This is a genomic window from Aquicoccus sp. (assembly GCF_041686535.1).
Taxonomy (GTDB): Bacteria; Pseudomonadota; Alphaproteobacteria; order Rhodobacterales; family Rhodobacteraceae; genus Aquicoccus.
On record NZ_JAWLDS010000020.1, the window covers coordinates 1 to 41,520 of the forward strand.

At 65.7% G+C, this 41,520-nt stretch carries 36 protein-coding genes and 1 tRNA gene; 18 read left to right on the forward strand and 19 right to left on the reverse strand.

The window, feature by feature from the left end; translation table 11 throughout:
• The 3 genes from ACESL9_RS06790 to ACESL9_RS06800 all read left to right on the forward strand — a co-directional run.
• Nucleotides 1-4,055 (forward strand): MupA/Atu3671 family FMN-dependent luciferase-like monooxygenase (locus ACESL9_RS06790; RefSeq protein ID WP_372674632.1); only part of this gene is annotated, 4,055 nt, incomplete at its 5' end.
• Between the two features lies 1 nt (nucleotide 4,056).
• The gene (locus ACESL9_RS06795) at nucleotides 4,057-4,740 is read left to right on the forward strand and encodes a 4'-phosphopantetheinyl transferase (protein ID WP_372674633.1); all 684 of its coding nucleotides are present in this window, start codon (nucleotides 4,057-4,059) and stop codon (nucleotides 4,738-4,740) included.
• Between the two features lie 243 nt (nucleotides 4,741-4,983).
• On the forward strand, nucleotides 4,984-6,294 hold the full coding sequence (locus tag ACESL9_RS06800; RefSeq protein ID WP_372611179.1) for a GumC family protein: 1,311 nt from the start codon (nucleotides 4,984-4,986) through the stop codon (nucleotides 6,292-6,294).
• 19 nt (nucleotides 6,295-6,313) lie between these two features.
• On the opposite strand, the gene ACESL9_RS06805 is transcribed toward ACESL9_RS06800, so the two are convergent.
• The 6 genes from ACESL9_RS06805 to ACESL9_RS06830 form a co-directional block, all read right to left on the reverse strand.
• Nucleotides 6,314-7,366, reverse strand: a complete 1,053-nt coding sequence (locus ACESL9_RS06805; RefSeq protein WP_372611177.1) for a CpsD/CapB family tyrosine-protein kinase — start codon at nucleotides 7,364-7,366, stop codon at nucleotides 6,314-6,316.
• A gap of 183 nt (nucleotides 7,367-7,549) precedes the next feature.
• A complete protein-coding gene (locus ACESL9_RS06810) occupies nucleotides 7,550-9,634 on the reverse strand; it encodes an NAD-dependent epimerase/dehydratase family protein (protein WP_372611175.1) in 2,085 nt (694 codons plus the stop codon).
• A gap of 17 nt (nucleotides 9,635-9,651) precedes the next feature.
• Nucleotides 9,652-10,644, reverse strand: a complete 993-nt coding sequence (locus ACESL9_RS06815) for a glycosyltransferase (protein ID WP_372611173.1) — start codon at nucleotides 10,642-10,644, stop codon at nucleotides 9,652-9,654.
• The gene (locus ACESL9_RS06820) at nucleotides 10,641-11,882 is read right to left on the reverse strand and encodes a glycosyltransferase (protein ID WP_372611171.1); all 1,242 of its coding nucleotides are present in this window, start codon (nucleotides 11,880-11,882) and stop codon (nucleotides 10,641-10,643) included. The genes ACESL9_RS06815 and ACESL9_RS06820 overlap by 4 nt, the downstream gene beginning before the upstream one ends.
• A complete protein-coding gene (locus ACESL9_RS06825) occupies nucleotides 11,879-12,850 on the reverse strand; it encodes an NAD-dependent epimerase/dehydratase family protein (RefSeq protein WP_372611169.1) in 972 nt (323 codons plus the stop codon). The genes ACESL9_RS06820 and ACESL9_RS06825 overlap by 4 nt, the downstream gene beginning before the upstream one ends.
• A complete protein-coding gene (locus ACESL9_RS06830; RefSeq protein ID WP_372611167.1) occupies nucleotides 12,838-13,959 on the reverse strand; it encodes a Gfo/Idh/MocA family protein in 1,122 nt (373 codons plus the stop codon). The genes ACESL9_RS06825 and ACESL9_RS06830 overlap by 13 nt, the downstream gene beginning before the upstream one ends.
• 231 nt (nucleotides 13,960-14,190) lie before the next feature.
• Between ACESL9_RS06830 and ACESL9_RS06835 the strand changes: the two genes are divergently transcribed.
• Entirely contained in the window at nucleotides 14,191-14,946 is a 756-nt protein-coding gene (locus ACESL9_RS06835; RefSeq protein ID WP_372611165.1) for a WecB/TagA/CpsF family glycosyltransferase, read from the forward strand.
• 81 nt (nucleotides 14,947-15,027) lie between these two features.
• Here the strand turns inward: ACESL9_RS06835 and ACESL9_RS06840 are convergent, their stop codons facing one another.
• Genes ACESL9_RS06840 through ACESL9_RS06850 form a run of 3 tightly spaced genes read right to left on the reverse strand, consistent with a single transcriptional unit; the run spans nucleotide 15,028 to nucleotide 19,395 of the window.
• Nucleotides 15,028-15,795, reverse strand: a complete 768-nt coding sequence (locus ACESL9_RS06840; protein ID WP_372674634.1) for an SDR family oxidoreductase — start codon at nucleotides 15,793-15,795, stop codon at nucleotides 15,028-15,030.
• The gene (locus tag ACESL9_RS06845; RefSeq protein WP_372611161.1) at nucleotides 15,785-17,356 is read right to left on the reverse strand and encodes a GMC oxidoreductase; all 1,572 of its coding nucleotides are present in this window, start codon (nucleotides 17,354-17,356) and stop codon (nucleotides 15,785-15,787) included. The genes ACESL9_RS06840 and ACESL9_RS06845 overlap by 11 nt, the downstream gene beginning before the upstream one ends.
• Nucleotides 17,353-19,395, reverse strand: coding sequence for an acyltransferase family protein (locus tag ACESL9_RS06850; protein ID WP_372674635.1), 2,043 nt, complete (start codon nucleotides 19,393-19,395; stop codon nucleotides 17,353-17,355). Before ACESL9_RS06850 ends, ACESL9_RS06845 begins: the two co-directional genes overlap by 4 nt.
• 84 nt (nucleotides 19,396-19,479) lie before the next feature.
• Here ACESL9_RS06850 and ACESL9_RS06855 point away from each other — a divergent pair, with 84 nt between their 5' ends.
• The 9 genes from ACESL9_RS06855 (at nucleotide 19,480) to ACESL9_RS06895 (ending at nucleotide 27,235) form a co-directional block, all read left to right on the forward strand.
• The gene (locus tag ACESL9_RS06855) at nucleotides 19,480-20,271 is read left to right on the forward strand and encodes a crotonase/enoyl-CoA hydratase family protein (protein ID WP_372611157.1); all 792 of its coding nucleotides are present in this window, start codon (nucleotides 19,480-19,482) and stop codon (nucleotides 20,269-20,271) included.
• A gap of 43 nt (nucleotides 20,272-20,314) precedes the next feature.
• Nucleotides 20,315-21,430: a class I SAM-dependent RNA methyltransferase gene (locus ACESL9_RS06860; protein WP_372674636.1), complete on the forward strand. Its 1,116-nt coding sequence runs from the start codon at nucleotides 20,315-20,317 to the stop codon at nucleotides 21,428-21,430.
• Between the two features lie 217 nt (nucleotides 21,431-21,647).
• Entirely contained in the window at nucleotides 21,648-22,853 is a 1,206-nt protein-coding gene (pcaF, locus tag ACESL9_RS06865; protein WP_372674637.1) for a 3-oxoadipyl-CoA thiolase, read from the forward strand.
• Nucleotides 22,854-22,867: 14 nt separating this feature from the next.
• Complete coding sequence (gene paaA, locus ACESL9_RS06870; RefSeq protein WP_372611151.1) at nucleotides 22,868-23,860, forward strand: 1,2-phenylacetyl-CoA epoxidase subunit PaaA; 993 nt, start codon at nucleotides 22,868-22,870, stop codon at nucleotides 23,858-23,860.
• Nucleotides 23,861-23,872: 12 nt separating this feature from the next.
• Nucleotides 23,873-24,157: a 1,2-phenylacetyl-CoA epoxidase subunit PaaB gene (paaB, locus tag ACESL9_RS06875; RefSeq protein WP_111363534.1), complete on the forward strand. Its 285-nt coding sequence runs from the start codon at nucleotides 23,873-23,875 to the stop codon at nucleotides 24,155-24,157.
• The gene (gene paaC, locus ACESL9_RS06880) at nucleotides 24,157-24,927 is read left to right on the forward strand and encodes a 1,2-phenylacetyl-CoA epoxidase subunit PaaC (protein WP_372611149.1); all 771 of its coding nucleotides are present in this window, start codon (nucleotides 24,157-24,159) and stop codon (nucleotides 24,925-24,927) included. The genes paaB and paaC overlap by 1 nt, the downstream gene beginning before the upstream one ends.
• Before the next feature lie 4 nt (nucleotides 24,928-24,931).
• Nucleotides 24,932-25,390: a 1,2-phenylacetyl-CoA epoxidase subunit PaaD gene (gene paaD / locus ACESL9_RS06885; protein ID WP_372674638.1), complete on the forward strand. Its 459-nt coding sequence runs from the start codon at nucleotides 24,932-24,934 to the stop codon at nucleotides 25,388-25,390.
• Between the two features lie 11 nt (nucleotides 25,391-25,401).
• Nucleotides 25,402-26,469, forward strand: a complete 1,068-nt coding sequence (paaE, locus tag ACESL9_RS06890) for a 1,2-phenylacetyl-CoA epoxidase subunit PaaE (RefSeq protein ID WP_372611145.1) — start codon at nucleotides 25,402-25,404, stop codon at nucleotides 26,467-26,469.
• A gap of 10 nt (nucleotides 26,470-26,479) precedes the next feature.
• Nucleotides 26,480-27,235 carry a Phenylacetic acid catabolic protein gene (locus tag ACESL9_RS06895; RefSeq protein ID WP_372611143.1) on the forward strand — a complete coding sequence of 252 codons (756 nt, stop codon included), beginning with the start codon at nucleotides 26,480-26,482 and terminating at the stop codon, nucleotides 27,233-27,235.
• Nucleotides 27,236-27,305: 70 nt separating this feature from the next.
• Here ACESL9_RS06895 and ACESL9_RS06900 read toward each other — a convergent pair whose 3' ends face one another.
• The 5 genes from ACESL9_RS06900 to paaG all read right to left on the reverse strand — a co-directional run bounded on the left by ACESL9_RS06900 (nucleotide 27,306) and on the right by paaG (nucleotide 30,878).
• Nucleotides 27,306-27,635 carry a hypothetical protein gene (locus ACESL9_RS06900; RefSeq protein ID WP_372611141.1) on the reverse strand — a complete coding sequence of 110 codons (330 nt, stop codon included), beginning with the start codon at nucleotides 27,633-27,635 and terminating at the stop codon, nucleotides 27,306-27,308.
• A 111-nt stretch (nucleotides 27,636-27,746) separates the two neighbouring features.
• Nucleotides 27,747-28,343 carry a TetR/AcrR family transcriptional regulator gene (locus ACESL9_RS06905; RefSeq protein ID WP_372611139.1) on the reverse strand — a complete coding sequence of 199 codons (597 nt, stop codon included), beginning with the start codon at nucleotides 28,341-28,343 and terminating at the stop codon, nucleotides 27,747-27,749.
• A gap of 4 nt (nucleotides 28,344-28,347) precedes the next feature.
• Nucleotides 28,348-29,658: a phenylacetate--CoA ligase PaaK gene (gene paaK, locus ACESL9_RS06910; protein ID WP_372611137.1), complete on the reverse strand. Its 1,311-nt coding sequence runs from the start codon at nucleotides 29,656-29,658 to the stop codon at nucleotides 28,348-28,350.
• 12 nt (nucleotides 29,659-29,670) lie between these two features.
• Nucleotides 29,671-30,096, reverse strand: coding sequence for a hydroxyphenylacetyl-CoA thioesterase PaaI (paaI, locus tag ACESL9_RS06915; protein WP_372611135.1), 426 nt, complete (start codon nucleotides 30,094-30,096; stop codon nucleotides 29,671-29,673).
• Entirely contained in the window at nucleotides 30,093-30,878 is a 786-nt protein-coding gene (paaG, locus tag ACESL9_RS06920) for a 2-(1,2-epoxy-1,2-dihydrophenyl)acetyl-CoA isomerase PaaG (RefSeq protein ID WP_372611133.1), read from the reverse strand. Before paaG ends, paaI begins: the two co-directional genes overlap by 4 nt.
• Before the next feature lie 135 nt (nucleotides 30,879-31,013).
• Here paaG and paaZ point away from each other — a divergent pair, with 135 nt between their 5' ends.
• Nucleotides 31,014-33,032, forward strand: coding sequence for a phenylacetic acid degradation bifunctional protein PaaZ (gene paaZ / locus ACESL9_RS06925; RefSeq protein ID WP_372611131.1), 2,019 nt, complete (start codon nucleotides 31,014-31,016; stop codon nucleotides 33,030-33,032).
• Nucleotides 33,033-33,069: 37 nt separating this feature from the next.
• Nucleotides 33,070-33,867, forward strand: a complete 798-nt coding sequence (locus ACESL9_RS06930) for a PaaX family transcriptional regulator C-terminal domain-containing protein (RefSeq protein ID WP_372674639.1) — start codon at nucleotides 33,070-33,072, stop codon at nucleotides 33,865-33,867.
• 79 nt (nucleotides 33,868-33,946) lie between these two features.
• Here ACESL9_RS06930 and ACESL9_RS06935 read toward each other — a convergent pair whose 3' ends face one another.
• From ACESL9_RS06935 to ACESL9_RS06945, 3 genes are all read right to left on the reverse strand, one after another.
• Nucleotides 33,947-36,580 (reverse strand): hypothetical protein, encoded by a 2,634-nt coding sequence (locus tag ACESL9_RS06935; protein ID WP_372611127.1) that lies wholly within the window; start codon nucleotides 36,578-36,580, stop codon nucleotides 33,947-33,949.
• A 250-nt stretch (nucleotides 36,581-36,830) separates the two neighbouring features.
• Nucleotides 36,831-38,111 carry an O-acetylhomoserine aminocarboxypropyltransferase/cysteine synthase family protein gene (locus ACESL9_RS06940; protein WP_372611125.1) on the reverse strand — a complete coding sequence of 427 codons (1,281 nt, stop codon included), beginning with the start codon at nucleotides 38,109-38,111 and terminating at the stop codon, nucleotides 36,831-36,833.
• 159 nt (nucleotides 38,112-38,270) lie between these two features.
• Complete coding sequence (locus ACESL9_RS06945) at nucleotides 38,271-39,275, reverse strand: hypothetical protein (protein WP_372674640.1); 1,005 nt, start codon at nucleotides 39,273-39,275, stop codon at nucleotides 38,271-38,273.
• Nucleotides 39,276-39,371: 96 nt separating this feature from the next.
• Between ACESL9_RS06945 and ACESL9_RS06950 the strand changes: the two genes are divergently transcribed.
• Nucleotides 39,372-39,521 carry a hypothetical protein gene (locus tag ACESL9_RS06950; protein ID WP_372674641.1) on the forward strand — a complete coding sequence of 50 codons (150 nt, stop codon included), beginning with the start codon at nucleotides 39,372-39,374 and terminating at the stop codon, nucleotides 39,519-39,521.
• Here ACESL9_RS06950 and ACESL9_RS06955 read toward each other — a convergent pair.
• Nucleotides 39,507-39,590: transfer RNA gene (locus tag ACESL9_RS06955), tRNA-Tyr, on the reverse strand. The genes ACESL9_RS06950 and ACESL9_RS06955 overlap by 15 nt on opposite strands.
• 94 nt (nucleotides 39,591-39,684) lie before the next feature.
• Here ACESL9_RS06955 and rlmB point away from each other — a divergent pair.
• Complete coding sequence (gene rlmB / locus ACESL9_RS06960) at nucleotides 39,685-40,464, forward strand: 23S rRNA (guanosine(2251)-2'-O)-methyltransferase RlmB (protein WP_372674642.1); 780 nt, start codon at nucleotides 39,685-39,687, stop codon at nucleotides 40,462-40,464.
• A 175-nt stretch (nucleotides 40,465-40,639) separates the two neighbouring features.
• Entirely contained in the window at nucleotides 40,640-41,113 is a 474-nt protein-coding gene (locus ACESL9_RS06965; protein WP_372611117.1) for a CoA-binding protein, read from the forward strand.
• Between the two features lie 20 nt (nucleotides 41,114-41,133).
• Here ACESL9_RS06965 and ACESL9_RS06970 read toward each other — a convergent pair whose 3' ends face one another.
• A complete protein-coding gene (locus ACESL9_RS06970) occupies nucleotides 41,134-41,442 on the reverse strand; it encodes a phosphoribosyl-ATP diphosphatase (RefSeq protein ID WP_372674643.1) in 309 nt (102 codons plus the stop codon).
• Between the last annotated feature and the right edge of the window lie 78 nt (nucleotides 41,443-41,520).

The following is a 41,520-nucleotide window of genomic DNA, read 5'->3' on the forward strand; positions in this document are numbered from 1 at the left end:
GCTCGTTCGGGGCGGTGCTGGAAAAGCTGTCGCGCCCGGAGGCGCCCGTGGTGGCGCAGGATCTTTCGCAGCGCAACTATTTCGGGCGTGACCGGCGGCCCGCGGTGGCGGGGCGGATCGATTTCGCGCACCCCGCCGAAGAGGTCGTGCGGATGGTGCGCGCGCTCGATCACGGGCCATACTGGAACCCGCTCACCGCGCCCAAGTTCGAGGTTGCGGGGCAGGTTCTGCTGGCACGCGGCGCGCGCATCCCACGCGAACCGGCAGGCGCGGCGGCGCCGGGCACGGTTCTGGAGGTGGATGACGATGCGCTTCGCGTGGCGACGGGCACGGTGCCGGTCGTGCTGCAGGGGGTTACGGCGATCTGCGGCGGGGTGGTGGACCTGCCGGCGCTGGTGGCCGAGGGTGATGTGCTGGCCGCTCCCGATGCGGACGAACGTGCCCGGCTGGAGGCGGCGATGGCGCAGGCGGCGCGTGGCGATGCGCATTGGCGGGCGCGGCTGCGCGCGCTGGTGCCGGCCGAGGTGACGGGCGGCGCAGCGCCCGAGGCGGCGGGTTATGTCCCGCTGGAAACCGGTCTCGGGACGGATGAGGTGCTGCGGCTGGCGGCCGGGCTTGCCGCGGCGTTGTCGCAAACGGGTGTTGCCGATCTGGCCTATGCCGCGTCGGGGGCGGAACCTGCGCAGGGATATGTCAGCCGCTGGGTGCCGTTGCGCGCCGGCGATGACCCGGAAACCGCGCGCAAATATCCCTGTTTCGCGCTCGATATCCAGGCGCGCGACCGCGAGATCGGGCGGGTCGAGATGCCGCGGATCGGGCTGGCCGATGCGGGCGGATTGATCGCGGGCACGGCCCTGACCATCACGCCGGGGGCGATCCATTTCGATGGCGTGCGTGCGGGCGCGGCGCTGGCCCGGCTCTGGGCCGCGCGGCTGGAGCATCTGGCGCGGGTGCCGGGGGTCCTGGACATGGCGCCCGAGGCGCTGCCGGTGTTGCCCGATGCCGAGCTTGACCTGGTGGTCAACGGCTGGAACTCCACCGAAACGGAGTTTGATCCCGATCTTTGCATTCATCACGCCTTCGAGGCGCAGGTTGCGCGCACGCCCGAGGCGACCGCGCTGGTGTTCGAGGGCGAGAGCCTTAGCTATGCCGAGTTGAACGCCCGCGCCAACCGGGTCGCGCATGTCCTGCGCGACATGGGCGTGGGGCCGGGCGCGCTCGTCGGGCTGGCGGTGGAACGCTCGCTGCATCTTCTGGTGGGGGCCTTGGGCATCCTCAAGGCGGGCGGGGCCTATGTGCCGCTCGACCCGGCCTATCCCGCCGACCGCATCAAGCTTTATGCCGAGGACAGCGGCGCGCCCGTGATCGTGACCACAGGTGCCACGCAATCCGTGTTGCCGGATGGCACGGCGGCGCGGCTCGTGCTCGATACCGATCCGCGGATCGCGTCGGCCCCGGAAGGCAATCCCGACAGCGAGGTGCGTGGCGCGGACCTTGCCTATCTGATCTACACCTCCGGTTCGACCGGCAAGCCCAAGGGGGTGATGGTCGAGCATCGCAACGTCTCGAATTTCTTTGCCGGCATGGATGCGCGCATTCCGCACGAGCCGGGCAGTGTCTGGCTGGCGGTGACGTCGCTGTCGTTCGACATCTCGGTGCTGGAGCTGTTCTGGACGCTGGCGCGGGGTTTCAAGCTGGTGCTTTCGGGCGAGGAGAGCCGCGCGCTGGTCAGCCACGGGCGGATCGCGATGACCGGCAAGGGCATGGATTTCGGCCTGTTCTACTGGGGCAACGATGACGGAGAGGGCAAGCAGAAGTACCGGATGCTGCTGGAAGGGGCGAAATTCGCCGATGCAAATGGCTTTTCCGCCGTCTGGACGCCTGAGCGGCATTTCGCGGCCTTTGGCGGACCCTATCCGAACCCGGCGGTGACGGGCGCGGCCATCGCGGCGGTGACGCAGAACATCGCGGTGCGCTCGGGCTCTTGCGTGGCGCCGCTGCACCATCCGCTCAGGATCGCCGAGGATTGGGCGGTGATCGACAACCTGACCAACGGGCGCGCGGGGCTGGGCATCGCCAGCGGCTGGCAGCCCGACGATTTCGTGTTGCGCCCGGAAAACGCGCCGCCGAACAACAAGACGGCGATGTTCGACACGATCGAGAAGATCCGCGCGCTGTGGCGGGGCGAGACGGTGGAATTTCCCAATGGCAAGGGCACGGAGTGCGCCGTTCTGACCCAGCCGCGGCCGGTGTCGCGGGAATTGCCGGTCTGGCTGACCATCGCGGGCAATCCGCAGACATGGCGCGAGGCGGGCGAGATCGGGGCCAGTGTGCTCACCCACCTTCTGGGCCAGTCCATCGACGAGGTCGGCGAGAAGATCGGGATCTATCACGACGCGCTGCGCGGGGCCGGGCATGACCCCGAAGACTTCAACGTCACCCTGATGCTGCATACCTATGTCGCCGAAACCCGCGAAAAGGCGCGCGAGGTGGCGCGCGGGCCGATGAAGGACTACCTTGGCGCGGCGGCGGCGCTCATCAAGCAATATGCCTGGACCTTCCCGGCCTTCAAGAAGCCCAAGGGGGTGGACAACCCCTTCGATCTCGACCTCGACACGCTGACCGAGGAAGACCTCGACGGGATCCTCGAATTCGCGTTCCTGCGCTATTTCGAGGATTCGGGGCTTTTCGGCACGGTCGAGGATTGCCTTGACCGGATCGAGCAACTCAAGCGGATCGGCGTGACCGAGATCGGCTGCCTGATCGATTACGGCATCGACCCCGACCTGGTGCTGGAGGGGCTGAAACCGCTGGCCGAGGTGCATCGCCGGGCCAACCTCTCCGAGGGCATGGCCGACGACGATTTCTCGATCGCGGCACAGATCATCCGCCACGGGGTCACGCATCTGCAATGCACGCCCAGCCTGGCCCGGATGATCTCCATGAACGAGGAGGCGCGGCTGGCGTTGGGGCGTGTGAAGCACCTGATGATCGGGGGCGAGGCGCTGCCCGGGGCGTTGGTGGACGAGTTCGCGCAGATCACCGATGCGCATATCGAGAACATGTATGGCCCGACCGAGACCACGATCTGGTCAACGACCGAGACCGCGCAGGGCGGCGAGGGCGTGGTCAATATCGGCACGCCCATTGCCAACACGCAGGTTTACGTGCTCGGCGATGACATGCAGCCGGTACCGGTTGGCGTTGCCGGTGAGCTCTGGATCGGCGGGGCCGGCGTCACCCGCGGATACTGGCAGCGCGAGGCGCTGACCGAAGAGCGGTTCGTGCCGAACCCGTTCCACGGCGGGCGGATGTATCGCACCGGCGATCTCGTGCGCTGGCGCGCCGATGGGCGGCTCGATTTCCTGGGTCGGGCGGACAACCAGGTCAAGCTGCGCGGCTATCGCATCGAGTTGGGCGAGATCGAGGCGCGCCTGCATGAACAGCCCGGCATCCGCCAGGCGGTGGTGACGGCGCGCGAGGACAGCCCCGGCGACACGCGGCTGGTGGCATACCTGCTTTCCGACGGGGTCCTGGACGAGGCCGCGTTGCGCGTGGCGCTGGCGCGCGATCTGCCCGAGTTCATGGTGCCCGCGCATTTCGTGCGGCTGGATCAGTTCCCGCTGACACCCAACCGCAAGGTGGATCGCAACGCGCTGCCCGCCCCGATGCGGACGGTCCCGCCCGAAGCGGCCACCGCGCCGGATGACGGCAGCATCGAGAGCCGCATTGCCGGGGTCTGGACGCATGTTCTGGGCGTCGAGCGGATCGGGGCGAAGGACAGCTTTTTCGATCTTGGCGGGCACTCGCTCCTCGCCGTGCAGGCGCATCGCGAAATCCGCGAATTGTGCGCGGTGCCGAAGCTGGCGATCACCGACATCTTCCGCTTTCCCACGCTTGAAGGGCTGGCCGGGCGGGTCAGGGAAATGGCCGACGACGCGCCGCCCGGGCCGAAGCCAGGGCCGGATACGCGACCGGAGCCGGTTGTGGCAGCGGGTGACATGCAGTCGCGCCGTCGCGAGATGCGGGCCAAGCGCAGGATGGCGAGAACCTGAGATGGCGCTGGATAGCGACCCCCTGGCGGAGCTTGCCACCGCACTTGAACGGGTGCTGCCGCCCGGCGTGGCGATGGCGGTCGAAGACCCGGCGGCGCCGGAGGGGGGCCTGTTTGCCGTTGAGGCCGAGGCCATGTCGCGGGCGGTTCCGGCCCGACGGACCGAGTTCGCCGCCGGGCGCCGGGCCGCGCATCGCGCGATGGCGCGGCTGGGCCTGGCGCCCGCGCCGGTCGCGATGGGGCCGGATCGGGCCCCGGTCTGGCCGCGCGGGCTGATCGGGTCGATCTCGCACTGCGAGGGGGGCTGCGCCGCGCTGGTGGCGCGGATGGCTGACATGCAGGCGGTTGCGGTCGATCTCGAACCCGATGCGGACCTGCCCGATGACCTGCTGCCGGTTGTTTGCTCCCCGGCCGAACGTGCCTGGCTGCGCGATCTGGCGCCCGCAAGGACCGGGCGGATGGCGCGGCTGATCTTCTCGGTCAAGGAATGTGTTTACAAGCTGCAATATCCCCTGACCGGAAAGATAATGGAATTCAGCGATATCGAGGTCGAAATTGACCTTTCGCATCAACGTTTCTCGGCCCGGCTTGCAGCGCATGGCACGAAGCACGCGCCACCCTGGACACTGGCCGGGCGGTTCGGGCAGGCCGGCGGCGTGATGTTCTGCCTCAGCTTTGCCCGGTAAGTACCTGTAATAGGGAAATTGCAGGGCCGAGTTCGCCGCGCAACAGAAACACAGTGTTTCCGGGATTCTTGTTAAAATAGTGGCCAAATTGAGGCGGAGGGGTTAGGTTCGCCTCAACCACGTCCGTGCCGACAGGTCTGGCTGTCTGCCGTGGCTATGCCGCATGTGCAGGACGGACGTGAGAGGACAATGCCAAATTTCTGCGGGGGCAGGGAATTTCGCCAAGGATACGGGGTTTGGACGATGGGCCAGATTCAGTCGGTTGGAGATGTTCTGGGCCTGCTGCGGCGGCACGTGATGTTGATCCTGGTCGTGTCGTTTCTGGGCAGTGCATTTTCGGTCTGGTGGGTACTGAACCAGCCGCGCCTTTACGAGGCGACGGCGGTGGCGCAGATCGAGGCGGCCACGGTGGCGGATGCCGAGGGCAGCCCGTTGGCGGGCACCAGCGCGGATCAGCGGCTGCGCCTGCTGGAGCAACAGCTCATGGCGCGCGACAACCTGGTCGAGGTGATCGAGCGGTTCGGGCTTTATGCCGAAACCGAGCTGTCGCGCAGCCGCAAGGTGGCGCAGCTGCGCGAATCGGTGCGGATCACCCAGATCACCGATCCGAACGTGCCGCCCGGCATGACGCGCATCCCGACGGGCATGAGGATCGCCGTGACCCATAACGACGCGGAGGCGGCGGCCGACGTGGCCAATCATTTCCTGTCGCAACTGGTCGAACGCAATCGCGAACGTCGGTCCACCGCGGCGCTGCGCAATCTTGAATTCTTCGAGTCCGAAGCGCAACGGATCGAAGCCGAGATGGCGGCGCTGGAGGAGCAGATTGCCGATTTCAGGGAAGAAAACGCACGCTATCTCGGAGAGGGGATCAGCGCGCAGCGCGATGAACTGGGCACCTTGCGCTCGACCCTTCTCGAGATCGAACAGAGGATCATCGAGCTGGAGTCGTCGCGCACCCGCCAACGCGCCGAGGTGATCGAACGTCAGCGCGCGCTGCTCGAGGAACAGCAGGCGCTGATCGAGGCGCGGATTGCCCAGATCGAAGAGGCGATCGCCAGTTCACCGGAAGTCGAACGGCAGTTCGGGGTGCTGAACCGGCAGCTGGAGCAATTGCGCGAGCAATACGATATCGTGACCCGCCGTGCGACCGAGGCCGAGATGGGCCAACTTCTTGAAAGCCAGCAGAGAACCGAGCGGATCGAAGTTCTCGAAAACGCACTGGTGCCGGAAAACCCGGTTTCCGGAAGCCGCACGAAGCGCGCGGCGCTGGGCGGGGGCATGAGTCTTGTGCTGGGGCTTGCCATCGCCTTTCTCATCGAAATGCTGAACCCGGTGATCCGCACGCGGGCGCAGCTTGAACAGGCGCTGAACGTCAAGGCGGTGGTGGCAATCCCGAGACTGGAGACCCCGCGCCAACACCGCCGCCGCTGGGTCTTGCTGCTTTCGGTCCTGTTGGCGCTGGGTGCGGTGCTTGTGCTTGGCTGGCAGGTGATACGCGATGCGGTGGAGGCGGTTCTCGGGGCGCTTCAGCGGCGCCGGACCCAAGCCTGACCGTGCGGCGCCGCGCGCGTCAGTAGCCGTAGCTGTAGGCCATCGCGTCATCGGCTTCGGCCTGGTTGAGCACGACGCCGAGGAGTGGAACATCTTCGCCGATGCGGCGCATGGCTTCGTGCACCTCGTCGGGTCTGGTCTGCCCGCCCCCGATGATCATGAGGATACCGTCGAAATGATCCTTGAAGGCGATCACGTCGTCGAAGGCCAGTGCCGGGGGCAGATCGTAGAGCACGATGTCGGGGTCGAGTTCGTCCATCATCCGCGAAAGGGCGATCGCGGTTTCGGGCGCCTGAAGCAATTCGGCGGCATAGGATTCGACCCGCTCATTCATCGCCACGGCGAGATTCGTGCCGATATTGAGCGCGTTGCGGCCCAGCCGCTTGAACGCCTCGGTCACACCGGTCCGGCCACGCAGGAAATTCCCGATGCTGCCGGGATCATCCACGCCAAGAACCGTCGCGACGGACGGGTTGCGCATGTCCATGTCCATCAGGATGGTGCGGTGGGTTTCATACCGCGAGAGCGAAATGGCCAGGTTCACCGCCGTGAACGTCTTGCCGCAATCGCGGGTGGGCGAAGTGATCGCGACGCGTTTCCAGTCATGCTCGGCAAGGGTTCGCACCAGGCGGGTGCGCAGCACATCGAACGCCCCGTGGGCGGGATCGTGGCGGGTGGCCGTGATGATCAGATTGCGTTCGAGATGCCCGGCATCGACGGGTATGGAGGCCAGCCGCGGCCATGAGCGCCCGGGCATGGGCAGCGGTTCGGCGGACGGCGCCGGGGGGGCTGTGTCCTGATCCTGTCGATCACTCTCTCTCGGCGATTCCCGCGATGGTTCGGCCGGGGTGGTGCCCTCGGGATCGAGCGGCTGCGCAGCCTCGCCCAATTCGACCGTGCCCGCGTCGTCCGAGGTGATCTCGGCGGCCTCTTCCGACAGGTCGATGTCATCCCGCCGGGCGGGCGGGTATTCGTCGGGTGCGGCCGCGGCGATTTCGGCGATCAAACGGTCCCGCGCGGCCCGGTCGAGCCGGCGCCGCGTCTTGCGGGTCAGGGGGCGGTCATCAGACATGGCAGACCCCCGCCCGGATCGACGGATGGCAAAGCCCGCAGTTCTGTCGCGTCGCGCCTGTCACTCTCATGTCCTGCCATTGCACGCCCGTCGGCTTTGGGCGTTACCACGGAATTCTCCGTCTTTTGCCCCGATAAAACAAGGAAATGGGGCCAAATTATGCCTATTGTTCGGAAACACGCATCAAAACCCCATCAGGTTGGCGCGCGTGATCGCCTGGTCGACAAAGCGCGCGCGGTCGGTTTCGGGTTGCCAGCCCAGCACTGCCTTTGGCCTTGAATTGTCGAAGGGCGAGAGATGCGCGCGGCTTTTCCAGTCCTTCAGGGATGCGCGGCTGAGCCCCTTGCGGCGCAGAACCCGCGTCTTGAGCAGGAATTTCACCGCGTCGGCGGCGTGGAACACCCAGAGCGGGCCGGGTGAGACGCGGATACGCGCCCCGAGCGCCCGGTGGATCGCTTCGAAATAGCCCCGCGCCGAGAGCATCGGCTCTCCCACGAGGTTGAAGCTCTGGCCCGCGGCTCCTTCGACCTCGATCATCCGCACCAGCGCCTCCGTGCAGTCGTCGATCAGCACGAAGGGCAGGATGTTGCGTCCATGGCCCCAGATCCGGACCGCGCCCGCCCCGTGCCAGCGCCCGATGCCCCAGTGCTGCAACGGGCCGCCATGGCCGACCACGATCCCCGGCCGGGCGATCACGATCTCGATTCCGCCCCCGTGCAGTTCCATCAGTTGGCGTTCGCTTTCGGCCTTGGAACGGGCATAGATGTTGCGCGCCTCCAGCGGGCCGAAGCCGGTGTCCTCGGTAATGGTCTGGCTTGGGTCGGACATGTCGTAAGAGGCGATCGTGCCGGTATAGATCAGCCGCTTGACGCCTGCGTCGCGCGCTGCGCGGGCGATGCGCAGGCTCACCCCCACGTCGTTTTCAAGCGCGGCCTGCCATGTCGTGTCGAGCGATTTGGCGAGGTTGTAGACATGGGTGATGCCCTGCATCGCCTCGCGCAGCGCGTCCTCGTCGTAAAGCGAGGCGCTCACGGTCTCGACGTGGTCGGCGATATCGTCGAACGGGCCGCTGGACCCGCGCGAGAGCACGCGCACATCATGGCCGCGCGCCACCAGCGCGCGGGTCAGGGCGCGGCCGATAAAGCCGGTGCCGCCGATCACCATCACGTCGGGTTCGGGCTTGCCCCCGGGGCGGGGCAGTTCGGGGTCGGGGCGCAGCCGGGCCAGCGTCGCGTCGATGGCCTCCATCACCTGCACGGCGCTTTGAGCCGAGAACCGCGCATCAGGCGCGTGGCCTGCGCGGATCGCGCCATAAGTCGCGGCGCAAAGGCCGCGGAACGAAAGGCCATAGGGCGATTTCTGGTTGAGCGAGGTCAGTTGGCGCGCGGCGTTGCGCGTGCCTTCGCGCAGATGCGCCCAGGATCGCGCCAGTTCGGCGCGCAGCGGGTTCACCACCAGGTCCGAGGCGTTGGGCCGCGCGATCACCAGTGTGTCATTGGCATAATCGAGACGCGCCAGGCCCGAAGATCCGCGCAGGCGAACCGAGCGGTCGTCATGGGTTTCCACGAGGCTGAGCGTCAGGGTTACGTCCACTCCGCCGGCCCGGGCAAGGATGCGCCAGGATTGCGGTCGCGTGCCGCCCCCGGGCAGGGCGATCTCCTTGCCGGTTTCCAGGTGCAGGATCTCGGCCGGGCCGAACAGGTCGGTCATGAAGGCAAAGAGATGCGGGCCCAGTTCGAGCAGCAGGTTGCGGCTTGCTCGCAGGGGCCAGATGCCGAACGGCCCCGCACGCAAGGGGGCAAACGGAAAGGCCCAGGTGATCTCGGCGGTGGAGATACGGCCCAGTTGCCCCTCGGCCAGCGCGGTTTTCAGCCGTTGGTAGGAGGGCAGCCCGAGGAAATTGTGCCCGGGGGCGAACTGCACCCCGCGTGCCTTGGCGGCCTCGGCAATCTCGCGTGTCTCGTCGGCACCCAGCGCAACCGGCTTTTCCACCAGCACATGCAGCCCCGCCTTTATGCATTTCATGGCCAGCGGGTGATGAAGATGCGGCGGCGTCAGGATATGCACCGCATCGACCGCGCCGGCGGCGAGCATGTCGTCGAGATCGGTGAAGGCCTGCACGCCATATCCATCGGCGATCCCCCGCGCGGCGCTGGAGGACGGATCGCAGACGGCGGTGAGCTCAACGCCCTCGGTCGCGCGCAGCGCATCGGCATGCCAGCTTGCAATATACCCCGCCCCGATCAGGCCAACCCGTGTCTTTGCCATGCCGATCCCTCGACCCCTTACTTGTACTCGATTATTTCCATGTCCCAGCCGCGTCGCTTGCGCTTGTGATAGCGCATCGCACCGATGAGGTTGGGAAATTTCGACAGGAAAAGCAGGACCGAATGCCGCATCGCGGTCGCCAGCGGCAGACCGGCGCGGCGCAATCCCCGGACCGTGCGCACATAGGACAGCGAATAGAGTGCCAGCACGGCCAGGAGGAGTGGCCATGACATCACTGCACCCACGATCGCCAGGAAGGGCAGGACCGCTCCGAAAAGCCAGACCCGGCGCCGCTCCTTGACGAAATGGCCGGGGTGAAGGTCGCCCACCTGGGCAAATCCGTGACCCGAGCGGATCGCGCGTTGCCACCATTGGGCAAAGCTGTGCATTGCGGCGTCGTGATGCGTCATCGGCAGGGGCAGGCGATGAACGCGAAAGCCTGCGTCGCGCACGCGCACGCAAAGCTCGTCATCCTCGGCGGCGATGACATGCGGGTCGAACCCCTCCAGCCGGGCAAAGAGGTCACGTCGCACCATCATGTCGCCGCCGCAGGCATCTATATCGCCGGTCGGGCGGTGCCATTCATATTCGCACATCTCGTTGTAGATGCTGGCATGGGGCTCGATCTCGGCGCGCCAGCCGGTGATGATGCCGATATCGGGCGCCTCGTCCAGCGCGCGTGCCGCATGGGTCAGCCAGCCGGGTTCCAGCGTGCAGTCGCCATCGACGAATTGCACGTAGTCGGGCGGCGGCAGGTCGGCGGTCAGCACCGCGAACCCCGCATTGCGGGCACGCGCGGCGGTAAAGGGTTCGCTGGTGTCGAGCAGCACGACCTCGGCTCCGGCCTTGCGGGCCTCTTCGACCGATTCGTCTGTCGATCCGGAATCGACATAGACGAGCCGCCTTGCCTCGCCCTGCATCGAGGCCAGGCAATTGACAAGCCGCTGGCCCTCGTTGCGACCGATCACCACGGCGCCGATCACGGGATCTCTGGTGGCGGGTTTCGTCATGCTTGCGGCTCCGGGCGTTTCGGGGGGCGGGGTGCCCCCGGTATTGCATCGGCGACAAAGAGAGAGGCCAGGCGTGCGGCCTCGATCCGGCTGTCGAAGTCGCGGGCGACGATGGCGCGGCCCCGCGCCGCCATGGCGCGCGCGCGCTGGGGATTGTCAAGGACTGCGGCGATGGCGCGGGCCAGCGCGTCGGAATCGCCCGGTGGGCAGAGGTGCCCGGTCTCGCCGTCGCGCACCAGTTCGGGAATGCCCGCGATCTGCGTCGTGACGACGGGGGTTTCGCCCGCCAGCGCCTCCATCAGCACCACGGGCAGCCCCTCGGCAAAGCTGGGCAGGACGAGCAGATCGCTTTGCCCCAGCCTGTCGGCCACCTCGGATTGCGAGCGGTAGCCCAGGAAAGCGACCTTGTCGGCAAGGCCCAGATCGCGCGCCTGCGCCTCAAGCGCGGTGCGGCCCGGCCCGTCGCCGATGATCGACAGTCCGGGCGCATCCGGACCCATCCGGGCCAGCGCGTCAAACAGCACCGGCAACCCCTTGACCGCCGCCAGCCGCCCCACGAAGAGCGCCTGCCGCCCGTCGCGTCGTGGCGCGCGGCCATAGCGGGCGGGATCGACGCCACAATGCACGACATGCAGCTTGCCCCAGTGATCCGGTGCCGAAAACGCCATCGCCTGCGAGCGGCAGAACTCGGATATGCACGACACGAACGCCGCGCGGCGGATCTTCTCGTCAAGGCGCCAGTGAACCGGTTCGTAAAAGATGTCCGGCCCGTGCAGGGTAAAGGAATAGGGGATGCCCGACATCTCCGACGCCAGCATCGCGACGGTGCAGCTCGACTTGGCGATGTGGTTGTGCAGGTGGGTGACGCCCTTGCGTGCCATGTGGCGGGCCAGAAGCGCAGCCTCGGCGAAATAGATCAGTTGGTAGAGCAGGGCACGCGTGCCTCCCGGCGCCGTCCGGATGGCCAGTGTCAGTGCCCGCAGCCAGCCGCCGGGGCGGCGCAAGAGCCAGTGAAAATGCGCGCCGACGAGGCGGGCGGGGTTCTTCGCCGCCTCAAGCACGTGAAAGGTGCGGGCCGCTTCGGCTCGTTGTTCCTCGCCCACGTGATGCTCGGCCCCGGTGCGGCGGATCGAGCAAGTTTCGACCGCAAGACCGGCGTCGCGCAGTCCTGCGACTTCGCGCTGGATGAACGTGTCGGTGGCGCGCGGATATTCGCCGGTGAGATAGGCGATCTTCATGCCCGTGCCTCCAGCGCGTCGCACATACCCTGATCAAAGCGCGTGGGCGTCCAGCCCAGAACGGCCTTGGCATGGTCGTTGGAATAGCGCGCCGGGCGCATCCGCGCGCGCAAGGGGCGCGGGCGCAGAAGGCCCGGCAGGCGCGTTGCGAGGCCGGGAACACGGCTCAGCCCCGTGGCCAGCCGGTCGAGGAAGCGCCACGAAAGCGGCAGCACGATGGCGGGTGCCTTCGGGCCGAGCGCAGAGAGGAACCGCGCGCGGTCGGGCAGGTCGTCATCGACAAGGATCACAGGTTGCAGACCCGGGCCGGGCGGGTCGGTCTCGGCGGCGAGCACCAGCGCCTCGGCGCAGCTTTCGACCGAGACGAGCGGGATCTGCCCCGCGTCGCCCAGCCGGACCAGCAGCGGCCCCAAGCGCGGCCCCAGATGCGCGTTCCACAGCCGCCCCGGCCCATAGACCGCCCCGGGCCGCGCGATCCATCCGCCGAGCCCGGCACCCTGCAACATCTCTTCCTGCGCGAGCTTGGCGCGGGTATAGGCATCGCGGGCGTCGGGCGCCTGTTCCAACGGGCCATTCTCGTCGATCAGCGCGTTCTCGGGCAGGGCGTCCGCATCGTGAACGGCAATCGAACCGACCAAGACCAGGCGGGGCATTGGTGCCGTGGTGGACATCGCCTGGATCAGGCTCCGGGTGGGGGCGAGCGTATCGCGCTCCATCGCGGCGTCGTCGCCACCGAGGGCTGCGGCGCAATGGATCACCGCGTCGACATCCTTGACGGCCTTTGTCAGCGCACCATTGTCGCGCCCGAGATCGAAGGCGATGCATTCCACATCCGGCATTCCGGCAAACGGTGCACAACTTTGCCGCACCAGCGCGCGCACCTTGTGGCCACGCGCCAGCGCCGCCTCGACCGTCCGGCGCCCGATGAACCCGCCCGCGCCAGTCACCAGCAGGGTCATTGTGCCCATGGCATCGGCTCCGGCTTGTCGCAGCGGCTGGCAATCTCCATGGCGCCGGCGCGTCCCGCGTTCTGGATCGCCAAGGTCACCTCGGTCAGGTGCAGCGCGAAGTCGCCGGCGAGACGCGCCGCGCGCCCCTCGGCGATGGCGTCGAGCATCTCGGCCGGACCAAGCGCGAAATTCATTGCCGCGGCGCCGCGGCGTTTGACCTTTGGATGGGTTGGACCCTTGGGTTTGATGCGCTGGCCGAGGGGGCTCTCCAAAAGGCGGCGGCGAATGCGCAAGCGGCGGTGGAAACGCACCGGGGCGGCGTTGTTCCACGCCTCGCCCACCGACAGCACGCCCTTGTCGCCGATCACCCGGATCCGGTGGTCATGCGGGGCCGCGATCGAGCAGGTCAGCCGCGCGGGCGGCCCATCCTCGAAAAACAGGGTCGCCACCGAGAAATCGGGCGTGCCGCTGGCGCCCCCCGGCTTGTCGGGCAGGGCTTCTGCGCTGGCCGCAACGAGATGCGTGACCGGCCCGAACATGTTGATCAGCCAACTGAGGTAATAGCCCGCATGCTCGAGGGTGCAGCCAACGCGAAACTCGTCCCGATACGGCCAGGGCGCGCCGCTTTCGCTGATCCAGTCCTGCACGGGGGCCTGTGGAATGAACCCGTCGTCAAGCTCGGCATAGACAAGGCGCGGCGCACCGGCAACGCCGTCACGCAGGGCGTGGGCCAGCATCTGCGACGCCTCGCCCAGCATGGACGAGGGCGCCGAGGCCAGTTGCAGCCCGGCGTCGCGGGCCATCCGTGCCATCTCGCGCGCCTCGTCAAGGCTCAGCGCCATGGGCTTTTCGCAAAACACGTGGTGCCCGGCCGAGAGCGCGGCACGGTTGATCGCGCCGTGCGATGCCGGATTGGTCAGGTTCAGCACGAGCCCGCCCCGGGGCAGCGCGGCAAGGGCACGGTCCAGGTCGGGATACCCGGGAATATCCCAATGCGTGCAGAAGGCTTGCAACCGCGCGCCGTCGCGGTCATGCGCGCCGACGATATGCACACCCGGAAAGGTGGCAAGCCCTGTCATGTAGAGATCGGCGACAAAACCGCAGCCGACAATAACAACCGATTTCATTGCCGCCCTCCAAGGCATGACGGCGCCGCCCGAAACCGGGTTCGGGCAGGGAAAACGGGGAATGCGGCCATATTGATCCGCCTCATGGCTCTTGTCATCTCGATCAGGCGGCTTCAGAACATCGAAAGTTGTCATTACTGGGGCGATACCCGATCGTAGGGTGCTGATACCGGAAAATGCCATGAAAAAACATAGGATTCCAGACAGCGGCACAACCGGAGGAGGAGACGCGTGAAGATTCAGGTCGCAGAGGGGGAAATCGCGGTCAATCTGCACGACACCGGGGCGCTGATCGATGCCGTTCGGAGTCGGCTGCGGGCCGGCGAGGGCTTTGCATTGGCCACGGTCAATCTCGATCATCTTGTGAAACTGGGCCAGGATTCGGATTTTCGCGCCGCCTATCGGGCCCAGGATTTCGTGGTCGCAGACGGCAATCCCATCGTCTGGCTGGCGCGGCTGGCGGGCGAGCGTCTGTCTCTTTTGCCGGGGTCGGACATGGTTGTGCCGCTGGCGCGGCTCGCCGCCCTGGAGGGCGTGAAACTGGGCCTTGTCGGCTCGACCGACGAGAGTCTTGCCGTCGCTGGCGCGGCGCTCGAAGAGAGGGTGCCGGGCCTCGAGATCGCCGCGCGAATCGCACCGCCCATGGGTTTCGACCCGGATGGGCCGCAGGCGAGTGAGATCCTGCGCGATTTGCAGGCGGCGGAGGTGGGGCTGGTCCTTCTGGCGCTGGGCGCGCCGAAACAGGAAAGGCTGGCCGCGCGCGGCCGGGCCGAGGTGCCAGACATCGGGTTCGCGTCGATCGGCGCGGGGCTTGATTTCCTGTCGGGGGCGCAAAGGCGCGCGCCGAGATGGGTGCGGGCGATCGCGATGGAATGGGCGTGGCGGATGTTCAGCGCACCCGCACGTCTCGTGCCGCGCTATGCGCGCTGTTTGGCGATCCTGCCGGGGCATATGTGGCGCGCCTTGCGGATGCGCTGGCGAGGATGACCGCGGCCGTTGCGTGCCGGGCGCGGGTCGGGCAGAGCTCAAGCCATTGGAAAACTGAGTATTTCTGGCAAGATGAAGGGGTCAGTCGAGACGCCGGAGAGGTCTGCGCCGCCCCAGCAGCCGATCCTTGATCCGTCCCTTGAGACCGCGCGGCGGAGGAATTTCGATGGCCTGCTCGAAGCTGGTGCCGGAAAGGTCAGGATCGTGCCAGAGCGCCAGTTCGACGCCCCATTTCGCCGATTGATCGGGGGCGAGCCCGTCGGGAATGCCCATGCGCGTGGCCAGCATCCCGGGCATCCAGTCGGAAATGACGATGTCGGGAAAGCGATCGGCCAGGTCGGCCACGACTGCGCGGGTCAGGATGCGCGCGGCGCCCTTGGACACGGAATAGGCCGCCGAGGCGGGAAGCGGGTGCAGGTCGGCAAAGGTCGCGACGTTGAGGATGCGGCCGAATCCTGTCTCTGCCATCCGGTCGAGCGCGAGGCGGGTGGCGGCGAAGGTGCCGCCGAGATTGACATTCACGGTTTGCATGAAGCTTTCGGGGGTTTCGTCGAAAATGTCGCAACGCGGATAGAGCGCCGCGTTGTTGATCAGCAGGGTGAGGGGGCCGAGCGCGTCGGCCTCTTCGAACGCGTGTCGCAGGCTGTCGAAATCGCTCACATTCGCGATGACGGGCGTGATCCGGCCCGAGCCGTTTGCCGTTTCGGCAAGGCTTTGCGCATCGCGCCCGACTGCCGCGACCCGCATCCCGCGCGACGCCAGCGCGCGCGCCAGCGCCCGGCCCAACCCGCGACCCGCGCCGGTGACAAGCGCCACGCCCGATTTCACCCTGTCGTCATCACGCGCCATTGCGTCCCTCCCGGTTTATCGCATCGGCCACCCGCAGCGCCTGCGCGGCGATGCTGAGCGAGGGGTTCACCCCCATCGAGGTCGGAAAGAACCCCGCATCCGCCCCCCAGAGATTGGCGACGTCATGCGCCCGCCCGTCGCCACGCAGCACCGCGCGTGCCGGGTCATCGCCAAAGCGCATCGTGCCGGAAGGGTGGCCGAAATTCAATTCCGGCCGGCGGGTCAGGAACATCTTGCGCTGGCCGCGCAGGGCGCGCGCGATCTCGCGGCGGAAGAGGCGACGGCGGGCGCGCAACTCGTCATGGATGCGGTAGTCGATCGCGATCTCGTCGCTGTCACCCTCGGGTGGCAGCACCCGGTTGTCGTCATAGGGCAGGTCTTCGAGCAGGCCGACGAAGATCTTGGCAGTGCCCAGAAGCTTGGCCGCGATTGCCGCCGGAATACGGCTGAGGCCCGCCGCACCGGGAATGCGGCCCAAGCCGGAGTTTTCGACCAAGCCCCTGAGATACCAGGCTATTTCACCGTAGGAGGCGGCCACGCCCATGGCCTGCACCATGCCCAGCCGCTGCCCCTCGCGCCAGTAGAGATCGCGCAGGCCAATCGCCTTAGACGGGCTTGGGTCAGTGCCGCCGGGCCAGATCGCGAACATCTCGTTGAGATGGAACATCAGGCCCCGCCCTACCAGGCCACTGGTATTGGCCACACCCTGCGGGAACGTTTCGCAGGAAGAGGCGAGGCAGAGCCGCGGAGAGCCGAGCGCGCCACCGGCGAGCACGACATGATCGGCCGTGAGGGTCAGCACCTCGCCCGCGCGCCGCACCTCGAGCTCGGTGATGCGCTGGCCGTCGCCGAGAAGGCGCGTGACCGCGCAGCGGTCGAGCAAGGCCGCGTTGCCGGTGGCCAGCGCCGGTTCGACCCCGGCGGAGCGTCCATCCATCTTGCACGCATGCGGGCATTTGAAGCCAAAGCACCCCTTGCAGCCGGGCAGATTGGCGATGGCGGAGTGCAGCGCATAGGGGTGCAGCCCCTGCGCGCGCAGCCGTTCGGTCAGGTGCTGATCGCCCCGCGACAGGGGCGGCGGCGGGGCGAGGTTGGGGCAGGGTGTTTCGGACAGGGGGTCGGGCGTGCCGCAGACCCGGTAAAGCGCCTGCGCCCGGTCGAGCCATGGCGCGAACTCGGTCCATGACACGGGCCAGCCGCCGGTCGGGTGCGGGCGCGCTTCGGAATGGTCGAGGTCATGCGGCTCGGGCCGCTCGAGCGTGGCGGCATAGAACACGGATGATCCGCCAAGGCCGGCGCCAAGCGGGGCGAAGAACCGGGCCTCGCGCCCGTCCACCCTGGCGCGCAACTGTCCGGGCCAGAACCCGCGCGCGCTCCGCGCCTCGGGCACGAAGATCCCGGGCGAGAGCGGTGTCTGCTCGGACCGGTGCCCGGCAGGGCCCTTTTCGACGAAAAGCACCTTGCGCCCGGCTTCGGCCAGCGCCCGGCCCGTGGTGCCGCCGCCGATCCCGGTGCCGATCACGATCACGTCCCAATGCCGTTGCGTGATTTCCCGGCTCATGGTCCTGCCCTTTCGAAGACGGGTTCAAAAAGCGGTGCCAGTGCCCGCGCGGCGCGGTTGGTCAGGTGGTTGTTGTCGAAATACCAGCTTTCGCCATCCTGCATCACCGTGCATTCCGACGCATCGCACAGTTTCGGCCAAGGGTCGATCAAGTGCAGGTCTCCGGCTTCGAGCCACGGCGCAAAAAGCGCCTCGCCCGGCGCGGCCCGCGCCTCGGCCTGATCGCGAGGCAGCGAAAGCGGCGCGTTCTCGGGGGTGAGCTGCCCATGCGCAAGCTGTCGCGCCACCGTGCGACTGTCGTAGAACGGTATCTCGGGCGGTTGGCGCAGCACGAAGATCCGCTCGAAGTTCTGTTCGAGAACGGGCAGGCTTGCCTTGAGCGCGTTGCTGAACACCTCCGCGTTGGTCCCGCCGTCATGACCGGCCAGCGCGATGGTGTTCCGCGCATCCCGCCCGACGCCCGTGCCGGTGGCGTAGTAGGACCAGCGCCCCACCAGCAGAAGATTCTGTACGGAATCCAGCGAGGCGAGCCCGGCGCGGATCGTGGCATTGGCAATGGTGCAGGCCGCATCATCGGCCGGCGTGGCATAGCTCTCGCGTTTCTCGATCCCGAAAAGCGGCGGGCAGCCCGCCCGCCAAATCAGGAGCGCGGGCGTGTCCGCCTGATGCGCGGCCTGATCCAGTCCTTCTTTCATGGCGCGCAGGTGGCTGTCGCCCCAGATCACGATGCGTGGCGCGCCCTCGGGCCCGATGGGGCAGAGTTCGACCCAGGCAAAATGGCCCTCCGTGGCCGTCTGACAGCGCGAGAAATCCTGAAGGAAATCGGCCGAGGCCGCGATATGGGTCCGGGTCTCGGGGCCGAACCGCCCGGGCACCCCGTCCTTGACATAGGCCAGTGCGCCGATCGCCAGCATCGCCCCCGTGGGCAGTGCCAGCGCGCCCAGCACCGGCCAGCCGCGCGCGCCCTCGATCCGTCGGAACGGCAATTCGACATAGCGCCACGAGACCACTGCCAGCCCGAAGGAAAGCACCATCCAGCCCGCGGCCTCCCACGGGCCGGCATAGCCGTCGCGCCAGTATTTCGACAGGACCAGCACCGGCCAGTGCCAGAGGTAGAGCGAATAGGAAACCTGTCCGATGAACACCGGCAAAGGGGCCGAGAGCGCCCGATTGACCGGGTTGGCCTGCCGCCCGTTCAGGATCAGCAAAACCGTACCCGCCACCGGAATCGCCGCCTGCCAGCCCGGAAACCCGCCCGGTTCGATCCACAACAGCCCGCCCAGCACCAGTACGAGGCCCAGCCAGCTCAACCCCGGGTGCCAGGAAAACCGCGCCTGCCGCGATTGGCCATGGATCGCCAGCAATACCCCGGCCAGAAGCTCCCACGCGCGGAAAGGGAAAAGGTAAAAGGCGGTGGTCTGGCTTTGTGGCGTGATCCAGACCGATGCGGCGAAAGAGGCGGCAAAACCGACGATCAGCGCCCAGAGCAGCACCCGCCGCGACGCCTTGAGCAGCAACATCACGAGCGGCAGCAGGATGTAGAACTGTTCCTCGACCGCCAGCGACCAGGTGTGCAACAGTGCTTTCATATCCGCACCGATGTCGAAATAGCCCTCGCCGCGCCAGAATAGCACGTTCGAGAGATACACCGTGGCTGCGATCAGCGACTTGCCGAATTCGCGGAACTCGAAAGGCAGGAACACGACCCATGCGGCCATGGCCGTCACGCCAGCCATGGCGAAATAAGCCGGGGCAAGCCGCTTGACCCGCCGGATATAGAACCGCGCCAGGTGCAGTCGCCCGTTCTCGGACAAGTCACGCCACAGGATGCCGCCGATCAGGTAGCCCGAGATGACAAAGAACACGTCGACCCCGGCAAAGCCCCCTGCCATACCCGGCACGTCGAAATGGTATAGCACGACCGCGAGGACCGCGATCATGCGCAGCCCGTCGATCTCGGGCCGATAGGTGGGGTGAGGCAGGCTCGAAATGGTGCTCTCCGGGGTTGGTTCGCGAAATGGCAATGATGAACGTGGCATTTAATGCCGGAAAGGGGCAGAAATTGCACCGCTTCTTTGCGAATTTGCGGCAAGCACGCGAAACAGGCTCAAAAGGAGGGCGTCATGCCGGTGAGGGTCGAGAAGAACGGTGCGGTCTGGACGGTGATCCATTCCCGCCTCGAGGCGCGCAACGCGATGGACGTGGAACACGCCCGCGCGCTTTACGCGGCGTTTCTGGAGTTCGAGTCGGATGACAGCGCCGCGGTGGCCGTGTTCTGGGGCGAGGGCGGGGCCTTCTGTGCGGGCTGGGATCTCACGCAGGTCGCGGCACTGGCCGGGGACGACGCCTGGGCGGCGCTCGATTTCGCCGAAGAGGGGCACGTGATCGGCCCGATGGGGCCGTCGCGGCTCGACCTTTCCAAGCCGGTGATCGCGGCCATCGAGGGGCCGGCGGTGGCGGGCGGGATGGAACTTGCCGTCTGGGCCGACATGCGCGTGATGGGGCATGGGGCCTTCATGGGCGTTTATTGCCGCCGCTGGGGCGTGCCGCTCATCGACGGGGGCACGGTGCGCCTGCCCCGGCTGGTGGGCGAGGGGCGTGCGATGGACATGATCCTGACCGGGCGCAAGGTGACTGCGGAAGAGGCATTGCGTATCGGGCTTTGCGAATACGTGGTGCCCGACGGCACGGCGCGCGACCGGGCCGAGGAACTCGCCCACCAGATCGCCCGTTTCCCACAGGGCTGCCTGCGCGCCGACCGTGCCTCGACCCGCGCACAGGCGGGCCTGGATCAGCGCACCGCCCTGCGCCAGGAATGGGAGGGCAGCAAGGGCATGGTTCAGGCCGAGGGCGCCAAGGGGGCCGCGCGCTTTGCCGGGGGCAAGGGGCGACATGGGGATTTCGGCGACATCTGATTGCGTGTAAGCCCGTGCGATACCGCGCGAAAGGCCGCCCCACATGGATTCGCAACTCGACATCTTCCTTGCCACCGCCCCGGGGCTTGAGCCTGCCTTGCGCGACGAGGCCCAAGAGGCTGGGTTCGAAGCCCCGCGCGTGGTGCCCGGCGGAGTGGAAACGCGCGGTGGCTGGGCCGAGGTCTGGCGCGCAAACCTTGTCCTGCGCGGGGCGGGGCGGGTGCTGGTGCGGGTGGGGGCCTTTCGCGCCATGCACCTTGCACAGCTCGACAAGCGCGCGCGCAAGTTCGACTGGGCCGCGTTCCTGCGCCCGGATGTGCCGGTGCGGGTCGAGGCGACCTGCCACAAGTCCCGCATCTATCACGACCGCGCGGCCGCCCAACGCATCGAACGCGCCATATCCGAAACGCTGGGCGCGCCGGTCTCGCCCACGGCCGCCCTGCGGGTGATGGTGCGGATCGAGGATGACCTTTGCACGATGAGCCTCGACAGTTCGGGCGAGCCGCTGCACCGGCGCGGCCACAAGCAGGCGGTGGGCAAGGCGCCGATGCGCGAGACATTGGCGGCGCTTTTCCTGCAGCAATGCGGGTTCACGGGTGCGGAACCGGTGCTCGACCCGATGTGCGGTTCGGGCACCTTTGTCATCGAGGCCGCCGAGATCGCGGCCGGTCTGCCCCCGGGCCGCGACCGGGACTTTGCCTTCATGCAATTCGCAAATCATGATCCGGCGGGCTATGCCGCGTTCAGGGCCGAGGCACTGGCCCGGGTCGAGGCACCCGCACCGATGTTTCACGGCTTCGACCGCGACCAGGGCGCGATCCGCATGGCCACGCAGAATGCCGAGCGGGCGGGCGTGGCCGGTCTCACCCGCTTTGACTGCCAACCCATCGCCGATCTTGCGCGCCCCGACGGCCCGCCCGGCCTGATGATCGTGAACCCGCCCTATGGTGCGCGGATCGGCAACAAGAAGCTGCTTTACGCGCTTTACGCCGCGCTGGGCAAGGTCGCGCAAGAGCGCCTGACAGGCTGGCGCGTGGGGCTGGTGACGAGTGAGACCGGATTGGCCAGTGCCACCGGTCTGCCCTTCGGGGCCCCGGGGCCGCATGTCGCCCATGGCGGGCTCAAGGTGCGGCTGTGGCAGACTGGCCCGCTTTCCTGATATGTTACAGATGACCGAATAAATTTAGACTTAAAGTAACAAAAGGCTTGCTCCGAATCGCATTCGCACATATCACCGACCATGCGGTCGGGTATTGGGAGATATCCCGCCGCATCCCGGTTTGCCGTAACGAAATCGGGTGCGAGGTCGGAAACGCGCGGGTGTTTCATGCGAGATCGTGGCAAGATCGGCAGGACACACCATTCGAGGAGGAACCATGCCAGACGCTTTCATCTGCGATGCCACCCGCACGCCCATCGGCCGCTATGGTGGCGCGCTGTCGTCGATCCGCACCGACGATCTTGCCGCCCATCCCATCGCCGCGCTGATGGCGCGCAATCCGGATGTGGACTGGTCCAGCCTCGATGACGTGATTTATGGCTGTGCCAACCAGGCGGGCGAGGACAATCGCAACGTGGCGCGCATGGCCTTGCTTCTGGCCGGTCTGCCGGTCGACGTGCCCGGCGCCACGATCAACCGGCTTTGCGCCTCGGGGCTTGATGCGGTGGGCACCGTGTCGCGGGCGATCCGGGCGGGCGACTACGACATGGCGATTGCCGGCGGCGTCGAATCCATGTCGCGCGCGCCTTTCGTGATGCCCAAGGCCGAAACCGCCTTTTCCCGCGCCAATGCAGTCTATGACACCACCATCGGCTGGCGTTTCGTCAATCCGAAGATGAAGGCGCAATACGGCATCGATTCCATGCCCCAGACCGCCGACAACGTGGCCGCCGACTACCACATCAGCCGCGAGGACCAGGACACCTTTGCCGCCCGCAGCCAGGCGCGCTGGGACGCGGCGCAAAAGGCCGGTGTCTTTGCCGATGAAATCACCCCGGTCGAGGTGCCGCAGCGCAAGGGCGATCCCGTTCTGGTCGATACAGACGAACACCCCCGTCCCGGCACCGATGCGGCCAGGCTGGCCAGGCTCAAGGGCGTGAACGACCCCGAGCTCAGCGTGACCGCGGGCAATGCAAGCGGTGTCAATGACGGTGCGGCGGCGATGCTGATCGCGAGCGAGGCTGCGGCGGCCAAGCACGGCCTTGCCCCCATGGCGCGCATCGTCGCGATGTCGGCGGCCGGAGTCGAGCCGCGGGTGATGGGCATCGGCCCCGTGCCTGCCAGCCAGAAGGTGCTGAGCCGCGCCGGTCTCAACATCGGCGAAATGGATGTGATAGAATTGAACGAGGCTTTCGCGGCCCAGGGGCTTGCCACGCTGCGTGCCCTTGGCGTTCCCGACGACGCCCCCCATGTGAATCCCAATGGCGGGGCCATCGCCATTGGCCACCCGCTGGGCATGTCGGGGGCGCGCATGGCGCTCTCGGCGGCCTATCAATTGAAACGCACGGGCGGGCGCTATGCGCTTTGCACAATGTGCGTGGGCGTGGGCCAAGGGGCCGCGCTCATCCTTGAACGCGTCTGAGGGAGGATCCCGACATGTATGCACAGATGATCAAGACCGCCGGAACCGGGGTGAAGCCCCGCGAAGAGATGACGCCCGAAGAGGCGGCGTTTCAGGACAAGATCGACGCCGATATCAAGATCGAGCCCAAGGACTGGATGCCCGACGATTACCGCGCCACGCTCATCCGCCAGATCGGACAGCACGCGCATTCCGAGATCGTCGGCCAACTGCCCGAAGGCAACTGGATCACCCGCGCACCCACGCTGGAGCGCAAGGCGATCCTGCTGGCCAAGGTGCAGGACGAGGCGGGCCATGGGCTCTATCTCTATTGCGCGGCCGAAACGCTGGGCGTTTCGCGGGACGAGTTGACTGATGACCTGCTCTCGGGGCGGATGAAATACTCCTCGATCTTCAATTATCCCACGCTCAACTGGGCCGATATCGGCGCGGTGGGCTGGCTGGTTGATGGTGCCGCGATCATGAATCAGGTGCCGCTTCAGCGCACCTCCTATGGCCCCTATTCCCGCGCGATGATCCGCATCTGCAAGGAAGAGAGCTTTCACCAGCGCCAGGGCTACGACATCATGATGAAGATGGCCCAGGGCACCGAAGCGCAGCGACGCATGGCGCAGGATGCGCTCAACCGGTTCTGGTATCCTTCGCTGATGATGTTCGGCCCCTCGGACAATGAAAGCGTGCATTCGGCGCAATCCATGGCGTGGAAGATCAAGATCGACAGCAATGACGAGCTGCGCCAGCGTTTCGTCGACCAGACCGTGCCGCAGGCCGAATACCTCGGCCTGAGCATCCCCGATGACAAGCTCAAGTGGAACGAGGAGCGCGGTCACTACGATTTCTCGGAACCCGACTGGACCGAGTTCTTCAATGTCCTCAAGGGCAAGGGCCCCTGCAACACCGAGCGCATGAACGATCGCAAGCGCGCCTGGGAAGAGGGTGCGTGGGTGCGCGACGGGCTGATGGCCCATGCTCAGAAACGGGCCGCCCGCAAGGTCGCGGCGGAATAAGGAGACCGGCAGATGAAAAACGAATGGCCCCTGTGGGAAGTCTTCATCCGCGGTCAGCATGGCCTGTCGCACCGTCATGTCGGTTCGCTCCACGCGCCCGACGCGGAAATGGCCGTCAAGAACGCGCGCGACGTCTATACCCGCCGCAACGAGGGTGTGAGCATCTGGGTGGTCGAGGCGCGCCATATCACCGCGACCAACCCCGGCGACAAGGGCCCGATGTTCGAGCCGTCGGAATCCAAGATCTATCGCCACCCGACCTTTTTCGACATTCCCGATGACGTGGGGGCGATGTGATGGCGACCAGGGACAACTCCGGCGATCTCTTCGAATTCCTGCTGCGTATGGGCGACAACACCCTAATCCTCGGGCATCGCGTGTCCGAATGGTGCGGCCATTCGCCGGTTCTGGAAGAGGATATCGCGCTGGCCAATACCGCGCTTGACCTCATCGGCCAGACCCAGCTCTGGCTCGGCCTTGCCGGCGAGGTCGAGGGGCAGGGCCGTAGCGCCGACGATCTGGCCTTCCTGCGCGACGCCTGGGATTTCCGCAACGTGCTCATGGTGGAGCTGCCCAACGGCGATTTCGGGCAGACCCTGATGCGGCAATTCCTGTTCGACGCGTGGCAGGAGCTGATGCTCGACGCGCTCAAGGGGTCAAGTGATGCGCGCGTTGCCGAGATCGCCGCCAAGGCTGCGAAAGAGGTCGCCTATCACGTCGAACGCTCGGGCGACACGGTGATCGGGCTGGGCGACGGGACCGAGGAAAGCCATGCACGGATGCAGGCGGCACTCGATTACCTTTACCCTTACGTGGGCGAGATGTTCGAAAGCGATGCCGTGGATGCGGCCGTGGCCAAGGCCGGCATCGCCCCCGACCCGGCCAGCCTGCGAGACGCCTATGACGCGAAACTGTCCGCCGTGATGAGCGAGGCGACGCTGACGATTCCTGACGACCGCTTCGCCCATAACGGTGGGCGCACGGGGCGGATGCATACCGAACACCTGGGCCATATCCTGACATCCATGCAATGGTTGCAACGTGCCTATCCGGGGGCGAACTGGTAAACCCATGGCCGCCTCGGTGGAACAGATATGGGAATGGCTCGACCAGGTGCCCGATCCCGAGATCCCGGTGATCTCTCTCGTCGACCTGGGCATCATCCGGGGTGTCGAATGGCAGGGTGACACGCTTCGGGTCACCGTAACGCCGACCTATTCGGGCTGTCCTGCGACCTCGGTCATCAATTTCGAGATCGAAAAGGCCCTGCGCAGCCATGGCATCGAGAAGCTGGAGTTGAAACGCCAGCTGTCGCCGCCCTGGACCACCGACTGGCTCACCGAAACGGGGCGCGAAAAACTCGAGAAATACGGCATCGCCCCGCCACAGCCCGCGGGCGGGCCGCAACGCTGCCCGCATTGCGGCGGGATCCATCTCGAACGGATCTCGCAATTCGGCTCGACCCCTTGCAAGGCGCAATGGCGCTGCAAGGACTGTCTTGAGCCCTTCGACTATTTCAAGTGTATCTGAGGAGACCGCGAATGGCGCGATTCCACGATCTCAAGATTACCGATATCCACCACACGATCCGCGATGCGGTGGTCCTGACCCTTGAACCCGACGACCCGGCGGCCTTCGACTTCATCCAGGGCCAATACCTGACCTTCCGCCGCGATTTCGACGGCGAAGAGCTGCGCCGCTCCTATTCGATCTGCTCGGGCCGGCACGAAGGCAAGCTCCAGGTCGGGATCAAGCGGGTCGAGGGCGGGGCCTTCTCGAATTTCGCCAACGAGGAATTGAAGGTCGGCGACACGTTGCAGGCGATGGAACCGATGGGCGGGTTCCACACGCCGCTCGACCCTTCCAACGCGAAGAATTATCTCGGTTTCGCGGGGGGCTCGGGCATCACGCCGGTGCTGTCGATCGTGAAAACCACCCTCGCCACCGAGCCGCGATCGACATTCACGCTCGTTTACGCCAACAAGGGCGTCGCCAGCATCATGTTCCGCGAGGAACTGGAGGACCTGAAAAACCAGTATCTTGGCCGGCTTTCGGTGATCCATGTCCTGGAACAGGACGCGCAGGAGATCGACCTATTCACCGGCATGGTGACCGAAGAAAAATGCGCGCAGCTCTTCCGCACATGGATCGACGTCGAAAGCGTCGATACCGCCTTCATCTGTGGCCCCGAGCCGATGATGCTTGGCATCGCCAGGGCGCTGCGCGATCACGGCCTTGACGACGCTCAGATCAAGTTCGAGCTTTTCGCCAGCGCCCAGCCCGGCCGCCTCAAAAGCAAGGTGGTCTCGAAGCAGGCGGGCAAGCAGGCCAACCAGGCCGAGGTCGCGATCACGCTTGACGGGGCGACCCAGACCATCACCACCGCCAAGGACATGACCATTCTCGACGCCGCGCGGCAGAACGCGATGGATGCGCCCTTTGCCTGCACGGCGGGGGTCTGCTCGACCTGCCGCTGCCGGGTGATCGAGGGCGAGGTCGAGATGGTCGCCAACCATGCGCTCGAGGATTACGAGGTCGAGAAGGGATACGTGCTGTCGTGCCAGTCCTTCCCCGTCACCGACCGCGTCGTCGTAGATTATGACCAGTGAGGGCCGGGAAATGGATGACATGAGCCTCAAGGACTATCTTGCCGAAGGCGGGATGCTGACCAGCCCCGCCAACGTGCCGCCGCGCTACCGTGCCGAGTTGCTGAAGCTGATGGCCACCTTCGTCGATTCTGAACTGGCCGGCGCCGCGGGCTTTGCCGACACGATCAATCGCGGCCCCGGAATCAAGGAACGGATCGCCGCTGCCAAGATCGTGCTGGAAAAGACCGACAATGCCGACAAGGTTTTGAAAATCATGGGTGATTTCGGTGCGGATGAGGTGCGCTATGCCAATCATCACCCTTGGACCGCGCGGCTTGACCGTGATGCCGACATCGGCACCCGGCGCGTTGAACATGACATGCGGCTTGCCGTCTTCAACTACCCGCTTGAGGGCTGGGGCGACGCGGTGGTGATGAACCTGCTGATGGGGCAGGCCGTGGGCGTGCAGATGGGCGAATTCGTCAAGGTGAGCTATCAGCCGCTGGCCGAGGCGTTCCGCGACATCGCCCCGGTCGAGGCGCGCCATGCGGAACTTGCCCATGAAGGGATCGGACGCCTGATCGCCGAAGGCCAGAGCGACCAGCTTCAGGCCAGCGTGGACTACTGGTGGCCCCGCGTGGCGGCCAGTTTCGGCATCGGCAATCCCGACCGGTTCGAGGCGCTGCGAGAGATGGGCCTGCGACACACACCCAATGCCGAGTTGAAATCGGCATGGCAGGCGCGCGCCGGCGACACGCTGTCGCAACTGGGACTCAAAGCCGCATAGCCCAGGACCGAATTCCGTGCGGGAATTCGGTCAGGTATCTGCCTCAGATCCACATCGGCGGACGCGGGCGTCAGTCGCTCCAGCCGCCCAGCCCGACCCCGAAATCAACGCCCTTGGCGCCGAAATCATAGCCCAGGCTGACGTCGCCATAGACATCGTCGTCAAGATAGGCAGCGCCGATATTGGGCCGCACGCTCTGCGACCCGAGCTTGTAGTCGAGTCCGAGCGAAACCGCGCCTTCGTTCGGCTCATCGTCGGAAAATACACGTGCGCCGACGGCAACGTCGCTCGAGCCGCCGCCAAAGACATAGGAAATGCCGAAGCCGAAGGACGGATCGGCCTGCAGGGCAGGCGCAGAAATAGCCAGTGCCAGACCGCTGGCAACCACGATGCGTTTCATGACTGTTCTCCTCTCCCGGGTCGGTCGCTTCACGCGACCAGTGTGGCTTTAACATAGGAAATCCTCTCCACGCGTGCCACTCACACGGCAACAAATCGCGCATCGGGGCGATCACACTGTCTTGAGCCCGCCCAGCGTCAGGTTGCTCACCAGCGTGGCATATTCGCGCCGCGCCGCCTCGTTGGCCTGGCTGTTCCACATGTAGAACCAGTTCAGCATCCCGAACACCGACATGGTGGCGGCGCGCAGCTTGGCGGGTTGCCCGTCGAACCGCTCGGGCGCGATCCGCGCGAGGATTGCCGCCATGTGACCCACCATGTCGCGCTGATAGGATCGCAGGATCTTCTGCTGATCCTCGGGCAGGGCCGAAAGGCCGCTGGCCTGTACCCGGTGCTCGTCATCCGCGCCCTGGTAGGCCATCAGGATTTCCAGCACGGTCTTGCGCAGCGCCTCTTCGGGCGGCCCGTCACCCGGCCGGATCGCGCAGATCCGGTCGCGCAGCTGGCTCAGGTAATTGTCGAGCAGGTCGAAGAGCAGCGCGTCCTTGCTGTCATAGTAGTGGTAGATATTGGCCTTCGAGATCCCGCATTCGCGCGCCAGCATCGCCATCGACGCCCGGTCGAACCCCTGGTCGGCAAAGACCCTGGCTGCCGACTTGAGGATCTGCGCGCGCTTCTCCCCGTGATCTTTTGCAATCGTTCGCGCCAAGGGATCACTCCTTCGGGCGGTTGTCGACCACGCGCCGCGCCTTGCCCTGGCTGCGCTCGACCCTGCCTTCGGGGTGGATTTCGATCTTCGTGGAAATGCCGACAACCGACTTGATGTGATGCGCCAACTCGCGGGCCGAGGCGGCGCGGGCCTCGTCGTCGGCCTGATCGGGGGTGCATTCGGCATGGACGATCATCGCGTCCATGCGCTCCTTGCGGATCAGTTCGATCTGGAAATGCGGGGCAAGGCCCGCGCATTTCATGATCTGCTCCTCGATCTGGGTGGGGAACACGTTGACGCCGCGCAGGATGATCATGTCGTCCGAACGTCCGGTGATCTTTTCCATCCGCCGCATCGAGCGCGCCGTGCCGGGCAGGAGCCGCGTGAGATCGCGGGTGCGATAGCGGATCATCGGCAGACCTTCCTTGGTCAGCGTGGTAAAGACCAGCTCGCCCATTTCGCCGTCCTCGACCACCTCGCCGGTTTCGGGGTTGATGATCTCGGGAAGGAAATGATCCTCCCAGATATGCAGGCCGTCCTTGGTTTCGACGCATTCATTCGCCACGCCCGGCCCCATCACCTCGGAAAGGCCATAGATGTCGACCGCATGCATGTCGAACGCCTGCTCGACCTCGCCGCGCATCGCGTTGGTCCAGGGTTCGGCGCCAAAGATCCCCACGTCGAGCGAACATGCGCGCGGGTCGATCCCCTGTCGCTGGAACTCCTCGAGGATGTTGAGCATGTAGGACGGGGTCACCATGATGGTGCCGGGCTCGAAATCCTGGATCAGCGTGACCTGCCGCTCGGTCATCCCGCCCGAGATCGGCACCACCGTGCAGCCCAGTTTCTCGGCCCCGTAATGCGCGCCCAGACCCCCGGTGAAAAGCCCGTAACCATAGGCCACGTGCACGATGTCGCCGGGTCGCGTCCCGCTCGCGCGCATCGAGCGCGCCACGAGGCTGGCCCAGGTGTCGATGTCCTTCTCGGTATAGCCCACGACCGTCGGCTTGCCGGTCGTGCCCGAAGAGGCATGCACCCGGATAATGCGCTCGCGCGGCACCGCAAACAGGCCAAAGGGGTAATTGTCGCGCAGGTCGGTCTTGGTGGTGAAGGGAAACTTCGCCAGGTCCGCAAGAGTCTTGAGGTCGTCGGGATGCACCCCCGCCGCGTCGAACCGCTCGCGATACATCGGCACGTTGTCATAGGCGTGGCGAAGCGACCATTTCAGACGCTCAAGCTGAAGCCCGCGGATCTCGTCGATCGAGGCCACCTCGATCGGGTCGAGATCGGATTTGTTCGGCGTCAGGTCTTTCATGGCATATTCCTCTTATTCTTCGAACAACTGGCCCTTGATCGCGCGCGAGAATCCGCGAAACTCGGCGATCACCGTGCCGTCCTCCTTGGTCACCTTGATGTCATAGATGCCGCTGCGCCCCTGCAACGACAATTCCACCGCCTCGGCGCGCAGCCGGTCGCCCGCGCGCCCGGGCGCGAGATAGGAGATCAAGTTGTGCTGCGCCACCGTGGCCTGGTTGCGGCTGTTGCAGGCAAAGGCAAACGCGCTGTCGGCCAGCGCAAAGGTCACGCCGCCATGACAGATGCCATGCCCGTTGCAATGATGCGCGGCCACGGTCAGTTCCAGGATCGCGCGGCCTTCGTCGATCTCGGTGATCTCCATGCCGAACCACTTGCTGGCATTGTCATCCGCCCACATCGCTGCGGCGGATTTCTCGGCGCGTTCCTTCGGGGTCATTTGCCCTTGAACTCCGGTTTACGCTTGTCGAGGAATGCACCCACGCCCTCGGCGTAATCGGCGCTTTCGCCGCATTCCTTCATGAAACGCGCTTCGAGGTCGAGCTGCGCATCGAGCGTGTTGACATGCGCGGCTTCGATTGCCTGTTTGGTCCGGGCGTATCCAAGCGTCGGCCCGTTGGACAGTGACTCCGCCAGCGCGCGCGCATCGTCCAGAAGCGCATCATCCGGCAGCGCCTTCCAGATCAGCCCCCATTCGGCCGCCTGTGCGGCGGGCAGGGGCTCGGCCGTCATCGCCAGCGCCTTGGCCCGCGCCTCGCCCAGAAGGCGGGTAAGGTGCCAACTTCCGCCGGTATCGGGGATCAGGCCGACCTTGGAAAACGACTGGATGAATTTCGCGCTCTCGCCCGCCAGCACGATGTCGCAGGCCAGCGCCACCGACGATCCCGCACCCGCCGCCACGCCGTTGACCGCGCAGATGACGGGCATTTCCAACGACCGGATCAGGCGCACCAGCGGCGCCCAGAAATCGCGGACCGTGGCCCCGAGATCGGGTGGGCCGTCCATCATGCGCGGATCACGGTCGCCCAGGTCCTGTCCGGCGCAAAACCCGCGCCCCGCACCGGTCAGCAGAACCGCGCGCTTGCCATCGTCGCGCGCCCATTCCAGCGCCACGCGCAGCGCGTGATGCATTTCCTCGTTGAAGGAATTGAGCTTGTCCGGACGGTTCAGCGTGATTTCGGCCCAGGTGCCGTTGTCGCCGATCAGAATCGTGTCGCTCATGCGTCCCTCCCCTCGCGTCTCCTCGGTTGCGAAGCTTGCATAAACCGAACGGTTGGTCAATAAAAGAGGCGAGACCACCGACCCCGGTCGGCAATGGGGGCCAGCCCCCGGGGCGCAGGATGAAGGGGGAGAACGATGAGCATCCAGCAGATCAAGAGTTTCGTGGCCGGGGACTGGCTTGCCCCGGGCCAGGGCGCGCGGCCCATCGCCAGCGCGATCACGGGCGCGGTCATGGCCGAGGCGGGCAACGACGCGCTCGATGCAGCCGCCATGCTGGCCCATGCGCGCGAACATGGCGGCCCTGCGCTGCGCGCGATGACATTTCATGAGCGCGCGAAAATGCTCAAGGCACTTGCGCTCTACCTTGGTGAGCGCAAGCAGGCGCTTTACGATATTTCCTTCGACACCGGCGCGACGCAATCCGACCACCTGATCGACATCGACGGCGGCATCGGCACGCTTTTCGTGTTTGCCTCAAAGGGGCGGCGCGAACTGCCCGATGCGCAGATCTTTCTCGATGGCGGGCTGGAACAGCTTGGCCGCGAGGGGCGATTCCTCGGGCAGCATGTCTGCACCCCGCTGCAAGGCGTGGCGGTGCATATCAACGCCTTCAACTTCCCGGTCTGGGGGATGCTGGAGAAACTCGCGCCGAGCTTTCTGGCGGGTGTGCCGGCGATCGTGAAGCCGGCGACCTCGACCTGTTATGTCACCGAAATGGCGGTGCGAATGATGCTGGAAAGCGGCATCCTGCCCGAAGGCGCGCTGCAATTCGTGGCCGGGGGTCTCGGCGACATGCTCGACCACCTGGGCGCGCAGGACGTGGTGGCCTTTACCGGGTCGGCCGACACCGCGCTCAAGCTGCGGGGGCATCCGAACCTGCTGTCGAACTCGGTGCGTTTCGCCGCCGAACAGGACAGCCTCAACGCCTCGATCCTGGGGCCGGATGTCACGCCCGACACGCCCGAGTTCGACCTTTTCGTCAAGGAGGTCATTCGCGAGATGACCGCCAAGGCCGGTCAGAAATGCACCGCCATCCGCCGGATCATCGCGCCGCAATCGCTGGTCCAGCCGGTGATCGAAGCCGTCAGCGCAAGGCTGGCAACAACCGTGATCGGCGATCCGCGCGATTCGGCCACGCGCATGGGCGCCCTGGTTTCCGAGGCCCAGCGCGCCGATGTTCTGGCCAAGGCCGCGTTGATCGGCGCCGAGGCCGAGCGCGTCTTTGGCGACCCCGGCGTGCTCCCGATGAGCGGGCAGGGCGGGTTCGTCTCGCCGCTGCTTTTCCATTGTGCCGATCCCGACGCGGCGCAACGCGTGCATGACACCGAAGCCTTCGGCCCGGTCGCGACCGTGATGGGCTATCGCGATCTTGACCACGCGGTCACGCTGGCCAATCGCGGGGGCGGTAGCCTTGTCACCTCGCTTGTCACCCGTGACGGTGATGCGGCACGGCAGGTGGTGCTGGGGGCAGGCGCCTGGCACGGGCGCATCTATATCAACAACGCCGACTCGATGAAGGAAAGCACCGGCCATGGCAGCCCCATGCCGCACATGGTGCATGGCGGTCCGGGCCGCGCGGGCGGCGGCGAGGAACTGGGTGGCATCCGCGGCGTCATGCACTACATGCAGCGCACCGCCGTCCAGGGCAGCCCCGACATCCTCACAGCCATCGGTGGGCGTTGGGTGCCCGGCGCGCATGAGATCAAGGGCCCGGCGCATCCCTTTACCCGCCGCTACGGCGAATTGTCGATCGGCGAGACGCTGCACACCGCGTCGCGCGAGATCACCCTCGACGATATCGAGCATTTTGCCCATTTCACCGGCGACACCTTCTATGCCCACATGGACGAGGACGCCGCGGCGCGGAACCCGTTCTTCCCTGGTCGGGTTGCGCATGGTTACCTGCTGCTTTCCTTCGCCGCGGGGCTTTTCGTCGAGCCGAACGAAGGCCCGGTGCTGGCCAATACGGGGCTCGATAGCTTGCGTTTCATGAAACCGGTGCAGGCGGGCGACAGCATCCGCGTGCGCCTGACGGTCAAGGCCAAGACCCCGCGTGGCCCCGAATATGGCGAGGTACGCTGGCACGTGACGCTGTTCAACCAGGACGATGAAACCGTCGCGGAATACGAGCTTCTGACGATGAACGCGTTCTGAACCATGTCACGTGCTTTCGGTCGTGCTATGAAGGGGTATGGACAGATTGCCACTTGATCGCTCGCCCGTGATGAGTGCGTTGCTTGAATGCGGCACGCTCAAGACCTGGTCCGTGATCGTGACCATTCTCGGCGATCTGGCGGCGGCCCCCGATGCGCATGTGCCCGGCCCCGTGCTTTCGGCCCTCACCGACCGGATGGGCTTGCGGGCGCAGGCGATGCGCGTGGCGCTGCACCGGCTGCGCCGCGACGGCTGGATCAGCTCGTCGCGCGACGGGCGCGCCTCGCGCTACGCGCTCACCGATCATGGCCTCGCGCTGACACTCTCGGTCTCGGATCAGGTCTATGGCGCGGCGCCACCGGTGCCGCGTGGCTGGCGCATCGTGCTGGCCCCGTCGGGCGAGGCGATGTCGGCGCTCGATCACCCGGCCGCCATCGTGATCGCGCCGCGCGTGGCACTCTTGCCCGATCCGGCGGGGGACGATGGAACCGAGGCCGCACCCGCGCCGCTTCTGGCCTGGGAGGTGACGCCCGGTGTCGTGCCGGACTGGCTGACGGCAACGCTGGCCCCGCCCGATATCATCCAGGCCTATGCCCGCCTGACCCGCGCGCTCAACCTGGCCGCCGAGGCGCCGCTGCCGGCGGGCCCCGTCGATCGCACCGCGCTGCGGATTCTGGCGCTGCACCAATGGCGTCGGCTGGTGCTGCGGCATGGCCCGGGGCACGAGGCGTTGATGGGGGCGGACTGGCCGGGGGCAAAGGCGCGGTCCGGTATTGCCCGGGTGATGGAGAGGATTCCGCGCCCCGATCCCCGCTCGCTTGCCGAAACGCTTTGAAGCCGGCGCCAACGACCGGCCTTGCATGGTCCAGTTGCGCCCGGGCCGGATCCGCCGTTCCGGTTCAGCGCACCATGGCCTATCCGCGCGGCATCTTGAGGATCACCTCGCGGCCGCGCTTCTGATACCGAAGCTCGGTCTCGCCAATGGCCTGTACCTGGCCACCATCGAGCCGGTCACCCACCTTGACCTTCTGGTAGCGTCCGTTCGACATGCGCACCAGCGCGCGCCGCGAACTGGGCTTGCCATAGACCCCGATGAGATTGACCTGGCGCATTTTCAACTGATTGCGAATGGTCGCGGCCTTGGCGACGCTCGATGTCGTAGGGTTCGACGGGGTCACGGATTGCTGCTGGGGCACCGCTGCGGCGACCTGCGTGGTCTCTTGTGACTCGGCTTCCTGCGCGCGCTCGACCAGGCGGGAAAAGCCACTCGGGCGGGGCGCGGGTTTGGGCGATTCCGCCACTGCCTGCTCGGTTGCGGTGATCTCGGCCGCTTCGGTGATCTCGGCGAAATCCTTCTCGGGCCGAAGCTGTGGGCGTACACGTGCGACTTCGGCCCAGGTGGTCCCGCCCATGTTGCGCCGTTCGTTGTCCTCGATCAGGTCTTCGGGCCGTGGCCGTGGCCGCACCTCTGCCAGTTCCGCACGCGCCGCGCGCGACTCGTCTGTCTCGGGCTCGACGGCCTCGGGGTCGCGCTCGGGCACGTCCCCGGGCACCGCCTCGGGCGCCCCGCGGTACACGAGGAAGCCCCCGGGGCTGAGCGTGCCGTCTTCGCTGGCGACCGCCAGGCCGCGCTCGTCGAGATCAAAGCGCGTACCCCTTGGAAAGGGAGCGGCAGGCGGCGCCATCGCTTCATCGGTCTGCAGCGCGACAAGCTCGGGGAGCGCCACCGCGTCATGCTCTTCGACGCGCGGGTCGATCGAGGCGACGTACAGGTCGTCGAGTGTCGCCTGTTCCATTTCGGACGGTGGATCTGGCGCACGCAACCACACCCCCGTCACCGCATAGCGCGTCTGGGCCTCGTCCGGTGTCATGGCGCGCGGTGCTTGCGGTTCGGCACGCGCGGGCGGCGCCTCCGCCTCCTCTGGCAGGATCTCCAGCGCGGCGGTGCGCACGTCTTCGGCCGGCACTTCGTCCTGCGCCTGGTCTTGCACCTGATCCTCGGGACGGGTCGGCACCATGGCCTCGTCGCCCTCGACACTGAATTCGTCAACGCTGTCTGCGGGCAATGTTGCAACGGCATTTTCGCGCGGGGCGAAAAAACGCGACAAACCGTCATCCACGAAGATCGACGCCCATGCCGCGACCCCGGCAAGAAACAGCAACAATGCCGCCGTCATGATCAGGCCCAGATACCGTGGTTTGCCGCCGGTCGATGCCTGTTTGGCGCGCGCGCCCTGTCGCGCGCCAAAGATCGTCATTCGTTCCTTTTCGCTGGCGACGTCTGTGGCGGCATCGGGCAAGGCGCCGTGATGCACCTCGTCCTGCGCCGTTGGCGATGTGTCACCACCCGGCTCGGGAGCCGAACCGCCGGGTTGGTCTTGCTTGTCGAAAAATGACAATCGGCCCGCGCGGCCCTGCGCGCCCGCTGGCGCAGCAAGCGGTTCCCGGTCGGGCAGATCCTCGGGCGCCGCGGGAATCCCCGCGCCCGCTGCGTCGGATCGCGCGGCAAGCGGGTCCGGCGCGGAGTCCTGCGCGGCCTCTGCGGTCTCCTGCCCCTCGGGGGCTGTTGCTGTCCCGACGGGGGGCGCGGCCCTCGCCGGCGTGGGTTCGCTGTCGGGCGCGATCGGGATCGTCGGGGCGCTGAGGTCATCGGGAACAGGGCGTCGCACCCCGGACAATCCGGGCAAAGAGCGACCTGCATCCCCTGCATCGTCGCGCCGGGCGCGGATGGTCGTGAAGGCCGGTATCGCATCCGGCACAGTGTTGTCCGCGGGTTTGTCCTCGGGCGCATCGGATGGCTGTGGCGCCGCATGTGAATCCGGAGCGGGTGGGGCCGCCGCCGCGTCCTCTGCCGAGGGTGCCTGCGCAGGTGCGGGCCCCTCCGAAGCCTTCGTGCCGGCCGGTTCGGTTTCCGGGCCGGTCTCCTGCTCGTGCACCTCGCCCGGGTCGGGCGCGGCGTCCGGCTCCGGCGTGGCTTCGGCGTCGGGCTCCGGTATCCGCGCCACCCCGGTGACACGGATCGGCGCCATGTCGCGCTGCACCGTCTCACCCGCGGCCAGTAGGGTGCGCGAATGGGCGGTCTGTCCGAAAAACGGCTCGCCCGCGAATTGCCCCTCGGGCGGGTTGGCGACGAAACTCACAGGGCCGAACCCGTGCTCCATCGCGAATTGCTCGGCCTCGGTCAGGGTCTCGCGCGCAACCGCCGCGACCAAGGTCTTGTCGCCTTCGACCGACCAGTCGAACACCAGGTCCTTGACAGGATAGGGCGTCGCCCCGTCCAGCGCGGCACGGATGGCGTCGGCGCGCTCATCCTCGTCCGTCAGGCCGAGGTCGAGTGAAAGATATTTGATCTGCTCATCGGGGATGACCAGCTTGCTGGTCAGGTCCTCGCCGTTGATCTGGCGCGCGGTTTCACGCAGCACGGCCAGGGCCCCGGTCAGGTCCGAGGAATCGAGCGACACCTCGCCAACCCGGTTCCATCCGGGAAAGGCACGGTGCAACAGCGCGATGCCTTCAAATGACAGGGATAATGCAAAACTCGGTTTCATGGGCGGCGATCTAACATCCTTTGCCCGGTCACGGGAGTCCGAATAGGGCGCCTTGATATTATAGCAGCTTGCTGCCGAGTGAAAGGTGATCACATGCTCTGTTCACCGTTCGGTCGGGAAAGGTTTTCAGGGGAATGGCCAGTATCCTCCCCCCGGCAGCCGGATGGCAGCCGGGCGGCAGCCGGGAGTCACCCCCCGTTTTGGCCACGCTTCCGCCCGTCAACACAGGTTGACAGGCGGTTAACGCGGCTCAGGAATGGGCCTTTTCGAGCGCTTGTTCGAGATCCGCGATCAGGTCGTCCGCATTCTCGATCCCGATCGAGATTCGCACCACGCTCGGCCCTGCGCCCGCCGCCTCCTGCTGTTCCGGGCTCAGTTGCCGGTGGGTGGTCGAGGCCGAGTGAATCACAAGGCTGCGGGTGTCGCCCAGGTTGGCCACGTGGCTGAACAATTCGAGGTTGTCGACGAATTTGACGCAAGCCTCGTAACCGCCCTTGAGCGCGATGGTAAACAGCCCGCCCGCGCCCTTGGGGCAGATGCGTGCCACCCGGTCGTGATAGGGCGACGAGGGCAGGCCGGCATAGGTGACGGCATCGACATGTTTATTTTTTTCAAGCCATTGCGAGACGATCTTCGCGTTTTCGTTGTGGCGCTCCATACGCAATGAAAGCGTCTCTATCCCCATCAGCGTGTAATGTGCCGCCTGCGGGTTCAGCGTCATGCCCAGGTCGCGCAGCCCGACGGCGATGCCGTGAAAGGTAAAGGCCAGCGGGCCGAAGGTCTCGTGGAACTTGAGCCCGTGATAGGCCGGTTCCGGTTCGCTGAGCGATGGGAACTTGCCGCTGGCCGACCAGTCGAACGTGCCCGAATCCACGATGACGCCCCCCGTCACCGTGCCATTGCCGGTGAGGTATTTCGTCGCCGAATGCACCACGAGCGTCGCGCCGTGTTCGATCGGGCGGCAGAGATAGGGCGTCGCCGATGTATTATCCACGATCAGTGGGAGACCGGCGCCGTTGGCAACTTCAGCCACTGCATCAAGATCGGTGATGTAACCACCGGGATTCGCGATGCTTTCACAGAAAATAGCGCGGGTGTCATCGTCAATGGCGGCGGCGACGGCGTCGATGTCGTCGAAATCGATGAACTTCGCCGACCAGCCGAAACGCCTGATCGTCTGGCTGAACTGTGTGACCGTCCCGCCATAAAGCCGGGTCGAGGCGATCACGTTCTTGCCCGGCTCCATCAGCGGAAAGAGTGCCATGATCTGCGCCGCGTGCCCCGACGAGCAACAGACCGCGCCGGCCCCCCCTTCAAGTGCCGCAACGCGCTCTTGCAGCACGGCGACGGTCGGGTTGGTGAGGCGCGAATAGATGTAGCCCACCTCCTGGAGATTGAAGAGCGCCGCAGCGTGATCGGCATCGCGGAACACATATGCCGTGGTCTGGTAGATCGGCGTCTGCCGCGCCCCCGTTGCCGGATCGGGGCGCGCACCCGCATGGATCTGAAGCGTGTCGAAACCGTAAGCCATCAAAGGCCCTCCCTTGCGTTCATTCGCCACAGGATTAGGCCATTCGGCCGTGCCCGACAACTGGCCCCGCGGCGCAAAGACGGTTTTTGCCCGTCCCTCCCGTTCTGCCGGAACAATCGCGGTGCCAGAGGCGTGGAAGCCGAACGCCCGTTCTGGGTGTTAACGCATCCAGAACCCTTCGCGTTTAAGACGGTTGCGAATGGCCTGTTCGCGACGCGGCAGATCGTTCTGGTCGAAAAGGGCGCGCGCTTTCCGGCCGCGGTTTTGATAGACCATGCGCTTGATCGGTTCATATTGCTTGAGAACCTTCTTGATACGGTTCGGTGCGGCCACTTCCTCCAGCGCGGCGACGACGTGGTCGGCTTCGCGCGCGTAAAGCATCGGGAAAAGACGATAATGGCAACTCACCGCACCATCGAGATATCCTTCAGGCAGGGCATCCCGTCCCCCGCCGAGCGCGTGGATCACCAGCGGCAATGCGACCTGGTCAAGCCATGGGTCCATGACCTGCCCGATCAACTCGGGCGGGGGATCGTCGCGAATGGTCAGCGCATAGTCCAGGAACCTCTCGCCGAAGACGCGCGGACATTCGTAATAGAAGAAACCGGCATTGAAATAGAGATAGCGACGCCAGTATTCGTCAGGCTGCGACAGGTCGAGCGAGCTCGCATAATCGAGCCCGAACTTGTCATAAAGTGATTTCCAGATCTGCCCGTATCCAGGCCCGTATAGCTCGATTTTGGGCCATGTGCCCTCGCGCCGCAGCGACGCGCTCGGGCGGCAAAAATCGAACGGCACCTGCATCAGATCCCCGGTGATCAGTGTGTCAGTGTCGAAAAAGACGAACGGTTCGTCCTCGGGAAGCGCGGCGAGTGCCTCGATCTTGTTCCCATATGGGTAGGAGTCGCCGAAATAGTTGTTTTCAAAAGGTAATATCTCCGCTTCAAGCGCGTCGAGCAGGGCCAGCAGATCGCCATTACCAATCCGCGGGTCATGCTTCCAGGCTGGCCCGGGCTGTGGCTCGGCAATGAACAGCCGCCCTTGAAAATCCGGTGTGAAATGACGGAGCGAGGCTGCGAAAAGAAGGGCTTCGTATTGCAAACGGCCGTTCTGGCCGACAACCATCACGTTGAATGCTTTGCCTTGTTGCGGCTTTGCGGCCATCTTTTGAACTGCCCTTTGACTGCCCTGTCTCACTATAGGCGAGTGCGCCCGGCGGACAAAGAGCGATTGAATGATTTATCAAGTAAGGAGAGCGTCGTGCCCGTCCTGATCTTGCCCATGATCTCCAGGCTCGAGGCGCAGATCATCCAGGGCGAACCGATGCACGACACTGGAACAGCCCCTGGGCAAGGCAATCCCGATTTCCTGACCTCTGTCCGTCATGGCGTTAAGTGGTGGGCGACCTAGGAATCGAACCTAGCGTGCGTCTCCGCGAGGGAGTTACAGTCCCCTGCCACACCTTGCGGCCTGTCGCCCACTGTGACGGCGTGATTACTTGCCAGCCCCGGGGTCGTCAACAGGAAAATCCCGTGATAAGCGGCGTCAGAACAGCGGTATTTCAGAGGCGCGGATGAGAAAACCCGACTGGGTCATCGACAAGGAAAAAGCGCGCCGCGCGGCGGCGTCGGAAACTGTTTGGCTGTTCGGGCTCCACGCGGTGCGCGATGCGCTTCTGAACCTACATCGGGACAAGCTGCGCCTCGTTGTCACCCGGAATGCCGCTGACAAGCTGTCCGCCGCCATCGCCGAAAGCGGAATGTTGCCCGAGATATCCGACGCCCGCAAATTTGCGGCCCCGCTCGATCCGCAATCCGTGCATCAGGGGGCTGCGCTTGAGGTGAAACCGCTTGATTGGGGGCCGTTGGCGGAGCTGTGCATTGCCAGGGAGGGCCAGGTTCCGCGCGTGATATTGCTCGACCGAGTGACCGATCCGCATAACGTGGGCGCGATCCTGCGCTCGGCTGAAGTGTTCGGGGCGCTGGCCGTCATCGCCCCGCGCCACCATTCCGCGCCTGAAACCGGGGCACTCGCCAAGACTGCCAGCGGTGCCCTCGAACGCCAACCGTATCTGCGCGTGCGCAACCTTGCCCGGGCGATCGAAGAGCTTCGGGCGATGGGCTATCTGGTACTAGGACTTGACGGGGAGGCGGGCCAGACCGTCGAAGTGGCGCTGGAGGGGCATCGCGACCGGCCCGTGGCGCTCGTTCTGGGGGCCGAGGGACCGGGGCTAAGGCAAAAAACACGGGAATCCTGCGATGCGCTTGTCCGGATCGCGTTCTCCGGACCGTTCGGCTCTTTGAACGTCTCGAACGCGGCGGCGGTGGCACTCTATTCATCCCTGTCCCGTTAACGCCGTATTCACAGGTTTATTACATGCTCTTTTTATCATGTGGATCACACCTACATTTAAGCCGAGGGCAGGGAACGGAACTCCCGCCCTCTATTCACTGTCCCTCGTTCCGTGACTGGCGCCCGGTTTGTTCCGGGCGCTTTTTTTTCTGTCTGGCAAAGCGTATGCAGGTAACATGACCGAGTCGTATTCAGATGCGCATTTGCGCGACATTCTTTCCAGAACGAAGGTGATCGCCGTCGTTGGGGTCTCCATGAATGAAGTGCGACCAAGTTTCTACGTCGCGCGTTACCTGGACCTGAAGGGTTACACCGTGATTCCGGTCAACCCCGGCCATGCCGGCAAGACACTTTTCGGACAAACGGTGCGCGCTTCACTTTCCGAGATCGAGGAGCCGGTGGACATGGTGGATGTGTTTCGCCGTTCCGAACATGTGCCGCCCATCGTGGACGAGGCGCTGGACGCTTTCCCAAACCTCAAGACGATCTGGTTGCAGATCGGTGTCGAAAGCCCCGAAGCTGCGGAAACGGCCAGGGCGCGCGGAGTCGACGTGGTCATGAACCGGTGTCCCAAGATCGAATATCAGCGCTTGTTTGGCGAACTCAGGATGGGTGGCTTCAATACGGGCGTGATTTCATCGAAATTGTAGGGCAGAGGCTTGCCGCGCGCTTAATTCCGTGATGCCTTTTCGGCCAGCCCGCTCTGGCCCTGCCGTCGCGCAAGCTCATCCATGACCGAGGCAATTGAAACATCCCGCGATCTAAGCATGACCAGGAGGTGAAACAGCACATCAGCCGTTTCAGCGGTCAGTTTCTCCCGATCTCCCTTGACGGCCTCGATGATCGCCTCGATGGCTTCTTCACCGAATTTTTCTGCAACCTTCTCCGGGCCCTTGGCAAGAAGTTTCGCGGTCCAGCTTTCATCGGGCGAAAAAGATGCCCGCTCTGCAATGATCGTCTCAAGTTCCTCAAGTGTCATTCGAGCCTCATGGGAATGCCTGCATCGGCCATGTATTCCTTGGCCTGCCGGATCGTGTAGTCGCCGAAGTGAAAGATC

What these genes read in the sequence shown, in the direction of transcription:
- ACESL9_RS06795 (WP_372674633.1), top strand. Translation starts at nt 4,057, where the DNA reads ATGGCGCTGGATAGCGACCCCCTGGCGGAGCTTGCCACCGCACTTGAA.
- ACESL9_RS06800 (WP_372611179.1), top strand. Translation starts at nt 4,984, where the DNA reads ATGGGCCAGATTCAGTCGGTTGGAGATGTTCTGGGCCTGCTGCGGCGG.
- ACESL9_RS06805 (WP_372611177.1), bottom strand. Translation starts at nt 7,366, where the DNA reads ATGTCTGATGACCGCCCCCTGACCCGCAAGACGCGGCGCCGGCTCGAC.
- ACESL9_RS06810 (WP_372611175.1), bottom strand. Translation starts at nt 9,634, where the DNA reads ATGGCAAAGACACGGGTTGGCCTGATCGGGGCGGGGTATATTGCAAGC.
- ACESL9_RS06815 (WP_372611173.1), bottom strand. Translation starts at nt 10,644, where the DNA reads ATGACGAAACCCGCCACCAGAGATCCCGTGATCGGCGCCGTGGTGATC.
- ACESL9_RS06820 (WP_372611171.1), bottom strand. Translation starts at nt 11,882, where the DNA reads ATGAAGATCGCCTATCTCACCGGCGAATATCCGCGCGCCACCGACACG.
- ACESL9_RS06825 (WP_372611169.1), bottom strand. Translation starts at nt 12,850, where the DNA reads ATGGGCACAATGACCCTGCTGGTGACTGGCGCGGGCGGGTTCATCGGG.
- ACESL9_RS06830 (WP_372611167.1), bottom strand. Translation starts at nt 13,959, where the DNA reads ATGAAATCGGTTGTTATTGTCGGCTGCGGTTTTGTCGCCGATCTCTAC.
- ACESL9_RS06840 (WP_372674634.1), bottom strand. Translation starts at nt 15,795, where the DNA reads ATGGCGCGTGATGACGACAGGGTGAAATCGGGCGTGGCGCTTGTCACC.
- ACESL9_RS06845 (WP_372611161.1), bottom strand. Translation starts at nt 17,356, where the DNA reads ATGAGCCGGGAAATCACGCAACGGCATTGGGACGTGATCGTGATCGGC.
- ACESL9_RS06850 (WP_372674635.1), bottom strand. Translation starts at nt 19,395, where the DNA reads ATGCCACGTTCATCATTGCCATTTCGCGAACCAACCCCGGAGAGCACC.
- ACESL9_RS06855 (WP_372611157.1), top strand. Translation starts at nt 19,480, where the DNA reads ATGCCGGTGAGGGTCGAGAAGAACGGTGCGGTCTGGACGGTGATCCAT.
- ACESL9_RS06860 (WP_372674636.1), top strand. Translation starts at nt 20,315, where the DNA reads ATGGATTCGCAACTCGACATCTTCCTTGCCACCGCCCCGGGGCTTGAG.
- pcaF (WP_372674637.1), top strand. Translation starts at nt 21,648, where the DNA reads ATGCCAGACGCTTTCATCTGCGATGCCACCCGCACGCCCATCGGCCGC.
- paaA (WP_372611151.1), top strand. Translation starts at nt 22,868, where the DNA reads ATGTATGCACAGATGATCAAGACCGCCGGAACCGGGGTGAAGCCCCGC.
- paaB (WP_111363534.1), top strand. Translation starts at nt 23,873, where the DNA reads ATGAAAAACGAATGGCCCCTGTGGGAAGTCTTCATCCGCGGTCAGCAT.
- paaC (WP_372611149.1), top strand. Translation starts at nt 24,157, where the DNA reads ATGGCGACCAGGGACAACTCCGGCGATCTCTTCGAATTCCTGCTGCGT.
- paaD (WP_372674638.1), top strand. Translation starts at nt 24,932, where the DNA reads ATGGCCGCCTCGGTGGAACAGATATGGGAATGGCTCGACCAGGTGCCC.
- paaE (WP_372611145.1), top strand. Translation starts at nt 25,402, where the DNA reads ATGGCGCGATTCCACGATCTCAAGATTACCGATATCCACCACACGATC.
- ACESL9_RS06895 (WP_372611143.1), top strand. Translation starts at nt 26,480, where the DNA reads ATGGATGACATGAGCCTCAAGGACTATCTTGCCGAAGGCGGGATGCTG.
- ACESL9_RS06900 (WP_372611141.1), bottom strand. Translation starts at nt 27,635, where the DNA reads ATGAAACGCATCGTGGTTGCCAGCGGTCTGGCACTGGCTATTTCTGCG.
- paaK (WP_372611137.1), bottom strand. Translation starts at nt 29,658, where the DNA reads ATGAAAGACCTGACGCCGAACAAATCCGATCTCGACCCGATCGAGGTG.
- paaI (WP_372611135.1), bottom strand. Translation starts at nt 30,096, where the DNA reads ATGACCCCGAAGGAACGCGCCGAGAAATCCGCCGCAGCGATGTGGGCG.
- paaG (WP_372611133.1), bottom strand. Translation starts at nt 30,878, where the DNA reads ATGAGCGACACGATTCTGATCGGCGACAACGGCACCTGGGCCGAAATC.
- paaZ (WP_372611131.1), top strand. Translation starts at nt 31,014, where the DNA reads ATGAGCATCCAGCAGATCAAGAGTTTCGTGGCCGGGGACTGGCTTGCC.
- ACESL9_RS06930 (WP_372674639.1), top strand. Translation starts at nt 33,070, where the DNA reads ATGGACAGATTGCCACTTGATCGCTCGCCCGTGATGAGTGCGTTGCTT.
- ACESL9_RS06935 (WP_372611127.1), bottom strand. Translation starts at nt 36,580, where the DNA reads ATGAAACCGAGTTTTGCATTATCCCTGTCATTTGAAGGCATCGCGCTG.
- ACESL9_RS06940 (WP_372611125.1), bottom strand. Translation starts at nt 38,111, where the DNA reads ATGGCTTACGGTTTCGACACGCTTCAGATCCATGCGGGTGCGCGCCCC.
- ACESL9_RS06945 (WP_372674640.1), bottom strand. Translation starts at nt 39,275, where the DNA reads ATGGCCGCAAAGCCGCAACAAGGCAAAGCATTCAACGTGATGGTTGTC.
- rlmB (WP_372674642.1), top strand. Translation starts at nt 39,685, where the DNA reads ATGAGAAAACCCGACTGGGTCATCGACAAGGAAAAAGCGCGCCGCGCG.
- ACESL9_RS06965 (WP_372611117.1), top strand. Translation starts at nt 40,640, where the DNA reads ATGACCGAGTCGTATTCAGATGCGCATTTGCGCGACATTCTTTCCAGA.
- ACESL9_RS06970 (WP_372674643.1), bottom strand. Translation starts at nt 41,442, where the DNA reads ATGACACTTGAGGAACTTGAGACGATCATTGCAGAGCGGGCATCTTTT.